This window comes from Alistipes sp. An116 (assembly GCF_002161005.1).
GTDB classification, from domain to species: Bacteria; Bacteroidota; Bacteroidia; order Bacteroidales; family Rikenellaceae; genus Alistipes; species Alistipes megaguti.
The window spans coordinates 1-57,671 of the sequence record NZ_NFLR01000006.1 but is presented as its reverse complement, the minus strand read 5'-3'; the positions used below and the strand labels follow the sequence as shown (position 1 = coordinate 57,671).

General features: G+C 53.9%; 51 protein-coding genes and 5 pseudogenes. 34 read left to right on the top strand and 22 right to left on the bottom strand.

Annotated features, from left to right (window positions below; all coding sequences use genetic code 11):
• Positions 1-194: 194 nt before the first annotated feature.
• The 21 genes and pseudogenes from B5E60_RS05665 to B5E60_RS05560 all read left to right on the top strand — a co-directional run.
• The gene (locus B5E60_RS05665) at positions 195-1,202 is read left to right on the top strand and encodes a glycoside hydrolase family 130 protein (protein ID WP_087310188.1); all 1,008 of its coding nucleotides are present in this window, start codon (positions 195-197) and stop codon (positions 1,200-1,202) included.
• The gene (locus tag B5E60_RS05660) at positions 1,202-3,460 is read left to right on the top strand and encodes a GH92 family glycosyl hydrolase (RefSeq protein ID WP_087310186.1); all 2,259 of its coding nucleotides are present in this window, start codon (positions 1,202-1,204) and stop codon (positions 3,458-3,460) included. The genes B5E60_RS05665 and B5E60_RS05660 overlap by 1 nt, the downstream gene beginning before the upstream one ends.
• Positions 3,457-7,044, top strand: a complete 3,588-nt coding sequence (locus B5E60_RS14325; protein ID WP_087310184.1) for a GH92 family glycosyl hydrolase — start codon at positions 3,457-3,459, stop codon at positions 7,042-7,044. The genes B5E60_RS05660 and B5E60_RS14325 overlap by 4 nt, the downstream gene beginning before the upstream one ends.
• A gap of 12 nt (positions 7,045-7,056) precedes the next feature.
• Positions 7,057-9,324, top strand: a complete 2,268-nt coding sequence (locus B5E60_RS05650) for a GH92 family glycosyl hydrolase (RefSeq protein ID WP_087310182.1) — start codon at positions 7,057-7,059, stop codon at positions 9,322-9,324.
• 530 nt (positions 9,325-9,854) lie between these two features.
• Positions 9,855-11,639 carry a transcription termination factor Rho gene (gene rho / locus B5E60_RS05645; RefSeq protein ID WP_087310180.1) on the top strand — a complete coding sequence of 595 codons (1,785 nt, stop codon included), beginning with the start codon at positions 9,855-9,857 and terminating at the stop codon, positions 11,637-11,639.
• Positions 11,640-11,657: 18 nt separating this feature from the next.
• A complete protein-coding gene (locus B5E60_RS05640; RefSeq protein ID WP_087310178.1) occupies positions 11,658-12,428 on the top strand; it encodes a S1/P1 nuclease in 771 nt (256 codons plus the stop codon).
• 258 nt (positions 12,429-12,686) lie between these two features.
• A complete protein-coding gene (locus B5E60_RS05635) occupies positions 12,687-13,160 on the top strand; it encodes a DUF1893 domain-containing protein (RefSeq protein WP_087310176.1) in 474 nt (157 codons plus the stop codon).
• Entirely contained in the window at positions 13,147-15,051 is a 1,905-nt protein-coding gene (locus B5E60_RS05630) for a TonB-dependent receptor (protein ID WP_087310174.1), read from the top strand. The genes B5E60_RS05635 and B5E60_RS05630 overlap by 14 nt, the downstream gene beginning before the upstream one ends.
• Positions 15,052-15,063: 12 nt before the next feature.
• Positions 15,064-15,570: an ECF transporter S component gene (locus B5E60_RS05625; protein WP_087310172.1), complete on the top strand. Its 507-nt coding sequence runs from the start codon at positions 15,064-15,066 to the stop codon at positions 15,568-15,570.
• 2 nt (positions 15,571-15,572) lie between these two features.
• Positions 15,573-16,556, top strand: a complete 984-nt coding sequence (locus tag B5E60_RS05620; protein ID WP_087310170.1) for a DUF362 domain-containing protein — start codon at positions 15,573-15,575, stop codon at positions 16,554-16,556.
• Positions 16,557-16,560: 4 nt separating this feature from the next.
• Entirely contained in the window at positions 16,561-16,740 is a 180-nt protein-coding gene (locus B5E60_RS13745) for a hypothetical protein (protein ID WP_143260676.1), read from the top strand.
• Positions 16,741-17,365: 625 nt separating this feature from the next.
• Entirely contained in the window at positions 17,366-18,205 is an 840-nt protein-coding gene (locus tag B5E60_RS05610) for a DUF4121 family protein (RefSeq protein WP_087310168.1), read from the top strand.
• Position 18,206: 1 nt separating this feature from the next.
• A complete protein-coding gene (locus B5E60_RS05605; protein WP_087310166.1) occupies positions 18,207-19,148 on the top strand; it encodes a hypothetical protein in 942 nt (313 codons plus the stop codon).
• Between the two features lie 80 nt (positions 19,149-19,228).
• Entirely contained in the window at positions 19,229-22,240 is a 3,012-nt protein-coding gene (locus B5E60_RS05600) for an N-6 DNA methylase (protein WP_087310164.1), read from the top strand.
• Positions 22,241-22,472: 232 nt separating this feature from the next.
• Positions 22,473-22,967: a hypothetical protein gene (locus B5E60_RS05590; RefSeq protein ID WP_087310397.1), complete on the top strand. Its 495-nt coding sequence runs from the start codon at positions 22,473-22,475 to the stop codon at positions 22,965-22,967.
• A gap of 14 nt (positions 22,968-22,981) precedes the next feature.
• Positions 22,982-23,296 carry a hypothetical protein gene (locus B5E60_RS05585; RefSeq protein ID WP_087310395.1) on the top strand — a complete coding sequence of 105 codons (315 nt, stop codon included), beginning with the start codon at positions 22,982-22,984 and terminating at the stop codon, positions 23,294-23,296.
• Between the two features lie 14 nt (positions 23,297-23,310).
• Entirely contained in the window at positions 23,311-23,601 is a 291-nt protein-coding gene (locus B5E60_RS05580; RefSeq protein ID WP_087310162.1) for a hypothetical protein, read from the top strand.
• Positions 23,602-23,670: 69 nt separating this feature from the next.
• Positions 23,671-24,245 (top strand): annotated as a pseudogene (locus B5E60_RS05575) (hypothetical protein).
• 27 nt (positions 24,246-24,272) lie between these two features.
• Entirely contained in the window at positions 24,273-24,881 is a 609-nt protein-coding gene (locus B5E60_RS05570) for a hypothetical protein (protein ID WP_087310393.1), read from the top strand.
• A 12-nt stretch (positions 24,882-24,893) separates the two neighbouring features.
• Positions 24,894-25,103 carry a hypothetical protein gene (locus tag B5E60_RS05565; RefSeq protein WP_087310160.1) on the top strand — a complete coding sequence of 70 codons (210 nt, stop codon included), beginning with the start codon at positions 24,894-24,896 and terminating at the stop codon, positions 25,101-25,103.
• A gap of 12 nt (positions 25,104-25,115) precedes the next feature.
• Positions 25,116-26,024, top strand: a pseudogene (locus tag B5E60_RS05560) (LPD29 domain-containing protein); the annotation flags it as partial.
• A gap of 131 nt (positions 26,025-26,155) precedes the next feature.
• Here B5E60_RS05560 and B5E60_RS05555 read toward each other — a convergent pair.
• The 16 genes and pseudogenes from B5E60_RS05555 to B5E60_RS05480 all read right to left on the bottom strand — a co-directional run bounded on the left by B5E60_RS05555 (position 26,156) and on the right by B5E60_RS05480 (position 40,066).
• Positions 26,156-27,178 (bottom strand): tyrosine-type recombinase/integrase, encoded by a 1,023-nt coding sequence (locus B5E60_RS05555; protein WP_087310158.1) that lies wholly within the window; start codon positions 27,176-27,178, stop codon positions 26,156-26,158.
• 22 nt (positions 27,179-27,200) lie between these two features.
• Positions 27,201-28,190: a tyrosine-type recombinase/integrase gene (locus B5E60_RS05550; protein WP_087310156.1), complete on the bottom strand. Its 990-nt coding sequence runs from the start codon at positions 28,188-28,190 to the stop codon at positions 27,201-27,203.
• The gene (locus B5E60_RS05545; RefSeq protein WP_087310154.1) at positions 28,171-29,427 is read right to left on the bottom strand and encodes a site-specific integrase; all 1,257 of its coding nucleotides are present in this window, start codon (positions 29,425-29,427) and stop codon (positions 28,171-28,173) included. Before B5E60_RS05545 ends, B5E60_RS05550 begins: the two co-directional genes overlap by 20 nt.
• A gap of 209 nt (positions 29,428-29,636) precedes the next feature.
• Positions 29,637-29,954, bottom strand: a pseudogene (locus B5E60_RS05540) (glycoside hydrolase family protein); the annotation flags it as partial.
• On the bottom strand, positions 29,951-30,508 hold the full coding sequence (locus B5E60_RS05535) for a DUF3872 domain-containing protein (RefSeq protein ID WP_239403241.1): 558 nt from the start codon (positions 30,506-30,508) through the stop codon (positions 29,951-29,953). The pseudogene B5E60_RS05540 and the gene B5E60_RS05535, both read right to left, overlap by 4 nt.
• Positions 30,453-31,433 carry a toprim domain-containing protein gene (locus tag B5E60_RS05530; protein WP_087310152.1) on the bottom strand — a complete coding sequence of 327 codons (981 nt, stop codon included), beginning with the start codon at positions 31,431-31,433 and terminating at the stop codon, positions 30,453-30,455. Before B5E60_RS05530 ends, B5E60_RS05535 begins: the two co-directional genes overlap by 56 nt.
• Before the next feature lie 6 nt (positions 31,434-31,439).
• A complete protein-coding gene (locus B5E60_RS05525) occupies positions 31,440-32,012 on the bottom strand; it encodes a conjugal transfer protein TraO (protein WP_087310391.1) in 573 nt (190 codons plus the stop codon).
• A gap of 2 nt (positions 32,013-32,014) precedes the next feature.
• Entirely contained in the window at positions 32,015-32,995 is a 981-nt protein-coding gene (gene traN / locus B5E60_RS05520) for a conjugative transposon protein TraN (protein WP_087310150.1), read from the bottom strand.
• 21 nt (positions 32,996-33,016) lie between these two features.
• Positions 33,017-34,309 (bottom strand): conjugative transposon protein TraM, encoded by a 1,293-nt coding sequence (gene traM, locus B5E60_RS05515; protein WP_087310148.1) that lies wholly within the window; start codon positions 34,307-34,309, stop codon positions 33,017-33,019.
• A gap of 4 nt (positions 34,310-34,313) precedes the next feature.
• On the bottom strand, positions 34,314-34,607 hold the full coding sequence (locus B5E60_RS05510; protein WP_087310146.1) for a TraL conjugative transposon family protein: 294 nt from the start codon (positions 34,605-34,607) through the stop codon (positions 34,314-34,316).
• Positions 34,608-34,618: 11 nt separating this feature from the next.
• Positions 34,619-35,242 carry a conjugative transposon protein TraK gene (gene traK, locus B5E60_RS05505; RefSeq protein ID WP_087310144.1) on the bottom strand — a complete coding sequence of 208 codons (624 nt, stop codon included), beginning with the start codon at positions 35,240-35,242 and terminating at the stop codon, positions 34,619-34,621.
• 24 nt (positions 35,243-35,266) lie between these two features.
• Entirely contained in the window at positions 35,267-36,271 is a 1,005-nt protein-coding gene (gene traJ, locus B5E60_RS05500; protein ID WP_087310142.1) for a conjugative transposon protein TraJ, read from the bottom strand.
• Positions 36,272-36,288: 17 nt separating this feature from the next.
• Entirely contained in the window at positions 36,289-36,927 is a 639-nt protein-coding gene (locus B5E60_RS05495) for a DUF4141 domain-containing protein (protein WP_087310140.1), read from the bottom strand.
• Positions 36,928-36,963: 36 nt separating this feature from the next.
• Positions 36,964-39,462 (bottom strand): TraG family conjugative transposon ATPase, encoded by a 2,499-nt coding sequence (locus B5E60_RS05490; RefSeq protein WP_087310138.1) that lies wholly within the window; start codon positions 39,460-39,462, stop codon positions 36,964-36,966.
• A complete protein-coding gene (locus B5E60_RS05485; protein WP_087310136.1) occupies positions 39,459-39,794 on the bottom strand; it encodes a DUF4133 domain-containing protein in 336 nt (111 codons plus the stop codon). The genes B5E60_RS05490 and B5E60_RS05485 overlap by 4 nt, the downstream gene beginning before the upstream one ends.
• Positions 39,795-39,796: 2 nt before the next feature.
• Positions 39,797-40,066 (bottom strand): DUF4134 domain-containing protein, encoded by a 270-nt coding sequence (locus tag B5E60_RS05480; protein ID WP_087310133.1) that lies wholly within the window; start codon positions 40,064-40,066, stop codon positions 39,797-39,799.
• Positions 40,067-40,465: 399 nt separating this feature from the next.
• On the opposite strand from B5E60_RS05480, the gene B5E60_RS05475 reads away from it, so the two are divergent.
• Both B5E60_RS05475 and B5E60_RS13740 read left to right on the top strand, forming a co-directional pair.
• The gene (locus B5E60_RS05475) at positions 40,466-41,047 is read left to right on the top strand and encodes an SLOG family protein (protein WP_087310131.1); all 582 of its coding nucleotides are present in this window, start codon (positions 40,466-40,468) and stop codon (positions 41,045-41,047) included.
• Between the two features lie 13 nt (positions 41,048-41,060).
• Entirely contained in the window at positions 41,061-41,366 is a 306-nt protein-coding gene (locus B5E60_RS13740) for a hypothetical protein (RefSeq protein WP_072544865.1), read from the top strand.
• 168 nt (positions 41,367-41,534) lie between these two features.
• Here B5E60_RS13740 and B5E60_RS05465 read toward each other — a convergent pair whose 3' ends face one another.
• Genes B5E60_RS05465 through B5E60_RS05450 form a run of 4 tightly spaced genes read right to left on the bottom strand, consistent with a single transcriptional unit; the run spans position 41,535 to position 43,952 of the window.
• Positions 41,535-42,290 carry a DUF4122 family protein gene (locus tag B5E60_RS05465; RefSeq protein ID WP_087310128.1) on the bottom strand — a complete coding sequence of 252 codons (756 nt, stop codon included), beginning with the start codon at positions 42,288-42,290 and terminating at the stop codon, positions 41,535-41,537.
• Between the two features lie 2 nt (positions 42,291-42,292).
• A complete protein-coding gene (locus B5E60_RS05460; protein ID WP_087310126.1) occupies positions 42,293-42,748 on the bottom strand; it encodes a DUF3408 domain-containing protein in 456 nt (151 codons plus the stop codon).
• A gap of 2 nt (positions 42,749-42,750) precedes the next feature.
• Positions 42,751-43,188 carry a DUF3408 domain-containing protein gene (locus tag B5E60_RS05455; protein WP_087310124.1) on the bottom strand — a complete coding sequence of 146 codons (438 nt, stop codon included), beginning with the start codon at positions 43,186-43,188 and terminating at the stop codon, positions 42,751-42,753.
• Positions 43,185-43,952 carry a ParA family protein gene (locus B5E60_RS05450; protein ID WP_071149229.1) on the bottom strand — a complete coding sequence of 256 codons (768 nt, stop codon included), beginning with the start codon at positions 43,950-43,952 and terminating at the stop codon, positions 43,185-43,187. Before B5E60_RS05450 ends, B5E60_RS05455 begins: the two co-directional genes overlap by 4 nt.
• A gap of 672 nt (positions 43,953-44,624) precedes the next feature.
• Between B5E60_RS05450 and mobA the strand changes: the two genes are divergently transcribed.
• The 5 genes and pseudogenes from mobA (at position 44,625) to B5E60_RS05425 (ending at position 49,158) form a co-directional block, all read left to right on the top strand.
• The gene (mobA, locus tag B5E60_RS05445) at positions 44,625-45,095 is read left to right on the top strand and encodes a conjugal transfer protein MobA (RefSeq protein ID WP_087310122.1); all 471 of its coding nucleotides are present in this window, start codon (positions 44,625-44,627) and stop codon (positions 45,093-45,095) included.
• On the top strand, positions 45,085-46,338 hold the full coding sequence (gene mobB / locus B5E60_RS05440; protein ID WP_087310120.1) for a conjugal transfer protein MobB: 1,254 nt from the start codon (positions 45,085-45,087) through the stop codon (positions 46,336-46,338). Before mobA ends, mobB begins: the two co-directional genes overlap by 11 nt.
• A gap of 33 nt (positions 46,339-46,371) precedes the next feature.
• A pseudogene (gene mobC / locus B5E60_RS05435) lies at positions 46,372-48,392 on the top strand (conjugal transfer protein MobC).
• A 217-nt stretch (positions 48,393-48,609) separates the two neighbouring features.
• Positions 48,610-48,876, top strand: a complete 267-nt coding sequence (locus B5E60_RS05430; protein ID WP_087310118.1) for a hypothetical protein — start codon at positions 48,610-48,612, stop codon at positions 48,874-48,876.
• A gap of 9 nt (positions 48,877-48,885) precedes the next feature.
• A complete protein-coding gene (locus B5E60_RS05425; RefSeq protein ID WP_087310116.1) occupies positions 48,886-49,158 on the top strand; it encodes a DUF6926 domain-containing protein in 273 nt (90 codons plus the stop codon).
• Between the two features lie 109 nt (positions 49,159-49,267).
• On the opposite strand, the gene B5E60_RS05420 is transcribed toward B5E60_RS05425, so the two are convergent.
• Both B5E60_RS05420 and B5E60_RS05415 read right to left on the bottom strand, forming a co-directional pair.
• Complete coding sequence (locus B5E60_RS05420) at positions 49,268-50,062, bottom strand: nucleotidyl transferase AbiEii/AbiGii toxin family protein (protein ID WP_087310114.1); 795 nt, start codon at positions 50,060-50,062, stop codon at positions 49,268-49,270.
• Entirely contained in the window at positions 50,059-50,862 is an 804-nt protein-coding gene (locus B5E60_RS05415) for a type IV toxin-antitoxin system AbiEi family antitoxin domain-containing protein (protein WP_087310112.1), read from the bottom strand. The genes B5E60_RS05420 and B5E60_RS05415 overlap by 4 nt, the downstream gene beginning before the upstream one ends.
• Before the next feature lie 748 nt (positions 50,863-51,610).
• On the opposite strand from B5E60_RS05415, the gene B5E60_RS05405 reads away from it, so the two are divergent.
• The 6 genes and pseudogenes from B5E60_RS05405 to B5E60_RS05380 all read left to right on the top strand — a co-directional run bounded on the left by B5E60_RS05405 (position 51,611) and on the right by B5E60_RS05380 (position 57,523).
• Positions 51,611-53,380, top strand: a complete 1,770-nt coding sequence (locus B5E60_RS05405; protein ID WP_087310110.1) for a DUF3945 domain-containing protein — start codon at positions 51,611-51,613, stop codon at positions 53,378-53,380.
• A 48-nt stretch (positions 53,381-53,428) separates the two neighbouring features.
• Positions 53,429-53,689, top strand: coding sequence for a DUF4099 domain-containing protein (locus tag B5E60_RS05400; RefSeq protein WP_087310108.1), 261 nt, complete (start codon positions 53,429-53,431; stop codon positions 53,687-53,689).
• Positions 53,690-53,782: 93 nt separating this feature from the next.
• Positions 53,783-54,124: pseudogene (locus B5E60_RS05395) on the top strand (toprim domain-containing protein); the annotation flags it as partial.
• A gap of 148 nt (positions 54,125-54,272) precedes the next feature.
• Entirely contained in the window at positions 54,273-55,517 is a 1,245-nt protein-coding gene (locus B5E60_RS05390) for a site-specific integrase (protein WP_005801711.1), read from the top strand.
• 4 nt (positions 55,518-55,521) lie between these two features.
• A complete protein-coding gene (locus B5E60_RS05385; RefSeq protein ID WP_005801710.1) occupies positions 55,522-56,508 on the top strand; it encodes a tyrosine-type recombinase/integrase in 987 nt (328 codons plus the stop codon).
• Positions 56,498-57,523: a tyrosine-type recombinase/integrase gene (locus tag B5E60_RS05380; RefSeq protein ID WP_005801709.1), complete on the top strand. Its 1,026-nt coding sequence runs from the start codon at positions 56,498-56,500 to the stop codon at positions 57,521-57,523. Before B5E60_RS05385 ends, B5E60_RS05380 begins: the two co-directional genes overlap by 11 nt.
• Positions 57,524-57,671 lie beyond the last annotated feature (148 nt).

Here is a 57,671-nt window from a genome sequence, read left to right as displayed (position 1 = left end):
CGTGAGCCGACGGCAGGGAGGAGGTCGAATTGTGAATTTTTTAACAATTCATCGGGCCGGAGGTTGTATATCTTGAAGAAATTGCCTACTTTTGGGCTGAAATTCGGGCCCGTAAACCCGAATCCCGATTCCAGGCCCACAGGCCCGGAATCCCAAAACCGTAGAGACACTGAAACACTCAAAAATCTGAATCAATGGATCATCTGAAAATTGCGGGTCCGGCACTTCCGGACATGCCCTGGGAGGAGCGTCCCGCAGGGTCGAACGAAGTCATGTGGCGTTATTCGGCCAACCCGATCATCGGCCGTCATGCCCTTTCGACCTCCAACTCGATCTTCAACTCGGCCGTCGTGCCCTTCAAGAAGGGCAAGTACAACTTCGCCGGCGTCTTCCGCTGCGACGATACGAACCGCCGCATGCGCATCCACGCGGGCTTCTCCGTGGACGGCATGAAGTGGGACATCCAGGAGGAGGATTTCCATCTCGAAGGGGCCGATCCCGAAGTGGGCGAGTGGGTCTACGGCTACGACCCGCGCGTGGCAAAGATCGACGACAAGTACTACGTAACGTGGTGCAACGGCTACCACGGTCCGACGATCGGCGTGGCCTGGACCGACGACTTCGAGACGTTCCACCAGCTGGAAAACGCCTTCCTGCCCTATAACCGCAACGGCGTGATGTTCCCGCGCAAGATCAACGGCCGCTTCGCCATGCTGTCGCGTCCGAGCGACACGGGTCATACGCCCTTCGGCGACATCTTCTATTCGGAGAGCCCCGATCTGGAGTTCTGGGGGCACCACCGTCATGTGATGTCGCCCGCGGCGTTCGAGGTTTCGGCCTGGCAGTGCATGAAGATCGGCGCCGGCCCGATTCCGATCGAAACATCCGAAGGGTGGCTGCTGTTCTACCACGGCGTGCTGCGCTCATGCAACGGCTATGTCTACGCCTTCGGCTCGGCGCTGCTCGACCTCGACCAGCCGTGGAAGGTGCTGGCCCGCAGCGGCCCGTATCTGATCTCGCCGCGCGAGACGTACGAGTGCATGGGCGACGTGCCGAACGTCACGTTCCCCTGCGCGGCGCTGCACGACCCCGCAACGGGACGCGTGGCCGTCTACTACGGATGCGCCGATACGGTCACCGGGCTTGCCTTCGGATACATCCCCGAGATCATCGAATTCACGAAGAAAAACTCGATCCTCTGATGTTGCTGCGACGAACGCTCATACTGGCTGCGCTCGCCGCAGCCTTTTTCCGCACCCAGGCACAGGGTGCGGAACCGGCGGCGTGGGTCGACCCCTTCATCGGAACCACCAACTTCGGAGCCACGAATCCCGGTGCCGTCCTTCCGAACGGCATGATGGCCGTGGTGCCGTTCAACGTCATGGGCTCCGACAAGAACGTCTATGACAAGGATGCCCGCTGGTGGTCGACCCCCTACGAATTCCACAACAAGTTCTTCACGGGTTTCGCCCACGGAGCGCTGAGCGGCGTAGGATGTCCCGACATGGGATCGCTGCTGACAATGGCCACGACGGGTGAACTGCGCCCCGACTACCGCGAATACGGCTCGGAGTACAGCGACGAGGTGGCCTCGCCGGGCTACTACGCCGTGAGCCTCTCGAAATACGGCATTCGGGCCGAAGCCACGGCCACGGCCCGCACGTCGGTCGAACGCTATACGTTCCCCGAAGGCAAGGGCAACCTGCTGCTGAATCTGGGCGAAGGGCTCACGAACGAATCGGGGGCCATGGTGCGCCGCGTGAGCGATACGGAGATCGAGGGCATGAAGCTGCTCGGCACCTTCTGCTACAACCCGCAAAAGGTCTTCCCGGTCTACTTCGTGCTGCGGGTCTCGAAGGCGCCGCGGGCTGCGGGCTACTGGAAAAAGCAGCGCCCGATGACGGGCGTCGAGGCCGAATGGACGCCCGATAACGGCCGCTACAAGTTCTATAACGAATACGGCTGCGAGATGGCAGGCGACGACATCGGCTACTGGTTCACGTACGACGACCTCGCGGCGGGCGAGCAGATCGAGGTGCGGATGGGTATCTCGTATGTCTCGATGGAGAACGCCCGGCTCAATCTGGAGGCCGAGCAACCGGACGGGGCGACATTCGATGCGATCCGCACCGCGGCCCGATCCCGCTGGAATGCCGATCTGGGGCGCATCCGCGTCGAGGGCGGCACGGACGACCAGCGCAAGGTCTTCTACACGGCGCTCTACCATGTGCTGATCCACCCGAACCTCCTGAACGACGTCAACGGCGAGTACCCCTTAATGGAGCACTCGGGACGCGTGGGCGTCACGTCGGGCGACCGCTATACGGTCTTCTCGCTGTGGGACACCTACCGCAACGTCCACCAGCTGCTGACGCTGGTCTATCCCGAGCGGCAGGTGGAGATGGTGCGCTCGATGATCGACATCTCGCGCGAGTGGGGTTGGATGCCCCGCTGGGAGCTCTACGGCCGCGAGACCTTCACGATGGAGGGCGACCCGGCCATTCCGGTGATCGTCGACACGTGGATGAAGGGGCTGCGCGATTACGACATCGAGGCGGCCTATGCCGCTTTCCGCAAGTCGGCCACCACGCCCGGCGCGCAGAACCCCCTGCGGCCCGATATCGACCCCTACATCGAGCGGGGCTACATTCCGCTGGGAGTCTACTCGCAGGATCTTGCGGGTGACCTCTCGGTCTCGCACGCCCTGGAGTACTACGTGGCCGACGCGGCACTGGCCCGGCTGGCCGATTCACTCGGGCACCGGGAGGATGCGCAGATGTTCCGCCAGCGCTCGCTCGGGTACCGCCACTACTACGACAAGGAGTACGGCACGCTGCGTCCGATCAACGGGGACGGCACGTTCCTCACGCCGTTTGATCCGAAGGCCGGCGAGAACTTCTCGACGGCACCCGGCTTCCACGAAGGATCGGCCTGGAACTATACGTTCTATGTGCCGCACGATGTCGAGGGGCTCGTAAAGTTGATGGGCGGCCGCAAACGCTTCGTCGAGAAGCTGCAGGCGGTCTTCGACGAGGGACACTACGACCCGGCCAACGAGCCCGACATCGCCTATGCCTATCTCTTCAGCCGCTTCCCCGGCGAAGCGTGGCGCACGCAGCGGGAAACTCGGCGGCTGCTCGACAAATACTTCACCGTCAAGCCCGACGGCATCCCGGGCAACGACGACACGGGAACAATGTCGGCCTGGGCCGTCTTCACCATGCTGGGCTTCTATCCCGACTGCCCGGGCGAGCCGGCCTACACGATCACCACTCCGACGTTCGACCGGGCCGAGATCGACACGCCGCAGGGCGTGCTGACGATCGAGAAGCGCGGCGAAGGATACATCCGCCGCATGACACTCGGAGGCAAACCCCTGACGACCTACCGCGTGGACCACGACGAACTGCTGCGCGGCGGTCAACTGACCCTTGAACTTCAAAACTCGAAACATCAATGAGAATCACACACTTGCTGAGCACAGCGGCATTTGCCGTCCTGCTGGCCGCCTGCTCACAGCCACAACCCGCGGAGAGTCTGACCCGCTGGGTCGACCCCAAAATCGGAACCGGCGGCCACGGACACGTCTTCGTCGGCGCCAACGTTCCGTTCGGACTCGTACAGGTGGGCCCGACGAGCATCCCGCAGGAGTGGGACTGGGTCTCGGGCTACCACGCTTCGGACTCAACGGTGATCGGCTTCTCGCACACGCACCTCAGCGGTACGGGAATCGGGGACCTCTTTGACGTGACGCTGATGCCCGTCGTCGGAGAGGTCGTCTGTGCCCGCGGCACGGAGGAGGATCCCGCCTCGGGCCTCTGGTCCTATGCCGACCGCACGAAAGAGGTGGTCCGTCCGGGCTACTACTCGGTGCCGCTCCTGCGTTACGGCGTCAAGGCCGAGATGACCGCCACGTCGCGTGTCGGTCTGCACCGCTACACCTTCCCCGCAGCGGAGAATGCCGCCGTGGTCTTCGACCTCGAGAACGGCGGCTGCTGGGACAAGGCCACCGAGACAGGTTTCCGCTTCTCGGACGACAGTACGCGTATCTGCGGCTGGCGTTACTCGGAAGGGTGGGCCAAGGACCAGCGGGTCTATTTCGTGGCCGAGTTCTCGAAGCCTGCCAAAGCGATTACCTACCTGCAGCCGGGTGAGTTGGACGATTCCAAGATGCCCCGGGTCAACGCCCGTTATGCCCGTGTGGATTTCGACACGGCGGAGGGCGAACAATTGCTTGTGAAGGTGGCCCTGTCGCCCGTAAGCATCGAGGGTGCGGAGGCGAACCTGGCGGCCGAACTCCCGGGGTGGGATTTCGAAGCCGTCGCTGCGGCGGCCGATGCCGCCTGGAACGAGGAGCTCTCGCGGGTGAAGATCTCGACCCCGGACGAGACCGCGAAGCGGATCTTCTACACGGCGCTCTACCACACGATGGTGGCCCCGTCGGAGTTCTGCGACGCCAACGGCGACTACCGCGGAGCCGACGGCCAGGTGCACGAAAACCCCGGCTACACGACCTACACGACCTTCTCGCTGTGGGATACCTACCGCACGGCCATGCCGCTGATGACGCTGCTCCATCCGGACCGCATGCCGGACATCATCAACACGATGCTGGCCATTGCCGACGAACAGGGCCGTCTTCCGGTCTGGCACCTCTGGGGCAACGAGACGGACTGCATGGTGGGCAACCCGGGAATCCCCGTGGTGGCCGACGCCATCGTCAAGGGAATCGGGGGCTTCGACCGTGAGCACGCCTTCGAGGCCATCCGCAAGACGGCGATGAATCCCGACCGCGGCAACGGTCTGCGCATGAAGTTCGGCTACATTCCGTGTGATCTGTTCAACGAGGCCGTGGCCTACGACATGGAGTATGCGCTGGCCGACGGAGCCGCCGCCCGCGCAGCCAAGGCGCTGGGCAAGGAGGAGGACGAAGCCTACTTCACGAAGCGCAGCCACTCGTACCGCCACTACTTCGACCCTTCGACGGGCTTCATGCGCGGGCGCGACAGCCGCGGCGGATGGCGCACGCCGTTCAATCCGTTTGCCTCGACCCACCGCGCCGACGACTACTGCGAAGGCAACGCATGGCAGTATACGTGGCTTGCACCGCACGACGTCAAGGGGCTCGAGGGGTGTTTCGGAAGCCGGGCTCGAATGCTCGAAAAACTCGATTCGCTCTTTACGGTCAGCTCCCTCATCCACGGCGATGCCACTTCCCCCGATATTTCGGGATTGATCGGTCAGTATGCTCACGGCAACGAGCCGAGCCACCACATCCTCTACCTCTACACGATGCTGGGCCAGCCGTGGAAGACGGCCGACCGGGTGCGCGAGGTGCTGACGACGCTCTACCACGACCAACCCGACGGACTCTCGGGCAACGAGGACGTAGGGCAGATGTCGGCCTGGTACGTTCTCTCGTCGCTGGGCATGTACGAGGTCGAGCCGGCCGGAGGCCGCTACTGGTTCGGAGCTCCGCTGTTCGACCGGGCCGAGATTCGGGTGCCGGGCGGAGTCTTCACCGTCGAGGCCCGCAACCTTTCGGCCGAAAACCGCTACATCCAGCGCGTATGGCTCAACGACCAGCCCTACACGAAAGGGTGGATCTCGCATACGGACGTGATGAAGGGCGGCAGGCTCGTCTTCGAGATGGGTTCGGAGCCCAAAGTCTGGTACTGCGCCGACGAGCCGGAGACGTATGCCGACCAGCGTCCTGTGAAGGGGGAACGACTTTTTAAGTCGGAAGCCGTCGAAGAGGAGATCGCCCGCGTGTGCGGTCTGCTGACCAACGAACGTCTGCGCTGGATGTTCGCCAACTGCTTCCCCAATACGCTCGACACGACGGTTCACTACCGCGAGGACGAGGAGGGCAACCCCTCCACCTATGTCTATACGGGCGACATTCCGGCCATGTGGCTCCGCGACTCGGGAGCCCAGGTATGGCCCTACGTGCAGCTCTGCCCGCGCGACCCGAAGCTGCAGAAGATGATCGCCGGCGTCATCCGCCAGCAGATGCGGCTCATTGCGATCGACCCCTATGCCAACGCCTTCAACGACGGCCCGACGGGTGCCGGCGAGGATGTCGGTTATCCGGGCAACACCCAGAGCCCGTGGGTCTTCGAGCGCAAGTGGGAGATCGATTCGCACTGCTATCCGATCCGCCTGGCCCATCACTACTGGAAGACGACGGGCGACACGTCGGTCTTCGACGAGGCCTGGGTCGGGGCGATGCGGGCCATCCTCGCCACGCTGCGCGAGCAGCAGATGAAGAAGGGACCCGGCGACTACATCTTCCTGCGCGTGACGGACCGTCAGCTGGACACCCGCTGCCACGTCGGACGCGGCAATCCGGTGAAGCCCGTCGGGCTGATCGTGTCGGCCTTCCGCCCGTCGGACGACGCCACGACCTTCGGCTTCCTCGTGCCGTCGAACTTCATGGCCGTCACGTCGCTGCGCAAGGCGGCCGAGATTCTCGCAACGGTCAACGGCGAGAAGGAGCTGGCCGACGAGTGCACGGCACTGGCCGACGAGGTGGCCGAGGCCCTGCAGAAGTATGCCGTGGTCGAACATCCGGAATACGGACGGATCTACGCCTTTGAGGTCGACGGCTTCGGCAGCGTGCAGCTGATGGACGATGCCAACGTGCCGTCGCTGCTGGCGATGCCCTATCTGGGCGACGTCGAGCGCACGGATCCCGTCTACGAGAATACGCGGCGCTTCATCTGGAGCGAGGCGAATCCCTACTTTTGGCGCGGTGAGGCCGGCGAGGGGATCGGCGGTCCGCACATCGGCGTGGAGATGATCTGGCCGATGAGCATCATGATGCGGGCCTTCACCTCGACCGACGACCGGGAGATCCGCGACTGCATCGTCGCCCTGATGACCACCGATGCCGGCACGGGCTTCATGCACGAGTCCTTCTCGCGCCACGACGCCGCGAATTTCACCCGACCGTGGTTCGCCTGGCAGAACACGCTCTTCGGCGAGCTGATCCTCAAGCTGGTCAACGAGGGCAAAATCGATTTGTTGAACTCCATAAACTGATAACCGAACCCGATGAAACAATTTTGGATCCTGGCCTGCGCCCTGGGTGCGGCGGCCTGCTGCGAGACTCCGCAGCAGCAAACGGCCCTGCGCCCGAGCGAGTACGTCACCACGCTCATGGGCACGCAGTCGGAATTCGCCCTCTCGACGGGCAACACCTATCCGGCCGTAGCCCTACCGTGGGGCATGAACTTCTGGACGCCCCAGACGGGCAAGATGGGCGACGGTTGGGCCTACACCTACAACGCCCACACCATCCGCGGACTGAAACAGACCCACCAGCCCTCGCCGTGGATCAACGACTACGGCCAGTTTGCGGTGATGCCCGTGCGCGGCAACGACAAGCTGGACGAGGAGTCGCGTCAGAGCTGGTTCTCGCACCAGTCCGAAGAGGCAAAGCCCTATTACTATTCGGTCTACCTGGCCGACCATGACATCGTGGCCGAGGTGACCCCGACCGAACGGGCCGCCGTGATGCGCTTCACCTTCCCCGAATCCGGAGAGTCGGGCGTCGTCGTCGACGCCTTCGACTGCGGTTCGCGCGTGGAGATGGTCAACGACCACACCCTGGCCGGCTACACGACGCGCAACAGCGGCGGCGTGCCCGAAAACTTCCGCAACTGGTTTGTCATCCGCTTCGACAAGCCCTTCTCGGCCGTCGAACTGACGGACAACCCCGCCTCCTACAAGGCCGGCAGCCGGCTGCTCAAGCCCGAGGGCGGCAAGGCTGCGGAGGGCGGCCATGCCGTGGCCAAGGTCCACTTCACGACCCACCGCGGTGAACGGGTGACGCTGCGCATCGCCTCGTCGTTCATCTCGCCGGAGCAGGCTCTTCGCAACCTCGAAACCGAACTCGGAGCGGATGATTTCGAGACGGTGAAGGCGAAGGCGCAGGCCCGCTGGGACGAGGTGCTCGGACGTATCGAGGTCTCGGGCGGCAGTGTCGACCAGTTGCGCACCTTCTACTCGTGTCTCTACCGCTCGACGCTCTTTCCGCGCAAGTTTTACGAGATGGATGCCGCGGGGAATCCGATCCATTACAGCCCCTACAACGGTGAGGTGCGGCCCGGATACATGTACACCGACACGGGCTTCTGGGATACGTTCCGCTGTCTGTTCCCGCTGCTGAATCTGGTCTATCCGTCCATCAACGCCGAGATCCAGGCCGGACTGGCCAACACGTGGCGCGAGAGCGGCTTTCTGCCCGAGTGGGCATCGCCCGGACACCGCGGCTGCATGGTGGGCAACAACTCGGCATCGGTCGTCTCGGACGCCATTCTGAAGGGCATCACCCCGGCCGAAGATGTCGAGGAACTCTATGACGCCATGCTGAGCGGCCGCACGCAGGTTCATCCGACCGTATCGTCAACCGGCCGCCTCGGCCACGAGTACTACAATTCGCTGGGATACGTCCCCTACAACGTCGGGATCAACGAAAACGTGGCCCGCACGCTGGAGTATGCCTACGACGACTGGTGCATTGCCCAGGTGGCCCGCAAGCTGGGCCGCACGGAGGATGCCGAACTGCTCGAAAAGGCGGCGCAGAACTACCGCAACGTCTTCGACCCGCAGACGCGGCTCATGCGCGGCCGCAACGAGGACGGTACGTTCCAGACGCCGTTCAGCCCCTACAAGTGGGGCGACGCCTACACCGAGGGCAACGCCTGGCACTACACGTGGTCGGTCTTCCACGATGTCGAGGGGCTGGCCGAGCTGATGGGCGGCAAGGAGGAGTTTTCGAAGATGCTGGATTCGGTCTTCGTCGTTCCGCCCATTTACGACGACAGTTACTATGGACAGCGCATCCACGAGATCACCGAGATGCAGGTGGCCAACATGGGCAACTACGCCCACGGCAACCAGCCCGCACAGCACATGATCTACCTCTACGACTATGCGGGCAAGCCCGCAAAGGCCCAGTACTGGGTGCGTGAGGTGATGAACCGCCTCTACAAGGCACAGCCCGACGGCTACTGCGGCGACGAGGACAACGGCCAGACCTCGGCCTGGTATGTCTTCTCGGCCCTGGGATTCTATCCCGTCTGCCCGGGTGCGGACGAGTATGCCGTCGGAGCGCCGTTGTTCCGCCACGCGACGATCCATCTGGAGAACGGAGCGAAAATCGAGATCGACGCTCCGCGGAACAGCCCCGAAAACCGTTATGTCGGCAAGCTGTCGTTCGACGGAAAGCCGCTGGCAGAACCCTTCCTGCGCTATTCGGAGCTGAAGGAGGGCGCCACGGTCCGCTTCGACATGCAGGCCGGACCCGCCGCCGAATAACACGCTGCGGCAGCGGGTCATCCGCCCGACCGCCACGCCGAAATCCCGACCTTCCAACCCGAAGGCCGGGATTTCCGTTTGGATCCGCGGCGCTGCCCCGACACACGGTGCAAGGGTCCCCGACACCCCGCATTTCCCGCCGTTCCCGCTGTTTCAACAGACCTCGCAGTTTCCACCGGTCCCACAGTTCCCGTCATCTCCGCAGCCCGGATCGAAGACTGCGCCCCCAATAAAAAACCCTTCCGACACGGCGGAAGGGTTTTCACACACAAACATTAACAATACAAACAATTCAATGGCGGAATCTGCGGTCGATTGTTCTGGGACAAAGGTCGGGGATTTTTCCATTCGCGGCAATCGCCAATTTTAGGTATTTTCATTGTCCGGAAGGTTCGAACGTCGTGCAAACGAAGTCCATAAATCGCTTTTTATTTTGTAATTCAAAATAATGCACTATCTTTGCAACAGTATTCCAAAGAACCGGACGGCCGTTCGGTTTTGAAAAATCTCATTCAAGAAGACATATTTATATGCAGGATCTGAAAGCGCTCGAAGGAAAAACGCTGGCCGAATTGCGTGAAATCGCAAAAGCGCTCGGCATTGGGAATGTGATGGTGAAAAAGCGCGAATTGATGGAAAAGATAGCCGGTGCGGCCGCAGAAGGCGCCCCGGAAGAGGCCCCCGCAGCGGAGGCGGCGTCCCGTCCGGATGCAGCCCCGCAGACCGGCGAGGCCCCGAAGGCCAAACGGGGACGTCGTCCGCGTCTGGCCAAGGTTGAAGCGGCGTCCGAAACGGCTTCCGCTCCGGAGGCTGCCCGCCCCGCAGAGCCGCAGGAGGCGGCCGGGAGTGAGGCCCCCTCGGAAGCGGCTCCGGAAGAGAAGCCGGAACATGCACCGAAGGCCCCGCGTTACCAGAAGGGACAGCGACGGAACCGGACGGAGAAGAAGCAGGCTGCGCCCGACCCCGAACTCCAGATGGAGACGGCCGCCGTATCGGAAGCGGCTTCGCAGCCGGAGACACCCCAGCCGGCATCTGCTCAGGAAAGTACTCCGGCCGAGCCCAAGCGCCGGGGCCGCAAGCCCAAAAACCAGCAGCCGCCCCAGCAGGCGACAACGGCAGATTCACTGCCGCAGCAGCCCCACACGGCGGAAGCCGCGTCGCGCTCGCTGGATGACGAGATCATCACCAAGGACGACTTCGCCGGTGAAATCGAGGGCGAGGGCGTGCTGGAGATCATGCCCGACGGCTACGGATTCCTCCGCTCGGCCGACTACAACTACCTCAATTCACCGGACGACATCTACGTCTCGCCCTCGCAGATCAAGCTCTTCGGACTGAAGCCGGGCGATACGGTCAACGGTGCGATCCGTCCACCGAAGGAGGGCGAAAAGTACTTCCCGCTGGTGCGCGTGAACGAGATCAACGGACTGAAACCCGAATATATCCGCGACCGCGTGCAGTTCGAATACATGACGCCGTTGTTCCCGAGCGAAAAGTTCTGCCTGACGGGCAACGGACACAACAACATGTCGACACGTATCGTCGACCTCTTCTCGCCGATCGGCAAGGGGCAGCGTGCCCTGATCGTCGCCCAGCCCAAGACGGGTAAGACGATGCTGCTGCAGTCGATCGCCAACGCCATTGCGGACAACCACCCGGAGGTCTACATGATCGTGCTGCTGATCGACGAGCGTCCGGAGGAGGTGACCGAGATGGCCCGTAACGTGAAGGCCGAAGTCGTTGCCTCGACCTTCGACGAGCAGGCTTCGCGCCACGTGAAGGTGGCCGAAATGGTCCTCGAGAAGGCCAAGCGCATGGTCGAGTGCGGCCACGACGTGGTGATCTTCCTCGACTCGATCACGCGTCTGGCCCGGGCCTACAACTCCGTGCAGCCGGCCTCGGGCAAGGTCCTCTCGGGAGGTGTCGACGCCAACGCCCTGCACAAACCCAAGCGCTTCTTCGGCGCCGCCCGCAACACGGAGGAGAAGGGTTCGCTGACGATCATCGCCACGGCCCTGATCGACACCGGCTCGAAAATGGACGAGGTGATCTTCGAGGAGTTCAAGGGTACGGGCAACATGGAGCTGCAGCTGGACCGCAAACTGGCCAACAAACGTGTCTACCCGGCCGTCGACGTCATCGCTTCGGGTACGCGCCGCGAGGATCTGCTGCTGCCGCGTGACGTGATGAACCGCACGTGGGTGCTGCGCAAATACCTCTCGGACATGACGCCCGTCGAGGCCATGGAGTTCCTCCAGAAGCAGATGGGACTCACCGACACGAACGAGGAGTTCCTCGCCACGATGAATCATTAGAAACGGCGTCCGGACACCATGAAACGATTGATTCTGTTCGCGTTGACACTTCTGATCTCCACCACGGCTTTCGGTTGGGGACAGAAGGGTCACGACGTGACGGCCGCCATTGCCGAACGCCACCTGACGCGAAAAGCAGCCAAAAAGATCGGGCAGCTGCTCGACGGGCTGTCGCCCGTCTATTGGTCGAACTGGATGGACAATGCCAGCCATACGCCCGAATATGCACGAACGAAGACGTGGCACTATCTGAATGTCGAGCATGGACAGACGTTCGACGAGGCCCGTCGTATTCCCGAGGGGGATGTGCTGCGGGCCGTCGAGGAGATCACCTCCACACTGAAGGCCGGTGGCCTGGAACCCGCCGAGGAGGCCGTCAAACTGCGGATGCTGATCCACCTGGTGGGGGACATGCACTGTCCGATGCACCTGGGCCGGCTGAGCGATCTGGGCGGCAACCGCCGTGCGGTACGCTTCTTCGGCCGGCCGACCAACCTCCACTCGGTCTGGGACACGGATCTGCCCGAAGCGGGGCACCGGTGGAGCTACTCGGAGTGGGCGGAGCAGGTGGACCGACTGCCGAAATCCGAGCAGCGCAGGGAGGAGGCCGGGACCCCCGAAGCGTGGGCCCGCGAAACCCATGCCTTGTGCACGGAGGTCTACGACGCCTCGCCCCAGGGGGCGGAGATCTCCTACGACTACGTGGCGCGTTTCACCCCGGTGGTCGAACGGCAACTGCTGCGCGCCGGATTGCGATTGGCCCGGCTGCTGAACGAAATCTACGGATAGAGCACGATACGGCACATCGTCCGCACGACAAACCCGCCCTCCGCGCATGGAGTGGCGGGTTTTAATGTGCGGGTGAGCAAGGGGGGGGCCGGACAGGAAGAAGCGAAGCAAGAAGAAGGCAGAACGGAAGGAAGGCCGAGCGAAAGGAAAGCGGAATGCAGGCAGGAGTCCATCCGTAAAACGGGTAGTAAGTTCCGTAATTCAGCTAATCGGATTGGGCGATTTCGATGTATATTTGCTGTATCAAAACGGAAAAACATGAAACAGATACAGGAAGAAGATCCGGAGAATCGCCGGGCCATCGAGCGGTTGCATGCCGAAGGGTGCTCGTGTGTGGTCCGCAACGGGGAGATCGTGCGTGCGTTCCACCAGCGCGGAGTAAGCGATCTGTGGCGGCTGCTGCACGAGGAGCCCGAACTGCTGCGCGGGGCCTTTGTCGCCGACAAGGTGGTCGGCAAGGGGGCTGCGGCGCTGATGGCCGTCGGAGGAGTACGGAGGCTCTACGCCCGCACGGTGAGCCGTCCGGCCCTGGAATTGCTCGCTGCGGCCGGCATCCCCGTGGAGTATGAGACCGTCGCAGAGCACATCATCAACCGCGCCGGAACGGGCATCTGCCCCGTCGAGCAGCTCTGTGCCGACGCCCGCACGCCCGAGGAGTGCCTGCCGCGCATCGGGGAGTTTATCCGCCGCATGAAGGAACAGACAAAAACCGCGGAGCATGAGACGAAATAGGGCAATGATCCTGCTGACCGTCTGCACATTGCTGGCAGGCGTCGTCACGGCCCGTCCCGAAACGGAGGAGGCACCGGCCGCGGAGGCCGTAACCCGCAACGTGCCGATCGACTCGGTCGTGGTGACCGGGACGCGCTACGCCGCCGATATCCGCCACCTGCCGATGACCGTCTCGGTCGTCGGCCGTCCGGAGATCGAACAGCGTCAGGAATCCTCGCTGCTGCCGCTGCTCACGGAGCAGGTGCCGGGGCTCTTCGTCACGTCGCGCGGCGTGATGGGATACGGGGTCTCGACCGGAGCTGCCGGCGGGATGAGTCTGCGGGGTCTGGGCGGCGGCGCCACGTCGCAGATGCTCGTGCTGATCGACGGCCAGCCCCAGTACATGGGCATCTTCGGCCATCCGATCGCCGATGCCTGCCAGTCGATGCTGGCCGAACGCGTGGAGGTCGTGCGCGGCCCGGCGTCGGTGCTCTACGGCTCGAACGCCATGGGCGGTGTGATCAACATCGTCACCCGGCGACAGGCCGAAGAGGGGATCCGCACCGACCTGAATGTCGGTTACGGATCGTGGAACACGCTGCAGACCGAGGCCGCCAACCGCATCCGCAAGGGACGTTTCTCGAGTGTCATTACGGCCTCGTACAACCGCACGGACGGCCACCGCGCCGACATGGGCTTCGAACAGTACGGCGGATTCGCCAAACTGGGCTACGAGATTTCGGACCACTGGAACGCTGCGGCCGACGTCAACGTCACCCACTTCAACGCCTCGAATCCGGGTCCGGTCTCGGCGCCGCTCTTCGACAACGATTCGCACATCACGCGCGGCATGACCTCGCTGGCCCTCGAGAATGACTACGAACATACCTCCGGAGCGCTGAAATTTTACTACAACTGGGGCCGTCACCGCATCAACGACGGATACGAGGCCGGCGAAGAGCCGCAATCCGAGCGTTTCAACTCGCGCGACCGGCTGTTCGGGGTGTCACTCTACCAGAGTCTGACACTCTGGCGCGGCGGCCGGCTGACGGCCGGTGTCGACTGGCAGCACATCGTCGGCGAGGCCTGGAACCGCTCGGTGGCGGACGGCAGCGAGTCGTCGATCGTCGACGAGCGGGAGGAGGAGGTGGCCGGCTATGCCGAATTGCGGCAGCGGGCCGGGCGCTTCACCTTCGATGCCGGCGTGCGCTACGACTGGCACACGCGCAGCGGTTCGGTCTGGGTGCCGCAGGCCGGCGTCTCGTTCGAGGCCGTGCGCAACGGCGTGCTGAAGGCTTCGGCAAGCAAGGGCTTCCGCAACCCGACGATCAAGGAGCTCTACATGTTCGGCATGAAGAACCCCGATCTGCAGCCCGAACGCGTCTGGAACTACGAAGTGGCCTGGAGTCACCGCCCGGGTGAAGGGCGCGTGTCGTACGGTGTCAACCTCTTCTGGATCGAGGGACGCAACATCATCCAGACCGTCCGGATCGACGGCCGCCCGAAACTGCAGAACCAGGCCCGGGTCGAGAACCGCGGCGTCGAGGCCGAGATTGCCTGGAGAATCTCTCACGCGTGGAGTGTCGATGCCAACTACAGCTACCTGTGGATGAAGTACCCCGTGCTGGCCTCGCCCGAACACAAGCTCCATGCGGGGGTGAACTACACGAAAAAACGGTGGACGGCAACTGCCGGCGTACAATATGTCGAGGGACTTTACACGGCGGTGAGCCCCGATCCCGAAATTCAGGAAAATTTCGTACTTTTGAACCTCCGGGCCTCGTTCCGCGTCAACCGGTGGCTGACCCTCTATGCCCGCGGAGAGAATCTCCTCGCCCAACGGTATGAGATCATGGCCGGATATCCCATGCCGCGGGCTACGGCCTGGGGCGGCGTCAAGTTGAACTTTTAATCCATATAAGATATGACAACTAATTCGGTTACACTCCATTCGCTGGAGTACAAGGATGCTCGGACCTATTGGGTCGCAGCATTGTTCATCGTGGGCAACATCGCCCTGCCGCAGTTGTGCCATCTGCTGCCGGCCGGTGGTCCGATGCTGCTGCCGATCTACTTCTTTACGCTCGTGGCCGCCTACAAGTACGGCTGGAAGGTCGGCGTGCTGACCGCCGTCGCTTCCCCGCTGGTCAACGCACTCCTGTTCGCCATGCCCGCACCGGCCGTGTTGCCGGCCATCCTCACCAAGTCGCTGCTGCTCGCCGCCGCGGCCGGCTTTGCCGCCCGCCGCTTCGGCCGGGTATCGCTCTGGATGCTGCTCGCCGTGGTGCTCTTCTATCAGGTGGTCGGCTCGGCCGCCGAATGGGCCTACACCGGCAATCTGGCCGCCGCACTGCAGGATTTCCGCATCGGAATCCCCGGCATGCTGTTGCAAATCCTCGGCGGATACCTCTTCATCAAATACCTCAAATAGCCATGATTCGGAAAATCTGTATGTTAACGCTTCTCCTGCAGTTTGCGGCCGCAGGTTCCGGCTGCGCTGCTTCGTCCGAAAAGAAGGAGGGGGCAAAAGCCCCCGCCAAGGTCTACATGACGCGCGATATCTCGCCCGAAGGGCTCAGGGCCGTCTACGAAGCCCTCGGCCGCAAGGCCTCGGGCAAAAAGATCGCCGTGAAACTCTCGACCGGCGAACCCGGCGGCAACAACTACCTCAAACCCGCCCTGATCGGCGATCTCGTCCGCTCGACGGGCGCCACGATCGTCGAGTGCAACACCGCCTACGGCGGAGGCCGCGCCTCGACGGCCGACCATCTGAAGGCCGCCGCCGACCACGGATTCACGGCCATCGCCCCGGTCGACATCATGGATGCCGAAGGTGAGGTGCGGCTGCCCGTCGAAGGGGGCCGACACCTGGCCTACGATATCGTCGGCTCACACTTCATGGACTACGACTTCGTGGTTGTCCTTTCACACTTCAAGGGCCACGCCATGGGCGGGTTCGGCGGCGCCATCAAGAACATCTCGATCGGCATCGCCTCCTCGGCCGGCAAGGCCTGGATCCACTCGGCCGGCAAGACCACCGATCTGAACAAGGTCTGGGGCGATCTGCCCGCGCAGGACGACTTCCTGGAGTCGATGGCCGAGGCCGCCAAGGCCATCGTCGACCACTGCGGCGACCGCATCCTCTACATCAGCGTGATGAACAACCTCTCGGTCGACTGCGACTGCGACTCCAATCCCGAACCGCCCCGCATGGGCGACATCGGCATCCTCGCCTCGCTGGATCCCGTAGCGCTGGACAAGGCGTGTGTCGATCTGGTCTATGCCTCGGAGGATGAGGGCAAGGTTCATCTGATCGAGCGCATGGAGTCGCGCCACGGCATCCACACCCTCGAACATGCCGAGGAGCTGGGAATCGGTTCGCAGCAGTACGAACTGGTCGATCTGGACAAAAAGTAGGGGAGTGTCCCCGCTTCAGGAAGACTGCGCTTCGGGAAGAGATTCCGGAGTGCTGGAGGGTGTCCCCCTCGGCAATCGGGCCGAACAGGCCCGTTACGCCCTGCTCCGGGCCGAAGCATCAACTCGCGCCGGACTCGACGCGGACAACGATTCGCTGCTGCGCATCGGCGATGTCTACCGCTGAAACGCAAGGCGGAGCCCCTCCCGGGATGGGAACGGCAGCGCCTCTCCGGAGGCTGTCGGAAAGCCACCGAATCCTGAGAACCACGTTGCGAAACCTCAGGCAGATCCCGTACTGCCCGAGGTCTTTTTTTGAAAGTCGCGATCGACAAATTTACCGGCCGGGGAGTTCCTCACTCCCGGCTTTTTCGTATATTTGTTGTAGTTTGATGTATTTTATTTGACTATCAACATTTTGTAGAAAACTCGCACGAGAATGGGCAACGGATAAGAAAATGCGGAACTGTTTGGAAGTGCCATATTCTCATGCTTTCAAATAACTCTTTATCTCATTTGCAAAGGTAACATTTCTTTTTGAAAAGTCCTCATAAAAGAGCCGTAATCTCACAAGAACATATCGGAAAGTGAAGCCTACCGTAGCCGAGTCCCCATAACCACAGGCAAAGGTAATCCGTGTTCTTTTCGTACAAGCAAGGCCAAGCCCTTCGGGTTCGTGGAAAAATCGTCCTCGCCCGGAGGGCTTGCGGTATTTTTCCCCGAAGCCTTGCATGTACGGAACACGGCCTTTTAAAGCCTGTAGTTATGGGAACTCCGGCCCCAGAAAGCCGGACTAACAAAAAATCATAGTCATGTTGCAGAAAACAAAGAACAAGTACACAGTGGAAACACTCAAGGCACTGAATGTTTCCTATGACCATGACCACCGGCTGACACAGGAAGATACGGATATGGTCAACGCCTATGTGGAACTGATAGAGGAAACACGGTCCGAAACCACCCCGCAGGTCGGGGACAGACTGATTTATACAGACAGGCACGGAAGCCATTATGGCAATGCGCTCATTGAAAAAGCCCAGGAAGGAGGACTCGTATCCGTATGCGAGGAACCCTACATCCCTTTCCTGTGGAAAGAAGACAGGAACATCCGCCTGAGCGTCAGCGGCGGGGCATTCCATTCCGTCAATCCCCAAGAAATGAAGTTTGTCCGATGGACAGAAGGCGCCTTCAAGGACTGGGGACATTGCGGAGCCTGCGCCAATGGGGCCGTGGCATTCACGGCAAGGGTGCCATTGTGGTCCTATTCCGAACCGGAACCTCTTTACGGCAAATTCACGACGGAAACCTACCGCCGCTTTTATCTTCACAGAAAGACAGATGCGGACGCTGGAAACCTTTATCAGGGTGACGGCATCGCTTTCCGTGACGAAACCGAGTTCCGGCAATTCCTGAAGGATTACGAAGGGACAGTATTCAAGGGCAACTGGGAAAACCAGATTGTGGTATGGTGCTTCCGCCGCGAATATGTATTCCTGCCATCCGCCGAATGGGCAAGGATTGATGTCCCGGCCGAAGAGCGGAGGCTCAACTTCCATCCCGAGCAAGTGAAGATTGTCAAGGACATGGAAAAGCACACCACTTGCTTTTACCGGATCCAATCACAGAATTTCCAACACATAAAATCCAACTGACATGCAAACGACAGCAACAACCAGGGTCGGCAACGCTCCCGACCTGCTTTCCGGCATTCTGAGCGTACAGGTGAGAAACGAGGACAAAATTACGGAACAGGACCGCCTATACTGCCAACGGCAACAGGACCTGCTCTACGAAACACTCGACCGGATAGACCGGTGGTACGCCATCTTCAAGGAAGAGGCGGAACGGTACCGGGAAGAAAAGAACTTCAAGTATGAGGACAACGGCAAGGTCTCCATACGAAACTATCATTTCAACTACAGCGGCAAGGATGACTATTCGCATAATGAGTTCAAGCCATTCGACCTCCTCAATGAGCTTGTGGGCAGCAACTACAATGCCAACTCCAATTTCGCCGACCGCATCATCTCCTATTTCAACAAGACCTACAACGTGGCGGTTCCCGTTCCCGCGGTTGATGAGAAGACCCTGCGCATGGGCTTCCGTCCCGTCTATCAGACCTATGTGGATACGGTCATCGAACACCTCGGCGGCAAGAGTTTCCGGGAGACAGCCGAGGTGGAACTGCTGGCCCGTTTCCTGAAGACGGTACAGCCGGCCCGCTGGAGCAAGGCCCAACCCGAGCTGAAGAGGGACAAAATCACTTTCCCCGGAATCGTGTATTGGGACAGCATCCATCTGGAATACCACGGCGAATATGAAATCTCATATGATTCTTATGGTAAGGTAAATGCTTTCTGCGAAGGCATCGCCTACGGCTCGGATGACGTGATAAACGGTTCCATCAGGATAGTTTCCGGGCTTGACGAGCGTAATGTGGACATCACCAGATGGTATGACCTCACGACCACCAACGCCGGTCAGATCAAGTTCTACAAGAACGGACGCATCGACATACGCTTCAAGGACAGCGCGGCTGCCGGGAGCTGCTTCAAGCGACTCCGCCTTGACGAAATCACGCTCCAGGAAGACTGATTCATGAAAAGCTTATTCCGACACCCCGTAAGGCATCCTTGCGGGGTGTCTTCGTTTCCAACCCTTAAAAAAGTAAAGACATGTATGCCATCATACCACAGAAGATACCGCAGGACAGGCGTGCCGAGGTCAACGAGAAGATTCTGTTCGCCATAGACTCCGGAAAGGACCTCGTCCCGAAGGAAAGCATCTACAACTGCTACACGGGCATCGGAGGGCTGCACGGCCTCAGGCAGTCGGACTTCGCCAGCTACCACGAATATGCCGAGGCCAAGAAGGAGGCGGAAATGGGACAGTTCTTCACCCCGCATGAAGTATGCAGGGACATGGTGGAGGCCCTTTCCCCGACATCGACGGAAATGGTGCTTGACATGTGCTGCGGCATGGGGAACTTTTTCAACCACCTGCCCAATATGCACAACGCCTACGGCTTCGACATAGACGGCAAGGCGGTGGCCGTCGCCAGATACCTCTACCCGGAAGCCCATATCGAGAAATGCGACATACAGCAGTACAATCCCGAACTGCGTTTCGATATCGTCATAGGCAACCCTCCCTTCAACTTGAAGTTCGATTACAGGCTGTCACAGGAATACTACATGGACAAGGCCTACGACGTGCTCAACCCTGCCGGTTTCCTGATGGTCATTGTCCCGCTCTCCTTCATGCAAAGCGAGTTCTGGGAAAAGACCCGTGTGACAGGTGTCAACTCAAATTTCTCCTTCATCGGCCAAACCCGGCTGGGCCCGGCAGCCTTCGCCCCCGTCGGCGTACAGGACTTCGCCACGAAAGTCATGGTATTCCTGCGCCGTTCCCTCCACATCGAAATGCAGCCATACAATGCGGAGGAGTTTGTCAGCATGGAGGAACTGAAGGGACGCATTGCCGAAGCGCGGAGGATGAAACACCGGCTGCGTCTTCAACTGATGCGGGAGGCCAGCCACATAGACAGGGAGGAACTGGAAACATTCGAGTACAGACGGGCCAAGTACATGTACGAGCTGAAGGCACATCCCTCACTGAACAGGCACATCAAGAAGGCGGAGGCCCTGGTCACGAAGTTCCGCAACCAGAAGCCGCCGGAGGGCGCCACCAAGGAACAGATGAAGGAATGGGAACGCAGGAAGCTCACGACGGGCCAGGTCCTCGGCATCATCCGCAGGTACATCACCTCCCAGAATGTGGTGCCCCGCAAGGAAGTGGCACTGGTGAAGACCTCCTACGGCTTCAAGCTGGAACAGTACGCTCCCCGCCTGCTCGACAAGGTCACGCACAAGGCGGCCGGCATCAACGACCTCATACTCGGAAGGGCCGAACTCCCGATGCCGGAAATCGTCACAGAAAAGAACATGGGCCAGATCCGTGCCGCCGAGAAATTGGTACGGCGTAAGAGGAGGCAGTATGAAATGCAGAACCGGCCATTTCCGGAGATGGAGGAAGACGGCAGGCTGAAAGAATACCTGGACCGGTGCACATTCATCAACAAGGACGGCGAGGTCTGCGAGTTCACCGCCCTGCAGAAACACGACCTGAACCTCGTGCTTCAGAAACGCTACGCCCTTCTGAACTGGCAGCAGGGCTCGGGCAAGACCGCCGCCGTCTATCACCGGGCAAAATACCTGCTCAAGTTCCGGAAAGTGAGGAACGCCGTCATACTGGCGCCGGCCATCGCCACCCACATGACGTGGATACCGTTCCTCACCGTAAACAGGGAAAGGTTCAGGATGATAAAAACGGAGAGAGACCTTGAGGACATTCCGGAAGGCATGTTCCTTGTCGTCTCCACTTCCATGCTCGGCAGGCTGAAACGGGGCCTGACACGTTTTGTCAAGCGCACGTCAAGAAAGCTGTGCCTCGTCTTCGACGAGTCGGACGAAATCACCAACCCCACGTCGCAGCGTACAAGAAACGTCCTGTGCATATTCCGAAGGCTCAGGTACAAGATCCTCGACACCGGGACGACCACCCGTAATAACATTGCGGAACTGTACAGCCAGTTCGAACTGCTCTACAACAATTCGATAAACATAATATGCTGGAGCCCGCAAGTCTATCATGAGAACAGGGACCGCGAGATAGAGGAAGAGAACAATCCGGATTACGGCACCCCGTTCCCCGCCTTCAGGGGGCATGTGCTGTTCCGCGCCTGCCACTGCCCCGGCAAGACCACCGTGTTCGGGATAGAGAAACAGAACCAGGACGTCTACAACAAGGACGAGCTTTCCGAGCTCATCGGCAAGACGGTCATCACCCGCAAGTTCCGTGACTTCGCGGGCGAGAAATACCGGATACGCACACATGCCGTCCGCCCCTCGGAGGGAGAACGCGAGGTGTACCGTATCATCATCGAGGAGTTCTACCGCATCTGCGAGCTGTACTACAACAGCACGGGCGACACGAAGAAAGACGCCGGCCTGAGGCTCATAAGACAGATCAAGCTGCTCATCAAGGCCTGCTCGGTGCCGCACCTGATAGACGGATATTACGGGGACGGGTATCCCTGCAAGACAAGGTACATTGAAAGGCTTGTGAGGAAAATCCCCGGCAAGGTGGCCATCGGATGCACCACGCTGGCGGCCTTCGACCTCTATGAGGGCTATATCCGAGAGCATTTCCCCGACAGGCCGGTGTTCGCGGTCAAGGGGGACGTGGCGTTTCGGAAACGCCAGAGCATCGTGACGGAATTCGACTCCACCATCAACGGCATCCTGATATGCACCCAGCAGAGCCTGAGCAGCTCGGTGAACATACCCACCTGCAACGACGTGATCCTGGAATCGCTGCAGTGGAACATACCGAAGATGGAGCAGTTCTATTTCCGCTTCATCCGCCTGGACTCAAAGGAAATGAAGAACGTGCATTATGTCACCTACGAGGACTCAGTCGAGCAGAACCTGATGGCGCTGGTGCTTACTAAGGAGCGTCTGAATGAGTTCATCAAGACGGGTGAAGTCAAGGAACAGTCCGAGATCTTCGAAGAGTTCGACATCACGATGTCCGTCATCGACAGCCTGCTTGTCCGCACGGAGGACAGCGAGGGGAAGATACACATCAGCTGGGGCAGCCAGCGCATAAACAGACAGGGGCAATGAAACCAACGACAGCAGACCGCAGATTCCATTCCACAGGCAAAGGTAGCCCGTGTCCTTTCCGGCCGTGCAAGGTCGGGCCGCAGGCGGTTTTCAGGAAAATCATCCTCGCCTTTACAGGCTCCGGTATTTTCCTGAAAAACCCTGCACAGCCGGGACACGGACCTTTGATGCCAGTGGAATGAAATCCACGGTCATAAACATTCGTATGACAACAACAAAAAAACAGAAGATTATGGACTTGAACCGTTCAGAAGTGTCCGTGACGACACAACACCTCATAGACATGAGACAGGAAAGGGACAACTGGCTCCAGATGTCGGATTTCGGCGACATGGGCGAGTTCCTCCATGCCTGTTCGGACCTGTTCCCGAAGGAACGCGAACCCGAGTACAGATACCTCGGATGGGAAGACATTCCAGACCTGCTGATCAGCCGGGAATGGCTCTGCCCGAACTTCTTCGCCATCAGGGACGCTCTTGAGGCAATCGGCAGTGAAGATACGGAGCATTTTATTACATGGAGCGGACATTACGGATACGACATCACCTCCGACGACCCGTACATGATGGTCGCACACTATCTGGACTTGTATGGGTATGCAGTTACGGAGCCGGAGGACGACCCTGCGGACATGGCGGAAAACGAGCTTGTCTACACGGGGGTATCATCCTATTACCTTGACATTCCCCATTCCAGATATGAGATATTTGATGACAACTACAATTAAAAAAACACATGGATATGAGAATCAACTTCAAGAGCCAGATAATGCCGGTGGACCCGTATTCACAACTGGCATTCGTAGAGATACTGAACATCATCCTGTCGGCCAGGCACATCGTGGACGTGAACAGGCTCCTGATAAACAGGAATGTCAACCCACAGTTCGGCTCGCTGTCCGGTTATTTCAGATGGTCATTCGCCGGGGAGCGGTTCACGCTCTGGCAACGCATGGACTACAACTCCATACAGTGTTTCAACACCGGAATACTGGAGATACACTTCGGCGCCCTGGCCGCCAGGGGCAACAGGAACGATAGCAATATGTTTAACTGAAAATAACAACGGATATGGCAACGACAGTCAAAGTCCCCAACCGGGACATCGCAATCCGGGCGTTCGACTACCTGCGCCGTGAGCACAAGACATTTCCGGCCTTGCGCCTGGCATACCACCTGTTTCACCACGAGGGCATATCCCTCGGCATTGGCGACACGGACTGGGACATAGACACGGCCCTGCAAAGGTACGGCGGCGAGCCGAGGACCGGATACGGGCATTCCGCCCATTTCAACTTCAACGGGAAGACCGCAATGGAACGTGATAAGTTCCGGCAGGTGTTCCATGAAGAGGACAGATAACCGGAGGGCGGCTGAAAAGCCGCTCTCCGCATTTATAAACGACATGTCTTAAAAAAATCATTAAGAATTATGGCAAAGTACGATGTAAGAGTAAGGTACTCCTTCGAGGGTACCTACAAGGTCGTGGCGGAAGACCGCGACGAAGCTGAAAGAATGGTGACGGAAGACTGCGGTCTGGTACTGGGCGGGAACATCCACACCACCTGTGACGATGACGAGGTGACGGATTGGAAGTTTGGCAGCCATCCCGACATGCAGATCCTGTCTTTCAGGGAACGGGACAAAAAAAGCAGGGTCAAATACACCGCCATGTGTTTCGACGACAGGGTTGAAGAACTGCGGAAAGACATCATCGAGGCCATCAGGCAGCTTATGCACACGGAATGACAGGAATCACATTCAGTGGCAGAGATGATGATCCGGTATGGGTCATCTGGTTCAGTAAGAATGGAGATCCCTATGAATGCCAGGTGACGGGGCTGGAAGTCACGGACAGCAGCCTGACGGTATTCGCGTCGGAAAAAGAAAGCGGAGACGAAGTGACTTGCCACACTCCGTTCGAACTCGGAGCCAGCAACATCGACTGGCTCAACCAGATGTATGAGGCAGCTTGGCTGCGACTGGAAGATATGAACAATAAATGAAAAATGTAACCGAAAATGAACCTGCATATGAAATATACAGCAGAAAACGCAGTATCCAGCTTCTTCTACTACATGTGGAACAGCTGGAATGAGGAAGAATGCAAACTCGTGTACGGGAATATGTCCCGTCACTTCTGGGAGAAATGGTGTCAAATGACGAACAAGGGTGTATTCGGAGCTGCCGAACGGTTCTATGCGGAACTGTCTGACACCTACCGGGAGCTTCTGGCGGGACGGGCCGTTGGACTTTATGACGGAAAAGCATTCCGGAAACAACCGGAGGACAGGGAAATCCTTGTGTGCGCATCCTGCGGCTCAAAGAAAATAGAGATCCAGACCTGGATTGATGCCAATACAGACGAGTTCCACAGCGACGTGGATGACGGCATGGACAGCCGGTGGTGCCGGGAATGCGAAAACCATACGGGTTTCGACACACTGGAAGACTTCAAGAGAAAAATGGAATCCTGGTGGGTCTCCGCAGACCTCCGGCTGAAAGGAAGGATAACCGGTCAGAAAGGGACAGACCATTTTCCGGATGACGGGCCACAGGCGTTTGCCGATACCGCGAATGCCTGGTGGAAATCCATGGACTATGACCGGAAACGGAACATTTACAAGGAATACGGACATTAAAATACTGATTATATGAACAGAAACATCATTGACCTGATCTGCGGCTCATGCGGCTGCGGCAGGCAGGAGGCACAGGAATACCTGGACGCCGAAATCCGGTACCTGCAGGAATTGCAGGACGCGAACGACCTGAGAGACGGTGACATTGAGGCCGCGTGCTGCAATCTCGGCCTTGACCTTGACTTCCAGGAATATTTTATCAACCGCCTCGCAGGGGCATAACACCTTACGCTTATGACTTATTTTCAGAACATACGAAGTCTGGCGGGCCTGAAGAAGGAGTACCGCCGTCTGGCAATGCTTCACCACCCCGACAAGGGCGGTGACATTGCCGTCATGCAGCAGGTGAACACCGAGTTTGAAAAGCTCTTTGAAGTCTGGAAAGACAAAGCGGACATTTCCGGGACTTCTACCGGATATGAATGTGATTATTCGGGGGCCACGGCAAAGGAATACACCGAATACGTGTACAATGAATACCGTTGGAAAGGACGCAACTATACCGAACAGTCCGCGCCGGAAATCACGGAACTGGTACGGAGCTGGCTCAAGGAGGCCTATCCGAGATACAGGTTCTCGGTCAGACGCGAAAACTACCATTCCATCCACGTCCGGCTGATGAGGGCGGATTTTGAGGCTTTCACCAAAGAATCCGGGAAAGTGCAGGGAGACATCAACCATTACCATATCGCATCCGACAAGTCACTGACTGACCGCGCGAAAGAGGTGATGACGAATGTCCGTGATTTCGTGATGTCGTACAATTTCGACGACAGCGACCCCATGACGGATTATTTCTGCACCAATTTTTACCTTACCCTCGGTATCGGCAACTATAAGCAGCCTTATAAGGCCGAATTGCCGAAACTCACGGGCAAAGACAGCCTTGAAGTGTTCACGCATCCCGAAGGACCGGCACACAAGGCGGTGCGCCGGGCACTGGGCAAGGCACGGTTCGGCTTCATCGAGAGCCGGAGGCATACCGGGGAGATGATACTGGGGGAAGACTTTTACGGCTCACAGGGCGAACACTATTTCTGGCCTAAAGAGTATTCGAGTGCAAAAACGGCGCAGAAACGCATTGACAAACTGGAGAAAGCAGGCATTCAATGCAACCTTACAGGCTATAATGGCGGTTATGTAAGCGAATATATTATGTAAAAAGTGTATGCTATTCAATTTATTATTAGGCATATAATTGTAGAACTATTTACATTATATTTAATAGAGTGAAGAGCTGTAGGTAAACAGACTCTTCATTCTATTTTGTCCCTCTATTTATATTTTACTTGCAGAGCTTTTAAGAATTCCATTAAATCTCCATCTTTTTGCCATGCAGTTTTACTTTCCTGAATAATACCAGGTGCCAGTTTTTCCAAAGCCTGCTCTTTTAATTTTTCACTTGCTCTGGCATATATTTCAGTTGTTGTTGTAGAAGCATGTCCAAGAAAGTCACGAATATAGACGAGATTTATACCCGCTTCCAACATGTGCATGGCTTTAGAGTGCCGAAAAGTGTGACAGGATATATTGCTTGGTATCAATTCCAAATATTGTTTCCTCGCATTTTTAGCATGTCTTTTCACAATATCCAATACGGCCATTCTCGTCAACCTTTCTCCTTTTGGATTCGGGAATAATGGATGGCATCTATATTGTGAAGCAAAAAGATTGTTCTCTTCCATATACAACTTTAAATTTTTCACTTGATTAGTAGAAAGAGGAACTACTCTAATTTTATTTCCTTTCCCATGTAATTTTACAGTAGTAGTTTCTCCTAATCTTATATTCTCCGGAGTAAGGTTTATAATCTCTTGAACTCTTGCACCGCTATCATACAACAACCCCATAAGAACAAAGTCTCTACGCCCTTTACGAGTTGATAAATCTGGTTGTCTAAGTAATGCCTGTACTCCTTCTGTAGTCAGATAAGACATTTCCTTAAAAGGTGTTCTTTTCTGTTTGATACTCAATATAGCTTGCCAATAAGCCATGCCCTTAACTTCCCGATATTGAAGATATTTGAAAAAAGACCGCAAGGCGCTTAAACGATTGTTTCTTGTTGATATTGAGCATTTTCTCGTTTCTTCCAGCCAATGCAGAAATCCTAAAACTCTTTCTTTTGTAATTTCTTTGAGGAATAGTTTTTCCGGTGCTATTAATTCAATCTTATACATGTATTGTATAAAAAGCATGAATGTTGCACTATACTGTTTTACCGTTTGATAGGAACAGCCACATTCCATTGTGAGGTAACGGTTTAAATAATCTGTGAGATATTTTCCGAAATCTGTCATACACTAAAATTTTAATACATAATTAATCTATCATTTCATCCATGTTTGGAAAAATATGATTGTAAGCCATATCTACTTGTTTTACAATTTCGGGAAACATGGTCTCCACTATTCTGACATATTTATTTGTAGCGGCAATGGATTGATGTCCCATATACGTCATTAGTATCAACATCACATTATATATATCTTTACCAGATTCACATAATTGCACAAATGAATTTACACAGAATGTATGTCGAAGGTCATGCAGACGAGGTCCTTTTCGATTTTCATTTCGTACGATGCCGGCACGTTCTAAAATATGATTGAAAATGTTTGAAATTGTTTTTGATGAAATCGAAGTATCATTACATTTTACAAAAAAATAGTTTTCCGGATTAATACTAAGCCCAAATTTCTGTTTTTTAGCCACATAATCACGGCACATCAGTGCTAAGGAAGGAGAAAGAGGGACATATCTATCTTTCCCATTCTTACATTCTCTAAGTAATAGGCATTCATTTTTGAAATCAATATCACGGTGCTTCAATTTTACAGCCTCACCTATACGGATTCCTGTACCGTACAGCAGGCGGATTAGGCATGGTATGGAAAATCGAGCTGAATTGATTATGTGGTGATAGGCATTTATTCTGTCGCACTCCTTGAAGATTCTTTCCATTTCGTCAGGCGTGTAAATGTAGGGTACAAAATTTGATTGATGTTTGGGCAATACTGGAATATATGAATCATATCCGATTGTTTGCAGGAAAGAAGAGAATCCTCGAAGAATGATAATCCTATAATAGCGGTTATCTTCAGATTCTCCTGGGAATCTACAGCACCAAGCATCTGCCAAATCTTTGGAAATTCCCAGAACCTTCTCGTTTCTATCATTGGCCAACTTGTCAAAGCGCTTTAACAAACATTCCATCACAGTAGTTTTGCAACCTATATTTTGCTTGTATTCTATATATTGGGTAATTAACCCAGAGAATACACTATATAATTTACCAGTTCTCTTTCTCATAAATTTCCAAGTAAAATATTTCAGGAATTTGAGGTACTTCAAGTGCGCATTGTCTTAGATGCTTCAAATCGACTTTTACATAACTCATGGTAGTTAATAAATTGGAATGTCCGAGAATTTCAGAAATAACGCTTGGTGATTCACCATTCTCAAACAAATTAACAGCAAGACTATGACGTAAAGAGTGAGGACCATGTTTGCGTGCTGATATATCTATCTTGGCAGCTAACATCCATTCTGAGACAATTCTGCTCAATGCATGGGGTGAAATCCTTTGATATGGAGCCATATGTTCCAAAAAAACATGCGGACTGTCAATATCAGGTCTTCCGAACTTGATATAATCAATAATGGCATTTCCTATTTCCTCTGATAATGGAAATGAAACAGGCTTCCCCGTCTTTGCCTGCACAATGGACAAACGGTTGAACTCCCATTCAAAATTAGCATATGTAATTCCTACTATATCCGAAGCACGGAGTCCATAACGTGCTGCAAGTAGAAGCATTGCATAGTCGCGTTTTCCTTTAGGACAAGATCTGTCTATTGCGTCCAGCATTTTTTTTATTTCCTCCCTACTATAATATGATGGTAATTGAGGATTTTTTGGACGATGAAGACATAAAATTCTATCCCAGCGGGAAAAATTGCAATCTGCTAATAAATTACGCTCACAAGAGTATCTGACAAAGGCTCTTACAGAAGAAACAACGTGAGGCCAAGGACGTTTCTTTCGCTTCAATTCACGTAAGAACAACAAGCAACAGGGAATGTCAAACTCTTTAACCGTTTTGTTGTTTTCTTTTAGGAAATCATACAACTCCCTCAAATACAAGTGATATCCGCTCACTGTTCGAGGACTTTTAATTTTCCTTTCATGACAAATAAATTCATTGAATTGTATGCCTAAATCTCCATCGTATTCAAACATGGGACTTCGTGGAGTTGGTTTTCCAATGATAATTCCTGTATGCAGAACTTCATTCATTATTCTTATATGCCTAACCATGTTCTTTTCAAAATTAGACAGTTGGGCGTATGCCATACCTTTGTGACGAGTTTTCAAAAAATCTTCTCCCACACAATCAGAATAGATTTCAATTCTATTTTCCAGCATATAACATTCCAGTTTATTATAACTACTCTTAAATGCACCAATAGTTAAAGGTGCATAATGTTTTTCACGCAGTTGCTGGACAACTTGTTTCCTTAATTCATAAAAATTGCTTTCTTCCATAAAACATTATTTATTGTTTGATATTAATTGAAGCTCCATTTATTTGATTTAATGGAGCTTCAATATATCTCTTATTAGGAAATAATGCTATGATTCTATCTAATAAATTAAGAATTTTATGTAAAAAGTAATCCTATACAAAATGAATATACTATTTGTTAATCAGTAGTTTATATCTTCTTTATTTACATAATATATTCGCTTACATAACCCACGTTGTAGGCCAGTACGCTGACGAGCAACGAATCGCGCCCCAGGTAGCTGAACATACGGCACAGCCTGCGCAAATCCGCCCTCAGAATGGAATCCCCCTGAGCTTTGGAGATGTTGTTGGTGAACTTTTCTCCGGGCAGTACCTTGTGCCCCCAACCTACATAAGGCCAATGCTTCCTTTCACCATGCCAGCCCTCGAACCGCTTGATGCACTCGACGGCCAGATTGAATCTGTCCTGTCCCTCCTTTACCGGATTTTCCGCCCACAGCGGCATACCCAAAAGGCAGACGGCAGCCAGTATTGCGCCCCTCATGGCAGCACGGATTTTCTGATCAGGCCGCCGGCAGGATGAAGGACAACGGCCGTATCGACCGGCTGTACCATGACCTGGGTGCCGGTGTCCCCGTTGCCGGCGGCATCCCCGCCATCCTCTCCGTCATCGCTCTCGTTGTTGAAGTCGAAGGTCAGCAGGCAGAGTTGGGCGGGTTCGCTGTTGTCCTCGAAATAGATGTCGATGCTCTGCTGGTCCTCGCATTCCGAAGTGTAGTACAGGCGGAACACCTCCCTGTCCAGCGGGTAACGGTCGTTGGGCAGCAGCACCATGCCGTCGTCCATGCGCAGCGTGCCTTCGCCGTCCGGCTGGAAATAACGTATGGTATAGCGGGCGTCGGAGAACCTCCCTTCCCGTTTCAGCTCGCAGCGGATTTCCACGGTCTCGCCTTTCACGATGCGTGTGGGCACGGGCATCGTTTCTACCGTGAATGGATAGGACTGCTGCACGTCAAGGTCATCGCTGCACGAGGCCAGCATACTAAAGGTCATGCCCGTCAGGGCGCACACAAGGGCGGACAGCCCTTTCCTGTTCATAATCGTTTTCATATTCATTTCTTGTTTTAACGGTTTGTAAAAGATATTTCTCTCCGGGCGGGAAATTGCTTTCCAGGTATTCGTTCAGGTCCTTGCAGCCGGCATACAGGTCGGAACAGTCGTCAATCCTGTCCCCGTATCGTTTCCGCAGGAGGGCCAGCGTCCTTTTCCCGGCATCGTCATTGTCAAGGTAGCACCGTATCCTCCCGTAACGGTCCAGATAAGGGAACGCGCGTTCGGCCAGAGCCACCGAATTGAGGACGACATGGTCCTCTCCGCAGTTGATGCCGAGCACCATCCACGAGAGATAGTCGATGAAGCCCTCGAACAGGTTACAGGTAAGTGAGCCGCCTCCAATGACGGAAATGTCCTTGGGCGGCAGGCACCATTTCATGAACCTGCTCCGCAGCTCGTAGCCCCCGCTCACGTTCCTGAACCCGACGGCGAAATACCGCTTGCCGTACAGCCGGAACCGGACCTCCTCACAGTTCGCCCGTGCGATGCCGGCAGGGATGCCGCGCCCTTTCAGGTAGCCGAGCAGGGCGTCGGAGGCCAAAGGTGTGCGGACCACCTCCTCGAACCGGGAGGCTTCTTTCCGCCTTGTCGTCCGCGTCCCTTCCTTCACACGCGCCTTTCCGGCATGTCCCGGTACCGTGCCCCCATACACTCCGGCGATGAACCTTGCCTGGGCCATGAAACTGTCCGTACCGGCAATTTCCCCGGCGAGGGTGAAGATGTCGCCGCCATGCCCCGTGCCGAAGTCATGCCAGACCCCCTTTCGGGTGTTCACATGGAACGACGGCGTCCTTTCCTCCCGGCAGGGTGACGAGTACCAACACTCGTCCCCGTGCCGTCTGACCGGCTCGTGCCCCAGGCGGGACAGGAATTCCTCGATGGGAATGCCTCTTATCATTTCTATATCCATAGGCGTCTAATTGAGGATGAATTTCAGTCCCAGCCCGAACTGTGTCGTGAACACGCCGAGCGAGCTTCCCCACAGGGCACGCTCGCGGACACTCGCAAGCAGCACGATACGGTCCGTAATGTAAGTCTCAAGCTCCAGTGTCAGGGCGCCGCCATAGATGAAGGCATCCCCGTCAAGGAGCGTGGAGCCGTCGGGCATCCTCCTCTCGCCCCAGTTCACCGTCTCATAGCCGGCCAGCGCAGAACCTCCAAGGGAAAGGTAGAAAGTCTTTGTCGGGTCGGACAGGAATTTCAGGAAGTAACCTCCCTCCGCCGTGAACTGCGCACGGGGAATGGCATTTCCCCGGTAATCATAGTTCCTAAGCAGGTATTCGGCACCGGCTACCCAGTGGTTGGCCCTTTTCGTATATCCCGACACGGCGAATCCCGTGTACCAGTTCATCGGGGATTTCGACCCCTCGGCAAAGCCGCCCCTAAGTTCCACGCCCTTCATGCCGGGCAGGTACCGCTGGGCGTATGCCTGCCCCGACGACAAGGCAAGCGATACGCAGGCGGCAAGCAAAAACAGGCATCTCTTCATGGTCATTTCACTTTAAGTTCGTTGATGACCCTCGCTCTCACGATATCCTCACTTTCCACGGTGAAGGTCTGGTGCCGTCCTCCGCTCTTCTCGTGCATTTCCACCACCAGCATCTTGTCGGCGGGGATGGTGAACTTGTCGAAGACAAAGACGGTGCGTTCCTCCTTTTTCCCGGCTATGATGGTGGCATAGTTGTAGGCACGGAGCGGGAAAATGACCTGTTCCTGGATGGCCGTGCGCTTCATCACCTTCTTGTCCACGATCTTGAACGTGATGAAATCCACGTCATAGGGCACATTCGACGTATTCCTGATCTGCGTGTGGAAATAGAGCAGCCCGTTGTGGGTATAGAGCCCGCGCAGCAGGTACTGGATGCCGAACGCCTGGCTGCCCACATGCTTGATGTGCCGTTTGTTGTCCTTGTGGATGGCCTTGGCTATCAGATGCACCAGCTTCGGCGACTCGCTGCCGAGTTCCTTCAGGTAGATGTCCATGGCATTGTTCGGACGGTTCACCTCGCTGCCGTCATGGATGAAGTCCTTCATCTCGATGTTCAGCAGCAACGGCTCGTCGGCATACTTCACATTGAACGTGTAGAAACTTCCGCTTTCTGTAATCACCGACATGTTGGTTTCCTCACGGAAATTCCTCACCGTGGCCTTGACACGGATGATATTCTCCGCTCCGTCTGCCTTGCCCGCAATCAGGTTCGGGGAACCGAGGTCCACATAGCGCACCGCCGAGGGGAAGATGATGTGCGTGGTCTTTCCATAAGTGACTTCCAGTCCGTAAGGCGGGATCATGCGGTCATAGGTGAGTTTCCGTGACAGGCCGTGGTAGATGTCCCCGTCCTCCTGTCCGGGATAGATGTCCTCCACGAGGGTGATGTTGTCCGCAGCGGTCCGCGTGGAATCCGCCGCCTCCTGTGCGGAAGCGGCCGTAGTGCCCGAAATAAGGGCAAGCATTACAAAAATCTTTTTCATGTCCGTTGAATTTTTAATTGGTTATTGATTGTTGTCCTGATACAGCATCAGCGTATATCCCGACTTGAGATGCACCTTCTCTTCGCGCATCTTCCTGGAGATGTACTGCGACAGGCCCTGTATGGCTCCCCTTCCAAGCTCGGAAAGGAGCTGGTCCCCCGCCGACTGGTTGGTGATGGAGATGGTCGTGCCGAGGTTCTGCCCCATGTTGGCGGCCACCTCCCTGACCGCATTCGCCTCCATCGAGCCGGGAATGAATATCCCGTCCTGTCCGTCGCTGTCCAGCACGGCCAGTTCCACCGGAATGACGGTGCCGTCATGCTCGACCTGGAGAATCCGGATGTCAAGGCGCTCTCCCTGGATGCGTCCTTCGCCCGTAAGCAGGGTGTTCCGTGGCAGGACATGCCCACCGACACGCATGGCCTCCAGCAGCCTGAGACGCACGCTTTGCCCGCTGATGACGGTCTGGTCGCCGTGCACACAGGCACGGACGGTGTTCCTTGCCATTTGTGTCCCGGCATCGCCCACAGCCGTGTGAAAGCCCGCATCCGCTGCGGAAAGCAGTCTTGTAAGCTGTACCGAATCAGTGACAGGCTGAGGAAGGAATGACACCACCGGAGCGGAGACCAGCCCTACGGGAATGGCTTCCGCCTTCCTGCCCTTTGACGGACTTTCCGCTTCACGGTTGTCCGCAGTTCCCGTACTGCCGCCCGCCGGCATGTACCTGGCGGCAAGCTCGTAGGACTTCTCCAGCAGGGACACCTGCTCCTCGTAGCTCGGTCCGGCGTTCTGCCGCGCAGCCGCCTGGCGGAGCTGTTCCACCTCGGCTTTCAGGGCCTCCTTCTCCGGATCTTCCTCCGGACTCTCGTAAAAACTTCCGAGCGTGGCGTTGATGTCGTTGTAGGCCGAGGCGGAAGAGGCGAAAGCTTCCGACCTGCCGTTCCCGCCGCCCCGGTGCTGCCGGCTTCCGCTTTCACGGACGGCATCCTCCACCATATCCGATTCCGGAACATTCTCCAGCCTGCGTTCATCTGCCAGGGCGGAGAAGTCAGCCAGCGTGCGCATCTTCTCCTCCTGCCTGCGTTTCATGTCCTCCTGCTCGTAGGCGGCCAGCTTGTCCGCCTCGATGCCCGTGCCTCTGGGGTCGGGCAGTTCGGCATTGAATCCGGCCTTCCTTTCCTCTTCCTGCCTGTCCTTCTCCGACGGGGCGAAAATCAGCCACATGCATCCGAGGAACAGCAGGAACATGCCTGTGAAAACCAGGCATTTCCTGACTTTCTGCTTCTGTTTCAATTTATCTGCGTCCGTACTCATGGCCTTACCTGTTGAATTGGTTAAAAAACTCTTCCATCTCACGGACTTTCCTGTCAGAGAGGGTATCCGCAGGCACAAAGTCAGGAATGTCAAGAGGCTCTATTTCGATGACCTCCCTTCGGGCATCCTCCCGTCCGATGTCATATACCGCACGGAAAATCATATAGAAATTGCCCAATGCGAAAAGTGCGGCCGCCACGAGAACGGTCGCCGTTCTCTGCCGGGGGCTGAGCCTGTCACAAAGGCCACGCAGCCTGCCCCCGATGAAATCCTTGATTCTTACATACATTTTTCCCATGATTCTTGATTTTATCTGTCATACATTCTGATATCCCGGTTCTCCAACACGCGGAACGCCTCCAGGATGAACCCGTGCGGGTTGTTGTCGCTGCGGGTGGAGTTGAGCAGCCGTCCCTGCGTCACGAGGCTCCGCTCCGTGACGCTCTTCTCCCTGATGATGAAAAGCCGGGCGTAGGTCGTGACGCCGTACGGGTAGGCGTTGAAGTCGCACCTGACGCTGTCCACCTCGATGCGCTGGCTCATGTTGCCCGAGATGACGCGGTTGTAGTATCCCTGTTCCGCCAGGTCCACATAGTGGGTATAGGCGGAACGGTCGCTCAGAAACATGGCCCGCTGGATATTGCCCTCGATGGCGTCCTTGTCGGGCGACAGCGTGTAGAACAGCTCGTGGAAGCGCCTGACATGCTCCCTGGCCTCGACGGGACGGTTCTGTTCCAGGTCCTGCGAGAGGGCGAGCATGAGCGACCTGCCCTCGTCCAGCACATAGATTTTCTGCCGCTGTGATTCGGCGAAGCTGTACGCCTTCCATACGGAGAAGCCCACGAGCAGGGTGCATACCCCCAGATAGACAACCCCGAACAGGCGCAGGTGCCGGAAAGCGGTCTCGATGTTTGTCAATGATTTGAATTCCATTCTTCTTCAGTTTTTAGATGATTGTCATTTGAACAGCCTTCCGGCCACGTTGCCCACGGCGGCACCGGCGGTGCCCGCCACCACGGACCCCGTCTTGGACGCCGTCTGGCTCACGTTCTTCCCGTAGTTGCCCGCTCCTCCGCCTGCCTGCACAATCCAGTTCGCCACGGTCGGAATCGTGAAATACCCGATGATGCCGATGATGAGGAACGTGATGTACACGGCGTTGGAGCCGTCCGGGATGAAGTTGGGGTCGGACAGCTGCTCGATGTCCTTCTGGAGCATCAGCACCTGTATGCGGGCCAGGACGCTGCTGAACAGGTCAGAGACGGGCAGCCACAGGTAGATGCTGATGTAGCGCACGAACCACTGGGAGAGCGAGGCCTGGAAGCCGTCCCAGCAGGACAGGGCGAACGAGATGGGGCCCAGTATGGAAAGCACGATCAGGAAGAACGTCCTGAGTGTGTCGATGACCAGCGCGGCGGCGTTGAACATCAGCTCCAGCAGCTCGCGGAAAAAATTCTGCACGGACTTCTTCATGTTGTACATCGCGCGGTCCACATACATTCCGCAGGCCTCAATTGCGTCCAAAGCTCCCAGTTCGTCCAGTTTGTTGTCGAACGCCTCCTTGTCCACCAGGTAGGCCGTCTCGGGATTCCTCCGCATCGCCTCGAACTCCAGCCTGTCCTTCTGCTCCCTATACTCGTTCATGTCGAAGGTCTGCGTTTCCAGTATCCTGTGCGTTCCGGTCACAATGGGCGACAGGACGCTGTTAAGCGTGCCCAGCACGATTGTCGGGAAGAACATGATGCAGATGCCCAGGGCGAACGGACGGAGCAGCGGGAAAACGTCTATGGGTTCGGCCCTCGCCAGCGACTGCCAGACGCGGTACGCCACATAGAACAGGGCGCCCAGCCCGGCAAGGCCCTTGGCCACGCCGGTCATCTGCGAGCAGAGCGGCATCATGTCCGTGTAAAGACTTTGCAGAATCTGGTGCAGATTGTCAAAACTCACAGCCAACAATACCATAAGCCATACATTTGAAATTACCAATAGCGTTCATTGGGTGAGCCGTAGAGGGCCATCACACGGTCCAGGTCGTTCCGTTTCTTGGCACGCAGGTAGGACACGCCGATGTTCTTGTTGGTGTAATACTGCACCAGGCTGCGGTACTGCAGCATGTCCGTATAGCACCGGTCGATGATGTCCATGCGTTCCTTGTCGTTCATCGAGAGGCCGTTCTCGTTGACCACCGTCTTCAGGTCCGTCAGCAGGTGGGCGCTCTCCTCCAGAAGCTTCGTGTAGCCGAGAGCGATGGCGCTCAGCTCCTCCGGCGTGAAATAGGGGTCGCTGAGCATACGCTCATAACTGGTCACATAGATTTCCGTGATGTCGCCGACCATCAGGATGGTCTGCTGCACCTTCCGGGCATCGCGTACCAGATTTTTCACTTTTCTAAGACCGTCATAATACTCCTTGCCCTGTTGGTAGATTTTGACCGTCTCCTGAAAATTGTTGAGCATGTTACTGGCCGTCGAGGACGTGTGCACAATATTTTTGGCGGCATTGATGATGCCCTGTGCAAGATTGCCAGGATCGCTCACCACCCATTGGGCGTGCGCCCTGCCTGCCGAAAACAGGCAGAACAGGCATAATGCCGTAACGATTCTTGTTTTTGTTTTCATTGTCATTTGATTTTAATTGTTCGTTGATAAATGATTTTATTTTTTCCTCTTGCTCTCGGCCAGCTGCTTGATTGCCAGCTCGATATTGCCACTCAGTTTCCGGGTAAGCCGCATCAGTTCCAGCTTTTCCGTCTCCTCGGTCGTATAGGTATAGTACTCTTCCGGAGATACCTCGGTGGCATAGACCGCCGACTGGGTTCCGCCAAGACCTATCCATACTTCCTTGTACTTGCGAGACGGGCTGTTGGCCATGTTGATGGAAAGGATCTGCGCACGTTCCTTGTCGGTCAGGCCGAGCAGGGACTGGATCTCGTCGAACTTGTTCATATACTTGCGCTGGTCAAGGAGAATCTTGCAGTCGCTGTTGTTGATGATGGTGCCCTTGACGATGGGGGACGAAATGATGTCCTCCACTTCCTGCGTGACCACCACCGCCTCACCGAAGAACTTACGGACCGTCTTGAAAAGGTAGCGGATATAGTTGCTCATATTGGCGGATGCCAATGCCTTCCAACATTCCTCAATGAGTATCATCTTCCGGATACCTTTCAACTTTCGCATCTTGCTGATGAAGGTTTCCATGATGATGATGGTGACAATCGGAAGCAGCACCTTGTTGTCACGGATATTGTCCAGCTCGAAGACAATAAACCGTTTGCCAAGCAAATCAAGCTGTCTGTCGGAATTCAACAGGAAGTCATACTCGCCACCCTTGTAATAAGGTTCCAGCACGTTCAGGAATCCCCACACGTCAAAATCCTTCTCCCGTGTACGCTTGGTCTTCAGGATTTCCTGATACTCGTCGCGGATGAACTCATAGAAGGTGTTGAAGGACGGAACCACGGTACTGTCCGTGCGTATCTTCTCCAGGAAGAGATTGACCGCGTTGGAGAGCGCCACCTCCTCGGCGCGTGTCGGCGGCTCGTCGTCCCGTTTCCACAGGGTGAGGATAAGCGTCTTGATGGACTCCTTCTTTTCGATGTCGAAGACCCCGTCCTCCACGTAGAAAGGATTGAAGGCAATCGGGTCGCTCTCCTCGTAGGTGAAATAGATGCCGTCCCCGCCGTGTGTACGCGCATGGATAAGGTCGCAGAGCCCTTGGTAGGAGTTTCCGGTATCCACCAGCAGCACATGCGCTCCCTGCTCGTAATACTGGCGCACCATGTGGTTGGTGAAAAACGACTTTCCGCTGCCCGAAGGCCCGAGGATGAACTTGTTGCGGTTGGTAATCGTACCGTTCTTCATCGGCAGATCGGAAATGTCCAGATGGACAGGCTTTCCGGTCAGACGGTCCACCATGCGGATGCCGAAGGGCGAGAGCGAGTCCCGGTAGGAAGTCTCTCCGACAAACAGGCACAAGGCCTGCTCGATGAAGGTGTGGAAGCTTTCCTCAGACGGGAAATCGCCCGCATTGCCCGGTATCGCCGCCCAGAAGAGTGCCGGCACATCGACCGTGTTATGGCGGGGTTTGCACTCCATCAGGGCGATCTGGCTGCCCACATCGTTCTTGATACGCTTCATCTTCTCCCGGTCGTCACTCCAGGCGAAGACGTTGCAGTGCGCACGCACGGAGGTGAGTCCCTTGCTGTGCGCCTCGTTCAGGTATTCGTCTATCCATTCCTTGTTGATCTGGTTGGAACGGCTGTAACGGGAAAGCGAGTGCATGTTCCTGGCGGTCTGCTCGAACCTTTTCAGCGTGTCGGCGGAATTGTCGATGAAGACATACTGGTTCACGATATGGTTGCACGTGAGCAGGATGCCTATCGGCGCGGCAAAGGAGAGGCGGCAGTCGCTGCGGTCCGTGGAGAGCCGTTCATACCGGCTGTCCGTACCCACGGATGACGGTAAATCCTCCGTTTCAGAAAGGGTATGCAGGCAGAGCAGGTTGTCGCCGACCTTCATTTCCCCGGCTCCGAGGGTGATGTCCTGCAGGCTGGTCGTATCTTCCTGCGAAAGCGAGAAGTATTTCTCTATGATACCCGCGGAGGTTTCCGTGCCGGTAATCTCTTCGTCCGTCAGCCGGACTATGCGGAGCAGGCCGCTGTCGTTCACAATACGCTCGAACTGCCCGCAGCATTCCAGGAACCGTGCGACGGTATCCTTGTCCTGCATCTCCTTGGGGATGATGAACCCGCGCGTGAGGGCATTAAAACTGCTTGTCGTGCGGCTGTGCTCCTTCGTGGTCTTTGTCAGGAACAGGTAGCAGGTGTGGTTCAGGTATGGCCGCTCATTGAAATGCCTTTCAAAACTGCGGCTGAGGAAACTCAGGTCCTCTCCACAGGTGTCCGGCTTGTAGCTCTCCTCGATGAAAATGTCCTGCTTGTGCACGATGCTGTACTCCGGCAGGACCTTGACGGCCTTTACCCAAGTGGAATGAATGGTCTCATACTCGGCTCGTGTCAGCGTGAACACCTCCGGAAGCTCCACCCTGTAGGCCACGGTGATATCTGCGTCCTTGCTGATGATGCACCCGTGCTCGACGGCCATCAGCGGGAAGCGGTTTTCCAGCGTGGCGGTTTTCATGATGTTTCTCATACGTTTCTTCTTTTTTGATGGTTCGGGAAAAACAGCCGGAAGAAACTCCTCCGGTTGATGATGTAGCGGGGATGGCGGCGCAGCGCCTGGAGTTTCATCAGCCCCCATTCGCCGTACTTCGCGTTCAGGCGGAAAGTCACCCAGACAAGCACAGAGGCGCAGACGGTGCCGAAACCGATGCACACCCACTGGCTTACGCCGGCCATGTACATGACGACGAACACCACGAACAGGGCGAGCAGCCCGCCGGCGAAGATGAACAGGTACTGGCTTTTCAGCCCCTTAAACTCAGGGTTGCGCCCGATCCCCTTGTTGACCGTGTACTCCGACATAATCACAGGAAGAATGAGCGGAGGATGGTAGCCGCCACGATTAAGAATATACATGCACCGAACCATGAGGCCGCCGTCTTGGAAGTGTCCGGGTCGCCGGACGAGAACTTGGAATAGACCTTCACGCCTCCGATAAGGCCGACCACGGCGCCTATCGCGTAAATCAGTTTGGTTCCCGGGTCGAAATAGGAAGTGACCATGTTGGTGGCTTCCGTGATACCGCTGATACCGTTACCTTGGGCGAAAGCCCCTGTCGTTGCAAGCAGCATCATGGCTGCGAAAAAGAATCTTTTTTCATGTGTCGAAACTTTTAATTGGTGAGATAAAAAATGATTTCGACTGCGAATATATAGGATATAATCTGTTGATTTACAAGCCTGTCGATATGTGTCACCGGGTGTCGTCACGTTACATCGGCAGGGTACTCCCGGCAGGAGGAAACAGTATGTAAGGCGTCCTTTAATCCTTACCGCAAAGGTATCCCCGTGTCCTGACGGATGCGGCAAGGCGGACCGGTATCCGGCTGCCTGGGAGAAAATCTTCCGCGCTCCGCTTGCGGTATTTTCTCCCGCCAGGCCTTGCCACATACCGGACACGGGGCTGTGGGGCCGGTAAGGAATTAAACTCCGGCAGACGGAAGCCGGGGATTGTCACACTAAAAACAGAAATGTATGGATACGAAAGAAAGGAAAGTGGCGGCGTTTACAGGTCACAGGAAGAAAAGGATGCTGCGGGGCGACGCGGACAACCAGGCCCTGGCCGGACAAATCAGGGAAAAAGTCTCGGACATGGTCATGTACCTGTACGGACAGGGATACCGCGAGTTTTATACAGGCATGGCCCAAGGGTTCGACATGACGGCGGCGGAAGCGGTCCTAAAACTGAGAGAACACTATGAAGATATAGCGTTGGTGGCGGCGATTCCTTTCAGAGCCCAAGCCGAATGGTTTAACCCGCAAGACCAGATGCTTTACAGGGAACTGCTTAAGAAGGCTGACCGGGTAGTGATGCTTTCAGAAAAATATTACAGGGGATGTTACCTGCGCCGTGACACCTATATGGTCAGCAGGGCTTCAATGGTAATAGCATATTGGGACAACGTGTGCAACGGAGGTACATACCATACCGTGAAAAAGGCCGTGGAAACTGGACGGGAAATCATCAATCTGTTTACTGGAGAAGTGATAACGGACATAACTGCATTGCAAAACAATCATGAACCAAATAAACCGAATATAAAATGGACAGATTAAAAAATAGAAACTTATGAAATCAAAGGAACAGATTACAATCCCTGACCATACAGGGAAAAGAGAAACACGATTACTCGCTTTTGTATGGAACTGCGGTTTTTTCAGCAGAGACGTTTCTGATGAGAAAATCATTGAGATGTGGAGGAAATCCCCCGCCAGAAGTCTGGATGATCCTGAAGACGAGACATTCTACGATGTGGAATGTCTGACACCCGATGAACTGGCTGGACGAATCAATGACGAGTCTTTCGCGCATACGGAGGATTACGTACGTTTCATCAATGTCAGTCCCGACCTTTTGTACCCGGATAGGAAATAGGATATCCACCGTCTCATATCGCATACCCCCACTTCCCCCTAAATATTAAAAAGGGAAAGCAGGGGTATGAAACTAAAGTTATCCTGTATGTATCATATCACTCTTTCAGATTCAACCAGAATCTCCTTCATCTGACCGTTTCAGGATGGCCACGTTTGAACTTCCTGATCACGCATACTTGTCTATATCGAAAGGCTCATCTTCCTTACTGCCTTTTCTTCCTGATACACCCCTCCGGTTTCCCAGATACTTGTCAAGCAAACCGTTCACCTTCTCCAGATTGCTCAGCTTGTCGGTCAGGAAAGCCAGTATCTCCGTTTCACTCAGTTTGTAATGGATGGTTCTTGCGGCACGCAGGGCTTTCTGTTCGTCAACAATCCCGGAAGTAAGTACTTCCGCCACGTTGTTTATTTCCTCGATTGTCAATGCCGTGTTGAAATCCGGGTCGGGTTCGGCATCTACGGGAGCCATCAGTTCCTCACGCTCTTCTTCTGTCAGTCCTTTGTTTTCCTGCTCCACATCATCAGAACCGATATCCTCGTCTTCCTCCAATGGAATTTTCTCCATCGGCTCGGAACGGGTTGGAGTCATCCTTGCAACTTTCGGGTCTTCCAGATAGATGACCTTTGTCTTGCCTATCACATCATCGTCATCCGAAGAAGAGGACGGAACAGCCGTTTCGATTTTTCCTTTGGACTTATCCGTTTCCGGCTTTCTGCGCCTTGCCTTTCTGCGGGCACGACGCTCCGCCTCTTCCTTGCGTTGTCTGCGGTATCTCCACACTCTGACACGGGCAATCCGCATCAGCCTTAAAATGCGGTCCCATATTCCGTACATACGTCTGTGGAAAATAAATGTCCACAAATGGCACAATATATAGACAGCACATACTGCCTTTACGGTAAAATAAAATATCGCAGTCATAATTATAAAGGTTTGGTGATACATTCCGTGTACAGCTTTGACATCTCATGCTCGTACTTCTTCAAATGTTCATCTATAATCCTGTTTACAAAACCGGAAATGGGCATCTCAGGAGCGGTAACTGCCAGAAAACGCTTGATGTAGGCATAACTCTCCCGGTTGATATATACTTGTATCCGGTTGCCTACAGGATAACTTACCAGATAGGAGGATTTATAAGAACCGGTTTCCGAAGACTTGAAAGCGGATGTGTTTTCCAGTACCTCAAATGTTATTTCGGAAGCATCATCATCCCCATTGTCATGTCTTGTGATGTCTGCCGTTTCTACAGAAACGTCGCGGACATCCTTTCCGCTTTTCCTGCCCTTGAACAGCCTACGGAAAATAAACAATGACAATCTGTAAACAGTGTAAATGCAGCAACAGGCAACAATGGCCTGAAAAATAATCTGTGTCATAATCAAAATGGTTTTAATGGTTTATAATACTCTTTGTTATACAATTCGTTGATTTCGTCCCAGTGTTTCTGCAGATGGTCCACAAGGATATTGCTGATAAAGCCGGATATGCTCATCTCCGGAGCGATGACAGGCAGTACCCGTTTGATGCACTCGGCCACTTCACGGTTGATATACACATGGGAACGGTTTGACGCGGGTATATTGACCAGAAACCTTTCCCGGTATCCGAAGGATTCATCCTTTTTCCTTTTGGGCTTCTCCACGGAGGGCTTTTCCGCTGGAGTATCTGCCGGTACGGTTACGGCGGGGCTTTTCGCTTCCTGATGTTCCACGGACTTTTCTTTCGGGGCGGGGCTGTCCTTGCCGAAAACAGGTATGTCGCCGACAATGATTTCCTTCAGGACATCTTCGTCCACCTCTACGATTTTCTTTTTCATGACTGTCCGAGTTTAAGTTTGACCATAAGTTCTTCCGCAAGTTCCACCAGTCCGCTGCCTTCCAGTTGTCTGGCCGGAGGAGGCAGCAGCGTGCAACGGAAAAAGGCACGCTTGGCATGGGTAATCTCCTTTTCATAACGGCACAGGTCAGGAAGCGTGCTGTCAAGGACTGTCAGATGCAGCTCCCTCATGACTTCCGAATATGACTTGAGAATCTCCACATTGGTACGTTTTTTCAACTTGTTCCAGAAAAAGAAGATGTCCTTGAGCAACGGGGTATTTTCCATCTTCTTGATATGGTCAAGCACGGTCGTGGCAAAGGACAGCGTACTCTGCATCACAATCAGGTCCGGAACGGTGGGAGTAAGCACGTAATCCATATTGACAATCGTACGGAATACCCCGGTGGACTCGACCGTTCCGGGAAGATCCACGAAAATAAGGTCGTAATCCCCGCTTGCCGCAATCGCATCAGCCGCCTCCCTTGCCTTTTCAGCGGTGGAGCCTACAATGGGATAGGCCTTTTTCTGCACTTGGTTCCACTGCTGTTTGATCAGTTGCCGGTAATAGGCACTGTTGGAAACAGCCTTTTTGTCACGCTCCCTCATACGTACGAGACTGTGTTGGGGAGAGTCACAGTCAACGATAGCCACGTTCAGTCCCTTCTCGAAATGGAAGTAACTGGCAAGCACTACGGACAGGGCCGATTTCCCGACCCCTCCTTTCTGGTTGCTGATCGCAACGAACAAAGTTTCTTTACTCATAAGTCTTTCTTTTTAATTGTCATTGAATAAATACCGGTGCCATCCACTAATCCGTGAATCCGCAGACGTTTCTTTCCAACCATCCGAATCCGCATCCATTAACGGTATCATCCGGTGTCATAACCTTTGATGCGACTGTTACCGCATCTTTCCGACATAGCTTCCATCCGCGGTCTGTCTGTTGGTCATGACAATCCGTCAACGGTCCCGTCCGATATTGTTTCCATCATCCCAACCGTTACCGGAATCATCGGATAACATGACCATTATTTCGCTATCAGAAGGCCGGTTGCAACCGTCCGCACTGCAAATAAAAGAGGATTTTCCCGAATAATCACCATCATCCGGAGACGGTGACGACCTGTGTCACCGTCTGTCATCACGTTACATATAACGCACTATTTTACAGCAAAATAAACCGCCATAACTTTGCACCGGAAACGGAAATGGATGCCGGATGGAGCTATCCCGGAGCCGAAGAATGAGGCCAAGGGTCAAAACACAATTTGACGAAGGCAAATTCATGTTCAAACGAACATAGCAAGTTGTGTTTTGGGCAGCCCGAAATGATTCGGGCATCCCAAAACAAACTTGCCACTCGCCTGAAGGCTCGGGAGGGATTTCCTCCAAAGTCGGAAATCCATAACGGAAAATCAGAAACAGAAAAACTCAATGCGTATGGAAGAAAACAGTAAAAGAAGAACAAGAAGAAGCACGGGCAGAAAACCGAAGACCGACCCGGCAGTATTCCGCTACGGCATCAAGCTGACCTCGGAAGAGAACGGAAAATTCGAGCTGCTGTTTGAGAAATCGGGCATGAAACAGCGGGCAAGGTTCATCAAGGCGATGATTTTCGGACGCGAGATGAAGGTCGTCAGAATCGACAAGGCGGCGATAGACTACTACATCAGGCTGACGAATTTCTACCACCAGTTCCAGGCCGTCGGCAACAACTACAATCAGACGGTGAAGGCCGTCAAGTCCAATTTCGGGGAAAGACGGGCGTTCGTCCTGCTCCGCAACCTGGAGAAGGCCACCATCGACCTGGTGGTGCTGGGCAAGCGGATCATCCTGCTGACCCGGGAGTTCGAGGAGGAGTACCTTATAAAGAGAAAAAGGGAGGAACAGCGGGATGGTGGCTAAAATCAACAGGGGCGTATCGCTTTACGGGGCGGTCGCCTACAACCAGCAGAAGGTGGACGATGCCACCGCCCGCATCATCGCGGGCCACCGCATGATGACCGACCTCACCGGAAATCCCCGCAATGTCATGCAACAGACGCTGTGGGCTTTCGAGAGCTACCTCGCCGCCAACAGGAACACGGAGAAGCCGGTACTGCATATCTCCCTGAACCCATCGGTGGACGACCGCCTCACTGACGGACAGTTCGCAGAACTGGCACGCGAGTACATGCAGAAGATGGGTTACGGCGACCAGCCCTACATCGTCTATCTGCACGAGGACATCGGCCGCAGGCATGTCCATATCGTCTCCACCTGCGTGAAGGAGAACGGTGAGAAAATCAGTGACGCCTACGAATGGAACCGCTCGATGAAAGCCTGCCGGGAACTGGAAAGCAGGTTCGGGCTCAAGCCGGTGGCGGACAAGCGGAACGAACTGCTGGAACCGTACCTCAAGAAGGCGGACTACCGGGACGGTGACGTGAAACGGCAGACCGGCAATATCCTAAAGAGCGTGTTCACCGCCTACCGCTTCCAGACATTCGGGGAGTTCAGCGCTCTGCTGTCCTGCTTCAACATCGAGGCCAAACAGGTTCGGGGAGAATTTGAAGGCTCACCCTACAACGGTATCGTATATACCCTGACGGACGATGCGGGCAGGCCGGTATGTACGCCCATCAAGTCATCCCTTATCGGCAGGCGCTTCGGGTATGAAGGCATCGAGAAACGGATTGCCCACAACGTCCGCGACTTCAGAAACCGGAAATGGCGGCCGAAGATACGGAACGACGTGGCGCTGGCCATGCACGGCTGCCGGGGCAACCGGGAGGACTTCATCCGGCTGCTCGGGGAAAAGGGCATCGACGTGGTGTTCCGGGAAAATGAGGAAGGGCGCATCTATGGCGTGACCTTCATTGACCACAAGAACAGAGAAGTATATAACGGTTCCCGTCTGGGCAAGGAGTTCTCCGCCAATGCCTTCGAACGGCTCTTCAGCCGGCCGCAGGAGTTTCCCGAACCGGAATTCCCCGTGCAATACGCCGGCACAGTGGAGAACCTTTCCGACAGCATGGAGAGCGCCATCGAACAGGCTTTCGGGATCTTCAGTCCCGACATCAACGGCCCCGACCCGCAGGAAGAGGTGCTTGCCCGCAGGCTGCAACGCAAAAAGAAAAAGAGACGCCGTTCACGCGGCATATCCTGACTTCAATTACCAACCATTAAAATTTTTACAGTCATGCAACAAGAAGATGATTTGAGGGGACTGGCCAAGGTCATGGAGTTCATGCGGGCCATTTCCATCGTGTTCATTATCATCCACGTCTATTGGTTCTGCTACCGGACATTCGTGGATATGGGCATAACCATAGGCGTATTGGATAAGATACTCCTTAATTTCCAACGGACGGCGGGACTTTTCAGCAACCTGCTGACAACGAAAGTCTTTGCCGTCATATTCCTTGCCCTGTCATGCCTGGGCACCAAAGGGGTCAAGAACCAGAAAATGACCTGGCGGAAGATATATGCCGCCTTCCTTTCGGGGCTGGTGCTGTTCTTCATGAACTGGTGGATGCTCGACCTCCGTTCAGCCCGACAGCGAACGCAGCCGTATATACGCTGACGCTCACCGTAGGCTACATTCTCCTGCTCATGTCGGGAATATGGATCAGCCGGATGCTGAAACACAACCTCATGGAGGATGTTTTCAACACCGCCAACGAGAGTTTTATGCAGGAGACAAGGCTCATGGAGAACGAGTATTCCGTCAACCTGCCCACGAAGTTTGTCTATCAGGGCAGGGAATGGGACGGTTGGATCAACATCGTCAATCCTTTCCGCGCCTCCATCGTGTTGGGAACGCCGGGATCGGGAAAGAGCTACGCCGTGGTGAACAACTACATCAAGCAGCAGATAGAGAAATCCTTTGCCATGTATATCTACGACTACAAGTTCCCGGACCTGTCGGAGATAGCCTACAACCACCTGCTCAAGCACAAGGAACATTATAAGGTGAAGCCGGAGTTTTATGTCATCAACTTCGATGACCCGAGGCGCAGCCACCGGTGCAATCCCATCAACCCGAGATTCATGGCGGACATATCCGATGCCTATGAGTCAGCCTACACGATAATGCTCAACTTGAACAAGACCTGGATACAGAAACAGGGTGACTTTTTCGTGGAATCACCGATTATACTTCTTGCCGCAATTATCTGGTATTTACGGATTTACAAGGACGGAAAGTATTGTACGTTCCCTCATGCAATCGAATTTCTGAACAAGCCGTATGCGGACATCTTCACCATACTGACCTCATACCCGTCCCTCGAAAACTACCTTTCCCCCTTTATGGACGCATGGCAAGGCGGAGCTCAAGATCAGCTCCAGGGCCAGATAGCAAGCGCAAAAATTCCGCTTTCGCGAATGATCTCGCCACAGCTTTACTGGGTGATGACGGGGGATGATTTTACATTGGACCTGAACAATCCCGAACACCCGAAAATTCTCTGCGTGGGCAACAATCCGGACCGCCAGAATATCTATTCGGCAGCTCTCGGCCTGTACAATTCCCGTATCGTGAAACTGGTGAACAAGAAAGGGCAGCTCAAGAGCTCCATCATCATCGACGAGCTGCCCACCATCTATTTCCGGGGAATCGACAATCTCATCGCGACGGCACGAAGCAACAAGGTGGCCGTCTGTCTCGGATTCCAGGACTTCTCGCAGCTTGCACGCGACTACGGGGACAAGGAGGCGAAGGTCATCCAGAACACGGTGGGCAACATCTTCAGCGGCCAGGTTGTAGGAGAAACCGCCAAGAACCTGTCGGAACGGTTTGGCAAGATACTCCAGCAGCGGCAGTCCCTCTCCATCAACCGGCAGGACACCTCGACTTCCATCAACACGCAGATGGACTCCCTCATACCCGCCTCCAAGATCGCCAACCTCTCGCAGGGCACGTTCGTGGGCAGCGTGGCGGACAATTTCGGGGAGGAGATAGAACAGAAGATTTTCCATGCCCGCATCATCGTGGACAGCGCGAAGGTGTCGGAGGAAATGAAAGCCTACAAGAAAATACCTGTCATCAACGAATTCATGGATGCGGACGGAAACGACATCATGCAGCAGCAGATTGACCGCAACTACTCGCAGATAAAGGCCGATGTGATGCAGATAATAGAAGATGAAATGGAGAGGATAAAGAACGACCCTGACTTGAGACATCTGATTCCGCAGGAAGAAGGAGATAAGGGTTAATACTCGTTGTTTTATTTCCGCCTGCAAAGGTTGTCCCGTGCCTGTCTGGATTGAGCAAGGCCTGGTCCTCATGGGTTTCCGCAAAAATCTTCCGCGCTCCGCTTGCGGTATTTTCCCGGAAAGCCTTGCACAATCCGGCACGGGACGGTATGGCCAGGCAAGAAATAAAATACCGGCTCATGAGCCGGCAATGTATAACTGAATAAAACAAAAGAATATGAAAAAGAGAAGCAACTTCACTCCGATGGAAAGGTTCCATGAGATTATCGCTGGGTACGGTCTGAATGCAATGAATGTGGGGATCAACCATATCCGAATCTTCGGGGATGGCAGGAAACTTTTTGACTATTATCCATTGCGGATGAAACTTTTCGATTACCACGACTGGCATCAGCTGACTTATCCCTTTGCCGGGAACGGTGACAGGGCATGGGAGACAGAACTTGAGAACATTATCCAAAAACTGGCGGCATCACCGCAATAAGCATTCTGTATGAAGGAGAACAATTACACAACGCTCGTTTGGGACAACATTCCCGAATGGGCGATTTTTTCATTGGAATACGGTATTGAAGAAGACCTCTTACTTTCCGATGAGGACAAAGAGATGATAACTCGGTTCATTGCCGAGAATTTTCCGAACGGATACACAATGAGCGTGGACTGGGATTCATACAGGGAGTTCGACCGTTATCCAGCTTTCGGGAAACCGTGCAAGACCTACAAGATCAATTTTGTAACATCCCAACAAAAGATAATGTCATGATAAAGATTACATTAAGTGAATCCCCAAAAGTAACATTTCTTCATTTTCCCCTATTGTAATGTTCATTTGACATTGTAGGCAAAAAAATCGTTGTATCCATTATAGTCTGTTATTTTTGTAATTTATCTATCAATCGTGAGCGAACAAATTCATAACCTAATTGTGGATTGAATTCTATGTCAGGGCGAAGCAGATTTTGAGTGTCTCCCAGGAAATCCGGATCAGACATCTTTACCTCCATATTGTTGATGAATTGTTTGTAAGTTGGTGGCTGTTGTACGACAAAGGACATATAACTTCTGTAACAACGAAGTATTTCATCAATATTTACGGAGGCTTCGGATAAAGCTACATATAAATCAAAAAGATCCCTTCCTTTTTTCCGTTGATACAAAGCCCTGAGTTTTGTACCCAAAAGTTCATTCAGACGATATGTCGTTATCTCACATTTGCCCGAGAACCAATTGTTTTCCATCTCAAATGGCATTTTGACCAATCCGAGTTCATTGAAATGTTCAAAACAATTTATCTCGATTTTCAATCGAAGCGGAACGGTAGGAGGTATCTCAGATTCCATACGGAACAACATGGTATTATTATACCGCTTTTGCTTTGTAACCCTGTCAGGTAAAAAGCTCAACACTTCGCCCAGTCTGAACATGATTGATTTTATCGGCCCCGGTGTGATTTGCACCAAGTCAATATCTTCACTATATCTGGGCTGTGGCGACAAATACAGCTTATGAAGTGCCGTACCTCCCCTGAAAGCCAACTGTGAAGCAAGGTACTCATCACTGAAAATGGCGACCAGCGCACGGGAAATAATGAGGTCTTGTTCCACTTGCGCATTGTCATTCCATGGAACAATTTTATTCCATTGGGTAATAGCAGTCCTGTTTATCATATTTCGTCTGTTTCTATTATCGAATTTACATTAACTTTCCAACGAGTGCTCTTTTCCGCATTCTTTTCAGGCCGATTGGTACTTAACGGGACATATCTGAAACGTTTGACATATAATAGTAATTCTGTATAAAGCACTTCCGCAATTTCTTTCTGTTCAAGCACCTCCTCCAGTATATATCCCAGACGTTGTATGGTGGCAATGGAAGTATGACAGAACAAATTTTTCGAAGCATTCCGAAAATCCATCTTCTCGGTCAACTCCTCCAAAACGGTGGCAGCTCTTGAAAGACCGCCGATATATTGTTCATACTGCACCAAGTCTATGGCAGTCATTTCCGTGTTCGAATAATAGATCACGCCTGTTTCAGAGTTCTTTGACAGTAAAAACTCCGATGGAATCTCCTTACGGTATGTCCAGACAAATGTACTGTTTTTTGAAGACGAGACGGATGACTTAGGATATATGGTCGTTACGGAAAACTTTTGCGGACGCTGGTGTGCCGCACCTAAAATTGCCGCAGCGCTCAACAGACTTATATAATATGGTTTTTTCAGATATGACATCAACTGATCAATATAATATACTGGAGGTACAATCCTTTTAGCTGCATATTGCGGAGGGATAATAACATAAAATCCCTTATACGCAGAATATAGGATACCCTGAGACGATAATCGGAAAAGTTCATTCCTGATGACCTGTTCCGAATAATTGGGAAATGTCAGCCTTATATCCTCGACAGAAAAAGTCGGGAATCCACTTATTTCTCTATGCCGAGTCCATTCTCTGATTGTCATATCGAGCAGTTTTAGTGCAAAGGTAATCAAAAAATGATTATTTCTGCACTTTTTTGGCGCATTTACAAAGCAGAAGATGAATTTTCCCCATTCTTCTATGAAAAGGCATCATAAGCCCCGCTTCACTTGGCAAGTCCCCCGGAGAAGATAACTCGGAGGGCGAATACCTCCGCGTTCAGGCCTCCGGTTTTCGGGACAGAAAATTCCCTATGGTAATTTTCCGCCCGAAAAAACGCTCCGGTATTGCCGTCCGAGTTGGGGAAAGGATTGGGACTTGGCAAGCGAAGCGACCTACGACGCATAAGTACAGGGTCAAAGAAAAAACAATCTGACGGGGCTGTTTTTGCGGTTCCGGAAATCCCAATTGGTTGCCGCCTTCACAGCACATTTCCACCCGGAATCCGCCTCCTGTCTCCAGGAACACATCAGGACGGGACAAAGGCTTCGCTCGCTCCCAACTCTGCATAGTACAGTTTTTGTTTCCGTTCCGTCCGGCCGTTGTCCTGCCCTGCGGTGCCGTTTCCCTGATTTATCCCTTTGTTGTCCCCTCTCAGTTCCTTCTCCCGTCGCGAGGCTGTTTCCCTTCCGTTTCCCTGTTTTTTCCTTCCCTGTCTGGAAGCCTGCGGTGAAATAGGATGACATACGGTGTAATGTATATCCTAACAAACTGTAATTCAATTATTTATCAAAATAAGTCCTATATATTTGCACCGACAACATCAGTATTAACGCTAAAAAACTTTCAGTTATGGCAAAGAAAAATGCAAGGGAAGAACCCCCAAGTCCGGGGCCACAGGTCAGCGAGAACGTCCAGATGAGCGACATCGTCTTCATCCTTGACAAGATGGAACTGCTTCTGAAGGCGGTGTCCGAAATCGGGAAGGACGGCAAGTTCAAGACGGTGCCCGCAGACAAGGAACACCGCAACTCCTTCCTGAAGATCGACCGCTATGCGGACATCATCGAGAATTTCATCAAGAACTTCTGGAGCCAGTTCAAGGACCCGACCCGTTTCGGCATCCTATCCGTCAGGGAAGGAAGCCTTGACGACCCGGAAGTGCGGCAGGCGGTGGAAGACCTCGCCGCAGGGAAAAAGACGGAAGCCGTGGAAGAGTTCCTCAAGAAGTATGAAATCGTCCCACGGGACAAAGAACAACAGAGTACAAACCATCAAAATCAAGAAGAAATGGCAAAGAAAACCGAGACACAGCAGCAGGTTGCCGCAGAAGGTGGCCAGCAGCAGAACACCAACCGTTACAACGAGTCCATGATCAACTGGGAGCAGTTGAAGAACTTCGGGCTGTCCCGCGAATACCTCCAGGAGCGCGGGCTGCTCGACCAGATGCTCAGGGGATACAAGACCAACCAGGTCGTGCCCATCACCATGAACTTCGGCTCCGCCGTGCTGCGTACAGACGCCCGCCTGTCCTTCCAGCAGTCCAGAAACGGGGACATCGTGCTGGGCATCCACGGCATCCGCCAGAAACCGGACCTCGACCGCCCGTATTTCGGGCACATCTTCTCCGACGAGGACAAGCAGAACCTGCTGGAGACGGGCAACATGGGGCGTGTCGTGGAGTTGAAAGGACGCAACGGGGAATACATCCCCTCCTTCGTCAGCATCGACAAGCTCACCAACGAGGTGGTGGCCACCAAAGTGGACAACGTGTTCATCCCGAACGAGATAAAGGGAGTGGAACTGACCGAGCAGGAGAAGAACGACCTGCGGGAAGGCAAGAAAGTCTATATCGAGGGCATGACCGCCAAGTCGGGAAACGAGTTCAACGCCTTCATACAGGTCAACGCCGAGCGCAGGGGCATCGAGTACATCTTCGAGAACGACAAGCTCTTCAACCGCCAGTCGTTGGGAGGCGTGGAACTGACGCAGAAGCAAATCGAGGACCTGAACGCGGGCAAGGCCATCTTCGTGGAGGGGATGAAGCGCAAGGACGGCGAGATCTTCTCCTCCTTCGTGAAGCTGGACGAGGCGACCGGAAAACCCGCCTATACCCGCTACAACCCGGATTCCCCGGAGGGCGCCCGCGAGATCTACATCCCGGAGGAAATCAACGGGGTAAAGATCACGCCGGACGAGAAGAAAGAGCTTCTGGCCGGGCGGACAATCTTCCTCAACGACATGGTGAACCGCAAGGGCGAGGTGTTCTCCTCGTTCATCAAGGCGGACCTGGAGACGGGACGGCTAAGCTACTCCCGCACGCCGGACGGCTTCGACCAGCAGGTGGACTTCAAGATACCGGACAAGGTATGGAACGTGGAACTGACCCGGAAGCAACGCGCCGACCTCCAGAACGGCAAGGCGGTGCTGGTCGAGGGCATCAAGGGTTATGACGGCAATACCATCGCGCAGTATGTGAAGGCGAACTTCAACCAGGGCCGTCTGGACTACTACAACGAGAACCCGGACCGCAAACGGAACGCCTCGCAGCGTAACGTGGTGGCTGCGGCCCAGAAGCAGGAACAGGGCAGCCGCAAGTCCAAAGGCGCAAGCGTGTCCTGACAAGATTAACAAGAAAAAACGAATGTTTTATAAAAAAAGAACAAGAAGATGAACAAGGAAAACAACAATACGCCTTTCAAGGCAGAGGATGTGAACTGGGACGAACTGGCCGCCATCGGCATCCTGAAGGACGAGCTGGAAATGGCCGGAGAGCTTGACACGCTCCTTAAAGGGGAAAAGACCGGCGTGATACCGTTGAGCCTCGTGCTCCTCGGCGTGGACGTGGTGATGGACGCCACCCTGCAGCTGGTACGCAAGGGGGAAGCGCCCCTGCTCGAAATCCAGGGTGTCACCCCTCCGGGCAGATGAGCCTGCCGCAGCATTAAACAAGAAAATGTCTAACCGCCGTTTCCTGTCTTCCGCATGGAAAACGGGAAACGGCTTAAATCTTATCCGAACATTATGATAGCAATCATCACAGAAAAGCCGAGCGTAGGCATGGACATAGCCCGTGTAGTCGGGGCTGATACAAAGAATGACGGTTACTGTTCCGGAAACGGGTACATGATCACATGGGCATTGGGACACCTCGTATCGCTGGCCCTGCCGGACACATACGGTTACACGAAAACGGTCGCGGAGGACCTGCCGATGCTGCCGGAGCCGTTCCGGATGGTCTCCCGCCAGGTACGCACGGACAGGGGCATGGTACCGGACCTCGCCGCCACGAAACAGCTGAAAATCATAGAAAGCGTGTTCAGCCGGTGCGGCAGCATCATCGTGGCGACGGACGCGGGTCGCGATTATCCAAAGTAAAAGATTATCCAAAGCAATAACAACTATAAGTTTCCAATAAATTGATTTTCAATATTACTTTTGATAATGTTGTTTGGATAATATAATGGTAATTTCGCATAGGGCTGGAACAAACCACCCGTTAAAATCAATAAATATGTCCAACAACAAAAAGAAAAACATTCATGTTCTGATACAAGAATGTACAGAACACTTGCGGTTTCTTGGGTATTCGGAAGCCTGCATTACTTTACACCAGAAGAAATGGTCGGAATACCTGTTGCCTTATCTACAGGAAAAAGACATCGTGTTCTACTCGACTGAAGCCGGAGAATGTTACCTAAAATCAATTCTTTCGAATTTAACCCCATTCTCCAAGCGGGTACTTACCCGTAGTGTGCATATCCTTTCCGCTTATTTGGATACAGGTATTATTCCAAAAAGGATAGTACCAATAGAAGAACATCCTTTGCCCGGAGAGATTGGAGAAGCTGCACATCTTTTTCTGGAAGAGCTGGTAAATAGTCGGCGTAATGATATTACGGTTTTAAAACATCGCCGTAATTTGAGTTATTTTATTGAATTTTTGGAAACCAAGTCAAAATCAAAACTTTGCGATATTGGAGAAGATGAAATCGTGACCTTTCTGAGTACGAGTAGAAACGCCAGGGACAGATATTCTTCTATACGGCTGTTTCTCCGATTCCTGGCAGGTAAAGAATATATTCAGACAGATTTTGAATATGTTCTTTCTCGCAACCGTTATCCCAAACGGGAAAAACTGCCTTCCATATATAGTGCCGAAGAAGTCAAACAAATAGAATCGTCGGTTGAACAATCAGGTCCGGTAGGGAAACGTGATTATGCAATATTGCTTCTTGCCACACGGCTCGGTTTACGCGCTTCGGATATTTGCAGATTGGAGTTTAACCATTTGGATTGGGATCACAATGTCATTGCATTCATCCAATACAAAACAAAAAAATCGATAGAGCTTCCGTTGCTTACTGATGTCGGTGAAGCCATAGTCAATTATCTGCGTTATGGCAGACCGATTTCCGGGCATTCGGAAATATTCTTATCGGCACGTCCACCTTATCGTCCAATGTTCCGTTGGGGAATAAACGGTGTAATATCAAGAATTATGAGAGAATCAGGCGTTGATATATCCAAACGTAAGTTCGGTCCTCATGCTATGCGTCATTCTCTCGCCAGCAGACTGCTTGCCAACGGTGTTTCGCTGCCAGTCATATCTGAATCATTGGGACACGAGAGTTCCTTGAGTACAATGGAATATTTAAGGGTAGATTTGTCAAGCCTGATGAAATGTGCCCTTGACGTACCGCTTGTCAATCCCGCTTTTTACGAACAGAAAGGAGGTATCTTTTATGGAAAAATGTAAATTTATGAGCGTATTCGCTCCATATATGCAAAAGTTTGTGGATGCAAAAGAAGCTCTGGGTTTTTCAAGGAAATATTTTGAAAGTGTTTTAGGGTTACTCGATCGGTTCTTCATCGAAGAAAAGGTACGGACTCCTTTTATCACAAGTGTACTGATAGACAAATGGGGACATACTTTGATTAATAACAGCTATAAAACGATTTGTAGCAAATATTCTATATTGGCACAGTTTGCAAAGTATATGAATAACATAGGTTTTCCTTGTTATGTACCTCGAATTCCAAAGAGCAAAGCCAATACGTATGTACCATACATCTTCACGCACGAACAAGTGCTTTCCATTTTTACAGTGTGTGATTCTCTTGTGGCCAGCGATCACGGAAATATGGACAGCCGTCTTTTTTCTATACCTGCCATTCTTCGCCTGCTGTATGGTACAGGGATGCGTGTGAGTGAAGCCACGTCATTGTTGAACCAAGATATAAATCTCGAGAAAAGAGTGATCACGATAAGGAAAACCAAGAACCAGCGCCAACGCCTGATACCTGTCTATCCGTCATTGCACCAGATGTTAAGCCAATATGTGGAAGCGAGGAACAGGCTGCCTTTACCCCATGTAAATGCCATGGAGTCTCCATTTTTTATTTCTCCATCCGGATTGCCTCTGAACCAGAGCAGGGTTTATGCGTGGTTCAGAATTATATTAAGAAAATGCAGTATTCCGCATTGTGCTAAAAAAGGACCCAGAGTACATGATCTAAGGCATACATTTGCCGTACATTCGTTGATGCACCAAGTAAGAAACGGGGCGGATATATATTGTACGCTTCCTATTCTTTCCGTTTTTCTTGGACATAAGAAGCTGTCCGATACGGAAACCTATGTGCGGCTGACACAAGAGATGTATCCGGATGTACTGAAACTGGAAAGTTCCATTACAAGTTTTTTATACCCCGCTTTACCCAATAATCCTGTAGCCTATGAAAGATGATTTTGCAAAGTATCTGACTCGCTTTTTTACAAGTTATCTGTCCGGAGAACGAGGTCTGAGCCATAACACCATAAGGGCATATGGAAATACATTCTTGTCATTCATAGATTTTATGGAAAAAACAAGATGCATTAAGGCAGACAGGATATCGCTGGAACATCTGACACGAAACAATGTTTCGGATTTTTTACATTGGACGGAAGAAAACAAAGGATGCGGTACATCAACACGCAATCAAAAGCTCGCTGCATTCCATACTTTTTGTAAGTATATGCTGTATACTGACATCTTCCATTTGGACCAATGGCAATCCATATTATCTATAAAATCGAAACATTGCGAAAAGCAGTCAGTAAGTTATCTGTCTATTGACGGAATAAGACTATTGTTGTCGTTAATACCAGTAAATACGAGAAACGGACTTCGTGATCTTGCCTTGATAGCGTTACTGTATGACAGTGGAGCCAGAGTTCAGGAACTCATAGATCTGACACCGACAGACCTGCATTTGGTTAAGCCATATTATGTGTCATTATTTGGCAAGGGACGGAAAAGAAGGCTTGTTCCGCTACAAGAACAGCAAGTGGAATTACTTAAAAAGTATATGGAAACCGAAGGTCTGTTGAAGCAATCGTTGAACCAACGTCCTTTGTTTGTAAACAACAGAGGGGGGAAACTCACAAATGCGGGGGTGACTTTTATTTTGATGAGATACGTGAGGAATGCACATGTCGCAGATCCGAATCTTATACCAGCCAAAATCAGCCCTCATAGCCTACGGCACAGCAAGGCGATGCACTTGTTGCAAGCCGGAGTGAACTTGATTTATATTCGGGATATACTCGGGCATGTATCTATACAAACTACAGAAATATACGCTCGGGCTGATTCCAAACAGAAAAGAGAGGCTCTTGAAGCTGCTTATGCAGACATCATTCCTGTCATGGATAAAGTAGAAGGCTCTTGGGAGAAAGATTCAAAATTGAAGCACTGGTTAAAAGGACTTGGGAAGTAGGACTAATTATTATCCAAAGTAGTTTTTGTAAGTCATTCGTGTCCGGGAAAAATCCGGACTGGTTATTATAAAGTTTAACAATTAAAACAAAGTAGGTTCGGTAGAACCATCCGGTTCATTGACAATATTGCAGTTAGGTTTACAGAAC

Excerpts from the sequence above, each read along its gene's own strand:
- B5E60_RS05665 (WP_087310188.1), top strand. The coding sequence starts at position 195 with ATGGATCATCTGAAAATTGCGGGTCCGGCACTTCCGGACATGCCCTGG.
- B5E60_RS05660 (WP_087310186.1), top strand. The coding sequence starts at position 1,202 with ATGTTGCTGCGACGAACGCTCATACTGGCTGCGCTCGCCGCAGCCTTT.
- B5E60_RS14325 (WP_087310184.1), top strand. The coding sequence starts at position 3,457 with ATGAGAATCACACACTTGCTGAGCACAGCGGCATTTGCCGTCCTGCTG.
- B5E60_RS05650 (WP_087310182.1), top strand. The coding sequence starts at position 7,057 with ATGAAACAATTTTGGATCCTGGCCTGCGCCCTGGGTGCGGCGGCCTGC.
- rho (WP_087310180.1), top strand. The coding sequence starts at position 9,855 with ATGCAGGATCTGAAAGCGCTCGAAGGAAAAACGCTGGCCGAATTGCGT.
- B5E60_RS05640 (WP_087310178.1), top strand. The coding sequence starts at position 11,658 with ATGAAACGATTGATTCTGTTCGCGTTGACACTTCTGATCTCCACCACG.
- B5E60_RS05635 (WP_087310176.1), top strand. The coding sequence starts at position 12,687 with ATGAAACAGATACAGGAAGAAGATCCGGAGAATCGCCGGGCCATCGAG.
- B5E60_RS05630 (WP_087310174.1), top strand. The coding sequence starts at position 13,147 with ATGAGACGAAATAGGGCAATGATCCTGCTGACCGTCTGCACATTGCTG.
- B5E60_RS05625 (WP_087310172.1), top strand. The coding sequence starts at position 15,064 with ATGACAACTAATTCGGTTACACTCCATTCGCTGGAGTACAAGGATGCT.
- B5E60_RS05620 (WP_087310170.1), top strand. The coding sequence starts at position 15,573 with ATGATTCGGAAAATCTGTATGTTAACGCTTCTCCTGCAGTTTGCGGCC.
- B5E60_RS05610 (WP_087310168.1), top strand. The coding sequence starts at position 17,366 with ATGTTGCAGAAAACAAAGAACAAGTACACAGTGGAAACACTCAAGGCA.
- B5E60_RS05605 (WP_087310166.1), top strand. The coding sequence starts at position 18,207 with ATGCAAACGACAGCAACAACCAGGGTCGGCAACGCTCCCGACCTGCTT.
- B5E60_RS05600 (WP_087310164.1), top strand. The coding sequence starts at position 19,229 with ATGTATGCCATCATACCACAGAAGATACCGCAGGACAGGCGTGCCGAG.
- B5E60_RS05590 (WP_087310397.1), top strand. The coding sequence starts at position 22,473 with ATGGACTTGAACCGTTCAGAAGTGTCCGTGACGACACAACACCTCATA.
- B5E60_RS05585 (WP_087310395.1), top strand. The coding sequence starts at position 22,982 with ATGAGAATCAACTTCAAGAGCCAGATAATGCCGGTGGACCCGTATTCA.
- B5E60_RS05580 (WP_087310162.1), top strand. The coding sequence starts at position 23,311 with ATGGCAACGACAGTCAAAGTCCCCAACCGGGACATCGCAATCCGGGCG.
- B5E60_RS05570 (WP_087310393.1), top strand. The coding sequence starts at position 24,273 with ATGAAATATACAGCAGAAAACGCAGTATCCAGCTTCTTCTACTACATG.
- B5E60_RS05565 (WP_087310160.1), top strand. The coding sequence starts at position 24,894 with ATGAACAGAAACATCATTGACCTGATCTGCGGCTCATGCGGCTGCGGC.
- B5E60_RS05555 (WP_087310158.1), bottom strand. The coding sequence starts at position 27,178 with ATGACAGATTTCGGAAAATATCTCACAGATTATTTAAACCGTTACCTC.
- B5E60_RS05550 (WP_087310156.1), bottom strand. The coding sequence starts at position 28,190 with ATGAGAAAGAGAACTGGTAAATTATATAGTGTATTCTCTGGGTTAATT.
- B5E60_RS05545 (WP_087310154.1), bottom strand. The coding sequence starts at position 29,427 with ATGGAAGAAAGCAATTTTTATGAATTAAGGAAACAAGTTGTCCAGCAA.
- B5E60_RS05535 (WP_239403241.1), bottom strand. The coding sequence starts at position 30,508 with ATGAACAGGAAAGGGCTGTCCGCCCTTGTGTGCGCCCTGACGGGCATG.
- B5E60_RS05530 (WP_087310152.1), bottom strand. The coding sequence starts at position 31,433 with ATGGATATAGAAATGATAAGAGGCATTCCCATCGAGGAATTCCTGTCC.
- B5E60_RS05525 (WP_087310391.1), bottom strand. The coding sequence starts at position 32,012 with ATGAAGAGATGCCTGTTTTTGCTTGCCGCCTGCGTATCGCTTGCCTTG.
- traN (WP_087310150.1), bottom strand. The coding sequence starts at position 32,995 with ATGAAAAAGATTTTTGTAATGCTTGCCCTTATTTCGGGCACTACGGCC.
- traM (WP_087310148.1), bottom strand. The coding sequence starts at position 34,309 with ATGAGTACGGACGCAGATAAATTGAAACAGAAGCAGAAAGTCAGGAAA.
- B5E60_RS05510 (WP_087310146.1), bottom strand. The coding sequence starts at position 34,607 with ATGGGAAAAATGTATGTAAGAATCAAGGATTTCATCGGGGGCAGGCTG.
- traK (WP_087310144.1), bottom strand. The coding sequence starts at position 35,242 with ATGGAATTCAAATCATTGACAAACATCGAGACCGCTTTCCGGCACCTG.
- traJ (WP_087310142.1), bottom strand. The coding sequence starts at position 36,271 with ATGGTATTGTTGGCTGTGAGTTTTGACAATCTGCACCAGATTCTGCAA.
- B5E60_RS05495 (WP_087310140.1), bottom strand. The coding sequence starts at position 36,927 with ATGAAAACAAAAACAAGAATCGTTACGGCATTATGCCTGTTCTGCCTG.
- B5E60_RS05490 (WP_087310138.1), bottom strand. The coding sequence starts at position 39,462 with ATGAGAAACATCATGAAAACCGCCACGCTGGAAAACCGCTTCCCGCTG.
- B5E60_RS05485 (WP_087310136.1), bottom strand. The coding sequence starts at position 39,794 with ATGTCGGAGTACACGGTCAACAAGGGGATCGGGCGCAACCCTGAGTTT.
- B5E60_RS05480 (WP_087310133.1), bottom strand. The coding sequence starts at position 40,066 with ATGATGCTGCTTGCAACGACAGGGGCTTTCGCCCAAGGTAACGGTATC.
- B5E60_RS05475 (WP_087310131.1), top strand. The coding sequence starts at position 40,466 with ATGGATACGAAAGAAAGGAAAGTGGCGGCGTTTACAGGTCACAGGAAG.
- B5E60_RS13740 (WP_072544865.1), top strand. The coding sequence starts at position 41,061 with ATGAAATCAAAGGAACAGATTACAATCCCTGACCATACAGGGAAAAGA.
- B5E60_RS05465 (WP_087310128.1), bottom strand. The coding sequence starts at position 42,290 with ATGACTGCGATATTTTATTTTACCGTAAAGGCAGTATGTGCTGTCTAT.
- B5E60_RS05460 (WP_087310126.1), bottom strand. The coding sequence starts at position 42,748 with ATGACACAGATTATTTTTCAGGCCATTGTTGCCTGTTGCTGCATTTAC.
- B5E60_RS05455 (WP_087310124.1), bottom strand. The coding sequence starts at position 43,188 with ATGAAAAAGAAAATCGTAGAGGTGGACGAAGATGTCCTGAAGGAAATC.
- B5E60_RS05450 (WP_071149229.1), bottom strand. The coding sequence starts at position 43,952 with ATGAGTAAAGAAACTTTGTTCGTTGCGATCAGCAACCAGAAAGGAGGG.
- mobA (WP_087310122.1), top strand. The coding sequence starts at position 44,625 with ATGCGTATGGAAGAAAACAGTAAAAGAAGAACAAGAAGAAGCACGGGC.
- mobB (WP_087310120.1), top strand. The coding sequence starts at position 45,085 with ATGGTGGCTAAAATCAACAGGGGCGTATCGCTTTACGGGGCGGTCGCC.
- B5E60_RS05430 (WP_087310118.1), top strand. The coding sequence starts at position 48,610 with ATGAAAAAGAGAAGCAACTTCACTCCGATGGAAAGGTTCCATGAGATT.
- B5E60_RS05425 (WP_087310116.1), top strand. The coding sequence starts at position 48,886 with ATGAAGGAGAACAATTACACAACGCTCGTTTGGGACAACATTCCCGAA.
- B5E60_RS05420 (WP_087310114.1), bottom strand. The coding sequence starts at position 50,062 with ATGATAAACAGGACTGCTATTACCCAATGGAATAAAATTGTTCCATGG.
- B5E60_RS05415 (WP_087310112.1), bottom strand. The coding sequence starts at position 50,862 with ATGACAATCAGAGAATGGACTCGGCATAGAGAAATAAGTGGATTCCCG.
- B5E60_RS05405 (WP_087310110.1), top strand. The coding sequence starts at position 51,611 with ATGGCAAAGAAAAATGCAAGGGAAGAACCCCCAAGTCCGGGGCCACAG.
- B5E60_RS05400 (WP_087310108.1), top strand. The coding sequence starts at position 53,429 with ATGAACAAGGAAAACAACAATACGCCTTTCAAGGCAGAGGATGTGAAC.
- B5E60_RS05390 (WP_005801711.1), top strand. The coding sequence starts at position 54,273 with ATGTCCAACAACAAAAAGAAAAACATTCATGTTCTGATACAAGAATGT.
- B5E60_RS05385 (WP_005801710.1), top strand. The coding sequence starts at position 55,522 with ATGAGCGTATTCGCTCCATATATGCAAAAGTTTGTGGATGCAAAAGAA.
- B5E60_RS05380 (WP_005801709.1), top strand. The coding sequence starts at position 56,498 with ATGAAAGATGATTTTGCAAAGTATCTGACTCGCTTTTTTACAAGTTAT.